Origin of the sequence: Haloactinopolyspora alba (genome assembly GCF_003014555.1) — a bacterium.
Taxonomy (GTDB): domain Bacteria; phylum Actinomycetota; class Actinomycetes; order Jiangellales; family Jiangellaceae; genus Haloactinopolyspora; species Haloactinopolyspora alba.
Map to the genome: position 1 here is coordinate 1 of NZ_PYGE01000020.1, position 57,671 is coordinate 57,671.

The 57,671-nt window shown below is 71.8% G+C and carries 49 protein-coding genes and 1 pseudogene; 26 read left to right on the forward strand and 24 right to left on the reverse strand.

Annotated features, from left to right (window positions below):
- The 4 genes and pseudogenes from CLV30_RS26660 to CLV30_RS20990 all read left to right on the forward strand — a co-directional run.
- A pseudogene (locus CLV30_RS26660) lies at window positions 1-232 on the forward strand (HNH endonuclease signature motif containing protein); the annotation flags it as partial.
- An 86-nt stretch (window positions 233-318) separates the two neighbouring features.
- The gene (locus tag CLV30_RS20980; RefSeq protein WP_205741090.1) at window positions 319-699 is read left to right on the forward strand and encodes an MmcQ/YjbR family DNA-binding protein; all 381 of its coding nucleotides are present in this window, start codon (window positions 319-321) and stop codon (window positions 697-699) included.
- A gap of 67 nt (window positions 700-766) precedes the next feature.
- Window positions 767-1,261, forward strand: coding sequence for a cation:proton antiporter regulatory subunit (locus tag CLV30_RS20985; RefSeq protein ID WP_106539201.1), 495 nt, complete (start codon window positions 767-769; stop codon window positions 1,259-1,261).
- A gap of 15 nt (window positions 1,262-1,276) precedes the next feature.
- A complete protein-coding gene (locus CLV30_RS20990) occupies window positions 1,277-2,461 on the forward strand; it encodes a cation:proton antiporter (protein WP_106539202.1) in 1,185 nt (394 codons plus the stop codon).
- On the opposite strand, the gene CLV30_RS20995 is transcribed toward CLV30_RS20990, so the two are convergent.
- The 5 genes from CLV30_RS20995 to CLV30_RS21015 form a co-directional block, all read right to left on the reverse strand.
- Entirely contained in the window at window positions 2,454-3,476 is a 1,023-nt protein-coding gene (locus tag CLV30_RS20995) for a zinc-binding alcohol dehydrogenase family protein (RefSeq protein WP_106539203.1), read from the reverse strand. The two genes, CLV30_RS20990 and CLV30_RS20995, sit on opposite strands and share 8 nt — an antisense overlap.
- 3 nt (window positions 3,477-3,479) lie before the next feature.
- The gene (locus CLV30_RS21000) at window positions 3,480-3,887 is read right to left on the reverse strand and encodes a PDDEXK family nuclease (RefSeq protein WP_106539204.1); all 408 of its coding nucleotides are present in this window, start codon (window positions 3,885-3,887) and stop codon (window positions 3,480-3,482) included.
- A 79-nt stretch (window positions 3,888-3,966) separates the two neighbouring features.
- Entirely contained in the window at window positions 3,967-4,833 is an 867-nt protein-coding gene (locus tag CLV30_RS21005) for an endonuclease/exonuclease/phosphatase family protein (protein ID WP_106539205.1), read from the reverse strand.
- 84 nt (window positions 4,834-4,917) lie between these two features.
- A complete protein-coding gene (locus CLV30_RS21010) occupies window positions 4,918-8,877 on the reverse strand; it encodes an AAA domain-containing protein (protein ID WP_106539206.1) in 3,960 nt (1,319 codons plus the stop codon).
- A gap of 168 nt (window positions 8,878-9,045) precedes the next feature.
- Window positions 9,046-9,624, reverse strand: coding sequence for a helix-turn-helix transcriptional regulator (locus CLV30_RS21015; protein ID WP_129711112.1), 579 nt, complete (start codon window positions 9,622-9,624; stop codon window positions 9,046-9,048).
- 92 nt (window positions 9,625-9,716) lie between these two features.
- Here CLV30_RS21015 and CLV30_RS21020 point away from each other — a divergent pair, with 92 nt between their 5' ends.
- On the forward strand, window positions 9,717-10,898 hold the full coding sequence (locus tag CLV30_RS21020) for a M23 family metallopeptidase (RefSeq protein WP_129711113.1): 1,182 nt from the start codon (window positions 9,717-9,719) through the stop codon (window positions 10,896-10,898).
- Between the two features lie 116 nt (window positions 10,899-11,014).
- Here the strand turns inward: CLV30_RS21020 and CLV30_RS21025 are convergent, their stop codons facing one another.
- Entirely contained in the window at window positions 11,015-12,379 is a 1,365-nt protein-coding gene (locus CLV30_RS21025) for a dihydrolipoyl dehydrogenase family protein (protein ID WP_420842019.1), read from the reverse strand.
- Window positions 12,380-12,524: 145 nt separating this feature from the next.
- On the opposite strand from CLV30_RS21025, the gene CLV30_RS26665 reads away from it, so the two are divergent.
- The 8 genes from CLV30_RS26665 (at window position 12,525) to CLV30_RS21060 (ending at window position 17,530) form a co-directional block, all read left to right on the forward strand.
- The gene (locus CLV30_RS26665) at window positions 12,525-12,872 is read left to right on the forward strand and encodes a YciI family protein (protein WP_165358748.1); all 348 of its coding nucleotides are present in this window, start codon (window positions 12,525-12,527) and stop codon (window positions 12,870-12,872) included.
- 1 nt (window position 12,873) lies between these two features.
- Window positions 12,874-13,323 (forward strand): sigma factor, encoded by a 450-nt coding sequence (locus tag CLV30_RS27060; protein ID WP_205741091.1) that lies wholly within the window; start codon window positions 12,874-12,876, stop codon window positions 13,321-13,323.
- Window positions 13,224-13,901, forward strand: coding sequence for a DUF6596 domain-containing protein (locus CLV30_RS21035; protein WP_205741092.1), 678 nt, complete (start codon window positions 13,224-13,226; stop codon window positions 13,899-13,901). Before CLV30_RS27060 ends, CLV30_RS21035 begins: the two co-directional genes overlap by 100 nt.
- A gap of 78 nt (window positions 13,902-13,979) precedes the next feature.
- Complete coding sequence (locus tag CLV30_RS21040) at window positions 13,980-14,192, forward strand: FmdB family zinc ribbon protein (protein WP_106539260.1); 213 nt, start codon at window positions 13,980-13,982, stop codon at window positions 14,190-14,192.
- A 253-nt stretch (window positions 14,193-14,445) separates the two neighbouring features.
- A complete protein-coding gene (locus CLV30_RS21045) occupies window positions 14,446-15,357 on the forward strand; it encodes a class I SAM-dependent methyltransferase (RefSeq protein ID WP_106539211.1) in 912 nt (303 codons plus the stop codon).
- Window positions 15,358-15,373: 16 nt separating this feature from the next.
- Window positions 15,374-15,958 (forward strand): TetR/AcrR family transcriptional regulator, encoded by a 585-nt coding sequence (locus CLV30_RS21050; RefSeq protein ID WP_106539212.1) that lies wholly within the window; start codon window positions 15,374-15,376, stop codon window positions 15,956-15,958.
- 76 nt (window positions 15,959-16,034) lie between these two features.
- Window positions 16,035-17,000 carry an NAD-dependent epimerase/dehydratase family protein gene (locus tag CLV30_RS21055; protein WP_106539213.1) on the forward strand — a complete coding sequence of 322 codons (966 nt, stop codon included), beginning with the start codon at window positions 16,035-16,037 and terminating at the stop codon, window positions 16,998-17,000.
- A 110-nt stretch (window positions 17,001-17,110) separates the two neighbouring features.
- Window positions 17,111-17,530 (forward strand): Hsp20/alpha crystallin family protein, encoded by a 420-nt coding sequence (locus CLV30_RS21060; RefSeq protein WP_106539214.1) that lies wholly within the window; start codon window positions 17,111-17,113, stop codon window positions 17,528-17,530.
- A gap of 82 nt (window positions 17,531-17,612) precedes the next feature.
- Here the strand turns inward: CLV30_RS21060 and CLV30_RS26670 are convergent, their stop codons facing one another.
- A complete protein-coding gene (locus CLV30_RS26670) occupies window positions 17,613-18,050 on the reverse strand; it encodes a hypothetical protein (RefSeq protein ID WP_165358749.1) in 438 nt (145 codons plus the stop codon).
- A gap of 120 nt (window positions 18,051-18,170) precedes the next feature.
- On the opposite strand from CLV30_RS26670, the gene CLV30_RS26675 reads away from it, so the two are divergent.
- The 3 genes from CLV30_RS26675 (at window position 18,171) to CLV30_RS21075 (ending at window position 20,055) form a co-directional block, all read left to right on the forward strand.
- Window positions 18,171-18,716 carry a GNAT family N-acetyltransferase gene (locus CLV30_RS26675; RefSeq protein WP_165358750.1) on the forward strand — a complete coding sequence of 182 codons (546 nt, stop codon included), beginning with the start codon at window positions 18,171-18,173 and terminating at the stop codon, window positions 18,714-18,716.
- A 52-nt stretch (window positions 18,717-18,768) separates the two neighbouring features.
- Window positions 18,769-19,713, forward strand: a complete 945-nt coding sequence (locus CLV30_RS21070) for a ribose-phosphate diphosphokinase (protein WP_106539216.1) — start codon at window positions 18,769-18,771, stop codon at window positions 19,711-19,713.
- Between the two features lie 75 nt (window positions 19,714-19,788).
- Window positions 19,789-20,055: a hypothetical protein gene (locus CLV30_RS21075; RefSeq protein WP_106539217.1), complete on the forward strand. Its 267-nt coding sequence runs from the start codon at window positions 19,789-19,791 to the stop codon at window positions 20,053-20,055.
- 96 nt (window positions 20,056-20,151) lie between these two features.
- Here CLV30_RS21075 and CLV30_RS21080 read toward each other — a convergent pair whose 3' ends face one another.
- The 3 genes from CLV30_RS21080 to nagA form a co-directional block, all read right to left on the reverse strand.
- Window positions 20,152-20,475 carry a rhodanese-like domain-containing protein gene (locus CLV30_RS21080; RefSeq protein WP_205741093.1) on the reverse strand — a complete coding sequence of 108 codons (324 nt, stop codon included), beginning with the start codon at window positions 20,473-20,475 and terminating at the stop codon, window positions 20,152-20,154.
- Entirely contained in the window at window positions 20,472-21,155 is a 684-nt protein-coding gene (locus CLV30_RS21085; RefSeq protein ID WP_106539218.1) for an iron-dependent transcriptional repressor DtxR, read from the reverse strand. The genes CLV30_RS21080 and CLV30_RS21085 overlap by 4 nt, the downstream gene beginning before the upstream one ends.
- A gap of 185 nt (window positions 21,156-21,340) precedes the next feature.
- The gene (gene nagA / locus CLV30_RS21090) at window positions 21,341-22,465 is read right to left on the reverse strand and encodes an N-acetylglucosamine-6-phosphate deacetylase (protein WP_106539262.1); all 1,125 of its coding nucleotides are present in this window, start codon (window positions 22,463-22,465) and stop codon (window positions 21,341-21,343) included.
- Between the two features lie 70 nt (window positions 22,466-22,535).
- Here nagA and CLV30_RS21095 point away from each other — a divergent pair, with 70 nt between their 5' ends.
- Window positions 22,536-23,228, forward strand: coding sequence for a hypothetical protein (locus tag CLV30_RS21095; protein ID WP_205741094.1), 693 nt, complete (start codon window positions 22,536-22,538; stop codon window positions 23,226-23,228).
- Window positions 23,229-23,698: 470 nt separating this feature from the next.
- On the opposite strand, the gene pdxH is transcribed toward CLV30_RS21095, so the two are convergent.
- Window positions 23,699-24,337 (reverse strand): pyridoxamine 5'-phosphate oxidase, encoded by a 639-nt coding sequence (gene pdxH / locus CLV30_RS21100; protein ID WP_211300092.1) that lies wholly within the window; start codon window positions 24,335-24,337, stop codon window positions 23,699-23,701.
- Window positions 24,338-24,589: 252 nt separating this feature from the next.
- Between pdxH and CLV30_RS21105 the strand changes: the two genes are divergently transcribed.
- Both CLV30_RS21105 and serC read left to right on the forward strand, forming a co-directional pair.
- Window positions 24,590-25,693, forward strand: a complete 1,104-nt coding sequence (locus CLV30_RS21105; protein ID WP_106539219.1) for a citrate synthase 2 — start codon at window positions 24,590-24,592, stop codon at window positions 25,691-25,693.
- Between the two features lie 142 nt (window positions 25,694-25,835).
- Window positions 25,836-26,963, forward strand: coding sequence for a phosphoserine transaminase (gene serC, locus CLV30_RS21110; protein WP_106539220.1), 1,128 nt, complete (start codon window positions 25,836-25,838; stop codon window positions 26,961-26,963).
- Window positions 26,964-27,166: 203 nt separating this feature from the next.
- Here serC and CLV30_RS21115 read toward each other — a convergent pair whose 3' ends face one another.
- The 3 genes from CLV30_RS21115 to CLV30_RS21125 form a co-directional block, all read right to left on the reverse strand.
- Window positions 27,167-28,372, reverse strand: coding sequence for a class I SAM-dependent methyltransferase (locus CLV30_RS21115; RefSeq protein WP_106539221.1), 1,206 nt, complete (start codon window positions 28,370-28,372; stop codon window positions 27,167-27,169).
- A 130-nt stretch (window positions 28,373-28,502) separates the two neighbouring features.
- A complete protein-coding gene (gene thpR / locus CLV30_RS21120; protein WP_106539222.1) occupies window positions 28,503-29,072 on the reverse strand; it encodes an RNA 2',3'-cyclic phosphodiesterase in 570 nt (189 codons plus the stop codon).
- Between the two features lie 94 nt (window positions 29,073-29,166).
- Window positions 29,167-29,544: a cupin domain-containing protein gene (locus CLV30_RS21125; protein WP_106539223.1), complete on the reverse strand. Its 378-nt coding sequence runs from the start codon at window positions 29,542-29,544 to the stop codon at window positions 29,167-29,169.
- Window positions 29,545-29,639: 95 nt separating this feature from the next.
- Between CLV30_RS21125 and CLV30_RS21130 the strand changes: the two genes are divergently transcribed.
- Window positions 29,640-30,083 (forward strand): MarR family winged helix-turn-helix transcriptional regulator, encoded by a 444-nt coding sequence (locus CLV30_RS21130; RefSeq protein ID WP_106539224.1) that lies wholly within the window; start codon window positions 29,640-29,642, stop codon window positions 30,081-30,083.
- A gap of 20 nt (window positions 30,084-30,103) precedes the next feature.
- Here the strand turns inward: CLV30_RS21130 and CLV30_RS21135 are convergent, their stop codons facing one another.
- From CLV30_RS21135 to CLV30_RS27065, 3 genes are all read right to left on the reverse strand, one after another.
- Window positions 30,104-31,483, reverse strand: coding sequence for an MFS transporter (locus CLV30_RS21135; protein ID WP_106539225.1), 1,380 nt, complete (start codon window positions 31,481-31,483; stop codon window positions 30,104-30,106).
- Window positions 31,480-31,950, reverse strand: coding sequence for a MarR family winged helix-turn-helix transcriptional regulator (locus tag CLV30_RS21140; protein WP_106539226.1), 471 nt, complete (start codon window positions 31,948-31,950; stop codon window positions 31,480-31,482). Before CLV30_RS21140 ends, CLV30_RS21135 begins: the two co-directional genes overlap by 4 nt.
- A gap of 228 nt (window positions 31,951-32,178) precedes the next feature.
- Window positions 32,179-33,372: a DUF2530 domain-containing protein gene (locus CLV30_RS27065; protein WP_205741095.1), complete on the reverse strand. Its 1,194-nt coding sequence runs from the start codon at window positions 33,370-33,372 to the stop codon at window positions 32,179-32,181.
- Between the two features lie 172 nt (window positions 33,373-33,544).
- Here CLV30_RS27065 and CLV30_RS21150 point away from each other — a divergent pair, with 172 nt between their 5' ends.
- Window positions 33,545-34,987 (forward strand): NCS2 family permease, encoded by a 1,443-nt coding sequence (locus CLV30_RS21150; protein WP_240723389.1) that lies wholly within the window; start codon window positions 33,545-33,547, stop codon window positions 34,985-34,987.
- 83 nt (window positions 34,988-35,070) lie between these two features.
- On the opposite strand, the gene CLV30_RS21155 is transcribed toward CLV30_RS21150, so the two are convergent.
- Both CLV30_RS21155 and CLV30_RS21160 read right to left on the reverse strand, forming a co-directional pair.
- Window positions 35,071-38,052 (reverse strand): sacsin N-terminal ATP-binding-like domain-containing protein, encoded by a 2,982-nt coding sequence (locus CLV30_RS21155; RefSeq protein WP_205741096.1) that lies wholly within the window; start codon window positions 38,050-38,052, stop codon window positions 35,071-35,073.
- Between the two features lie 59 nt (window positions 38,053-38,111).
- On the reverse strand, window positions 38,112-38,879 hold the full coding sequence (locus tag CLV30_RS21160; RefSeq protein WP_240723390.1) for a DUF3027 domain-containing protein: 768 nt from the start codon (window positions 38,877-38,879) through the stop codon (window positions 38,112-38,114).
- 189 nt (window positions 38,880-39,068) lie between these two features.
- On the opposite strand from CLV30_RS21160, the gene CLV30_RS21165 reads away from it, so the two are divergent.
- Entirely contained in the window at window positions 39,069-40,622 is a 1,554-nt protein-coding gene (locus tag CLV30_RS21165) for an MFS transporter (RefSeq protein ID WP_129711115.1), read from the forward strand.
- Window positions 40,623-40,663: 41 nt separating this feature from the next.
- Here CLV30_RS21165 and CLV30_RS27965 read toward each other — a convergent pair whose 3' ends face one another.
- The 3 genes from CLV30_RS27965 to CLV30_RS21180 all read right to left on the reverse strand — a co-directional run bounded on the left by CLV30_RS27965 (window position 40,664) and on the right by CLV30_RS21180 (window position 43,802).
- Window positions 40,664-41,047 (reverse strand): cold-shock protein, encoded by a 384-nt coding sequence (locus CLV30_RS27965; RefSeq protein WP_106539230.1) that lies wholly within the window; start codon window positions 41,045-41,047, stop codon window positions 40,664-40,666.
- Between the two features lie 124 nt (window positions 41,048-41,171).
- Window positions 41,172-41,786: an HAD family hydrolase gene (locus CLV30_RS21175; RefSeq protein WP_165358751.1), complete on the reverse strand. Its 615-nt coding sequence runs from the start codon at window positions 41,784-41,786 to the stop codon at window positions 41,172-41,174.
- A 45-nt stretch (window positions 41,787-41,831) separates the two neighbouring features.
- Window positions 41,832-43,802, reverse strand: coding sequence for a CHAT domain-containing protein (locus tag CLV30_RS21180; protein ID WP_106539232.1), 1,971 nt, complete (start codon window positions 43,800-43,802; stop codon window positions 41,832-41,834).
- A 690-nt stretch (window positions 43,803-44,492) separates the two neighbouring features.
- Between CLV30_RS21180 and CLV30_RS21185 the strand changes: the two genes are divergently transcribed.
- From CLV30_RS21185 to CLV30_RS21200, 4 genes are all read left to right on the forward strand, one after another.
- On the forward strand, window positions 44,493-45,734 hold the full coding sequence (locus CLV30_RS21185; protein WP_165358752.1) for a S8/S53 family peptidase: 1,242 nt from the start codon (window positions 44,493-44,495) through the stop codon (window positions 45,732-45,734).
- Between the two features lie 357 nt (window positions 45,735-46,091).
- Window positions 46,092-48,482, forward strand: a complete 2,391-nt coding sequence (locus CLV30_RS21190) for a helicase C-terminal domain-containing protein (RefSeq protein ID WP_205741097.1) — start codon at window positions 46,092-46,094, stop codon at window positions 48,480-48,482.
- A gap of 230 nt (window positions 48,483-48,712) precedes the next feature.
- Window positions 48,713-51,172, forward strand: coding sequence for a glycoside hydrolase family 84 protein (locus CLV30_RS21195; RefSeq protein WP_205741098.1), 2,460 nt, complete (start codon window positions 48,713-48,715; stop codon window positions 51,170-51,172).
- 222 nt (window positions 51,173-51,394) lie between these two features.
- Complete coding sequence (locus CLV30_RS21200; protein WP_165358753.1) at window positions 51,395-55,048, forward strand: NPCBM/NEW2 domain-containing protein; 3,654 nt, start codon at window positions 51,395-51,397, stop codon at window positions 55,046-55,048.
- 219 nt (window positions 55,049-55,267) lie between these two features.
- Here the strand turns inward: CLV30_RS21200 and CLV30_RS21205 are convergent, their stop codons facing one another.
- Entirely contained in the window at window positions 55,268-56,914 is a 1,647-nt protein-coding gene (locus tag CLV30_RS21205) for a DUF6114 domain-containing protein (RefSeq protein ID WP_106539235.1), read from the reverse strand.
- Between the two features lie 107 nt (window positions 56,915-57,021).
- Complete coding sequence (locus CLV30_RS21210; RefSeq protein ID WP_420842020.1) at window positions 57,022-57,663, reverse strand: DUF6230 family protein; 642 nt, start codon at window positions 57,661-57,663, stop codon at window positions 57,022-57,024.
- Window positions 57,664-57,671 lie beyond the last annotated feature (8 nt).

Sequence of the window (57,671 nt, forward strand, 5' to 3'; positions counted from 1 at the left end):
CCACACCATCGTCTACCCCCTCGGCGGCACCGACGCATGCAACCTCGGCCTGTTCTGCCGCCACCACCACCTGCTCAAACACCACACCCGCTGGCGAGTCGAACAACCCCACCCCGGCACCTTCGTCTGGACCAGCCCCACCGGCCGCACCACCACCATCACCCCCGAACAAACCCCCACCCCACAACCACACGACACCACCACCGACCCACCCGAGCCCCCACCGTTCTGACACCACGCACAGGAGCACGACATGGGCTGGCACGATCGCAGGAGTGATCACTTGAGCCGCACCGTCGCCGGATCTAGCGTTTGACGATGACCCATCCGCGCATGTACAGCGACGACGACCCGTACCTTGCGGAGCTGCGGCGCGTGTGCCTGGCGTTCCCGGAGGCCGCCGAGGTCGAGGCGTGGGGACGGCCGACCTTCCGTGCCGGCAAGAAGATGTTCGCCCTGTTCGGTGGGGACGACGAACACCCGTATGCCGTCATCGTCAAAGCCGACCCTGCGGAACGCCGCGCCCTGCTGGACGACGGGCGGTTCTACGTACCTCCGTACCACGGGCCCAGCGGATGGGTGGCTCTCGACTTCACCGCAGCCGACGTCGACTGGGACGAGGTTCGCGAGCTGGTCGACGCGTCGTACCGGCAAGTAGCGCTGAAGCGGATGCTCACCGCTCTCGACTCGGCCGGCTGACCCGTGCGTCACCGATTCGGCCGGCTGCGCCACCGTCCGGCGAAGGCGCCGGGTACGCTCGGTTGACGTGGGAGTTCGCGTAGAGCAGGTCGATCTTCCGGGCATCGGTGTCCGGCACGACGTCGTCACCGAGGACGGCCGTCAGGTCAGCGTCGTCGCGCACCGCTCGGGTGAACGGACGCTCGGATTCACCGACGCCGACGATCCCGACGCTTGCACGGCTTCGGTGTCGTTGACCGAAGAAGAGGCCGCCGCGGTCGCCGACGTGCTCGGCGCCGCCGTCGTCCTCAGCCGGCTCTCCGAACTGCGCGACCAGGCCGCCGGGCTGTTCACCGAGCAGATTCAGGTCCCGACAGGGTCGCCGTACGTCGGGCGGCCGCTGAGCGCCACGCAGGCGCGCACCCGCACCGGCGCCTCCGTCGTCGCACTTCTCCGCGACGACGACGTCATCGCTTCCCCGGGCCCGGACGTGGTGTTCGCCGCCGGCGACACGATCGTCGCGGTCGGGACGCGCTCCGGACTGGACGCACTCGCACAGATCGTCGCCGCCGGCCCGAGCTGACGGCCGCGGCGCCCCATGCACGAAACAACGATGCTGCTCATCGAGGTGGGCGCGCTGCTGCTCGGCATCGGGTTGCTGGGCCGCCTGGCCGGACGGATCGGCCTGTCCCCCATCCCGGTGTATCTGGCGGCAGGGCTGGCCTTCGGCCAGGGCGGGCTGGCGCCGCTGTCGGCGGGTGCCGAGTTCTTCGAGGTCGGTTCCGAGATCGGCGTGATCCTGCTGCTGGTCATGCTCGGCCTGGAGTACTCCGCGGACGAACTGGTGACGAACATCCGCCGCTCCGCCCTGGCCGGCGTGCTGGACGGGGTGCTCAACGCGCTGCCTGGCGCCGCGTTCGCGCTGCTGCTCGGCTGGGGCCCGGTCGCGGCGGTGGCCCTCGCCGGCATCACCTGGATCTCGTCCTCGGGCGTCATCGCGAAGGTCCTGCGCGACCTGGGGCGGCTGAGCAACCGCGAAACGCCGGTCGTGCTGTCCATCCTCGTGATCGAAGACCTCGCGATGGCCTTCTACCTGCCGGTGCTGTCCGCTTTGGTGGTCGGCGCCGGCCTCCTGGAAGGCACCCGGACGCTGGTGATCGCCGTCGCCGCGGTGGTGCTCATCCTTTACCTGGCGCTGCGGCACGGGCACCTCATCTCCACCCTGTTCAGCCCGAAGGAGCCGGAGTCGCTGCTGCTCGGAGTTCTGGGACTGACCATGCTGGTGGCCGGGCTCGCCGACCGGGTCAACGTGTCGGCGGCGGTCGGCGCCTTCCTGGTCGGCATCGCGATCTCCGGTCCGGTCGCGTTGCACGCATCGCAGGTGCTCACGCCGTTGCGTGATCTGTTCGCCGCGGTGTTCTTCGTGTTCTTCGGCCTGGCGACCGACCTGGGCGAAGTGGTGCCGGTTCTGGTGCCGGCGCTTGCGCTGGCTGTGGTGACCATGGCAACGAAGGTGCTCACCGGCTACTTCGCGGCTCGACGTGCCGGCATCGCGGTGCCCGGGCGCTGGCGTACCGGGCTCGTGCTGACGCCACGTGGCGAGTTCTCCGTGGTCATCGCCGGCTTGGCGGTCAGCGCCGGGGTGGAGCCGCGGCTGGCCGCGATGGCGACGGCATACGTGCTGATCACCGTGGTGGGTGGGCCGCTGCTGGCGCGGTTGCCGGACTCCGCGCGATTCAAGGCCGCCGTGCGTCGACGCCGCGAGGTGCGCGCGCTCACCTGACCGGCGCCGGCACCAGCACGGCCGCACCGTGCACGGAACCGGCGGCCAGGTCGGTCAGTGCACGCTCGGCGCCGTCGAGCGGATACTCGGTGGTACTCACGCGCAGCCGGTGCCGGCCGGCGAAGTCGAGGAAGCTGCGCGCGTCCGCGCGGGTGTTCGCCGTGACGCTGCGCACCTGCCGCTCCTGGAACAGGTGCCGCTGGTAGTCAAGCGACGGGATGTCGCTCAGATGGATGCCCGCGATGGACAGCGTGCCGCCGCGGTCGAGCGCCTCGAGAGCAGGTGGGACCAGTTCACCCACGGGCGCGAACAGTACGGCCGCGTCGAGCGGTTCCGGTGGCGGGTCGGTCGCGGCGCCGGCCGAGGCCGCGCCGAGTTCCAGCGCGAGCCGCTGTGCCTGCTCGCTGCGGGTCAGCACGTGCACGACGACGCCGTCGGCCAATGCGACCTGCGCGGCCAGATGGGCGCTGGCGCCGAAGCCGTAGATGCCCAGCCGGCCGCCTGACGGCACCTCGGCGCGCATCAACGCCCGATACCCGATGATGCCGGCGCACAGTAGCGGCGCCAGCTCGACGTCGGTGTACCCGTCCGGCAACGCGAGCGCGTAGGCGGCCGGTACCGTCGCGAACTCCGCATAGCCGCCGTCGGCGTCCCAGCCGGTGTAGGCGGAATCCGGGCACAGGTTCTCGTCGCCGCGGGTGCAGTACCGGCACGCGCCACAGGTACCGCGCAGCCAGGCGATGCCGACCCGGTCGCCGGAGACGAACCCGGTGTCGTGGCCGCCCGGCTCGACCACCTCGCCGACGACCTCGTGACCGGGCACGACGTGCCGCCGGTGGACCTGCAGGTCGCCTTCGGCGACATGCAGGTCAGTGCGGCAGACGCCGCAGGCCAGGACCCGGACCAGCAGTTCGTCAGGCCCCGGCCGCGGCGCCGGCTCGTCGGTGAGCTCCAGCGGATGCGAGGCCATCGGACCGGGTTCGCGCACCCGCCACGCTCGCTGCCGCGACGGCATCGGTCAGTCCAGTCTCAGCAGCCCGCCGACGTCGACGGTCATCGGCGCCGGACGGCGCACCTCGGCGCTGTCACCGCCGCGCGCCGCCTCCACGTACACGCCGTCGACCAGGTCGTACGCGACGAAGCGCGCCTCGGCCGCGGCGTCCGGGTCGATGACCCAGTACGACGGGATGCCCGCCTCCTGATACTCGGCGAACTTCATGCCCGCATCGAGCATCGCCGCCAGCCGATACGCCGCGATCTGGTGCAAAGGCAGTGCGCGTGGACTCACCACGAGCACCCCGTCCACCAGCTCGTACTGCCTGCTGGCCTCGGACTCCTCGATGCCATCCCACTCGTCGACAGTCAGGAGGTGATCCGGCACCGGAAGGTCCGCCGTCATCTCGCCCTCCACCGTTCTCGCCCTCATGACTGCCGAGTATGGGCCCAACGATACGCGCAGCTGCGGTGCGCACGGTTGCCCTGAGCGAGTGAGCGGTTGCCCTGCCTCAGCCGGCGTTCGGCCCGCCCCCGACGGACGACCCGGGCAGCAGCACGTCCGCACTGACCGGCCGGTGGTCGGACGCGTCGGTGGCCACCACGGCCGCCGTGCGGGTCACCACGTCACCGGAGGTGAGGACGTAGTCGATGCGGGTCCGCGGATCGTCACCCGGGTAGGTGGAACCGTCACCGACACCCGCTTCCTCCCACGAGTCGACCAGGCCGTCCATCAGTTCGCCGATCTCGGGCGACCGCGGCGTGGCGTTGAGGTCGCCGAGCAGGATCACCGACTCGTCGGGCTCGCCGATCAGCTCCTCGACCGCCGCGACCTGGTCCAGCCGTTCGGCGGCGTCATCGTGCTGCAGATGGGTGTTGTACACCTGGATCCAGATGCCGCGCACGTTGATGTGGGCCCGCAGCAGGCCACGCTGCTCGCTGCCTTCGTACTGCGGGAGGAACGTGTTGTCCCAGTCGCGGATCGGCCGTTCACTCAGGATGGCGGTGCCGTACTGCCGGCGCGGCGCTCCGGGCTCGCGCGGGTCGCGGTCGAGGTTGGCGCCGTAGACGACGTGCATGTTCAGCTCTCGGGCGAGCCAGGCGGCCTGGTCGACGAAGTCGCTGCGCTCGGACCAGTGCCGGTCGACCTCCTGCAGCCCGACGACGTCCGCGCCCTCGGATTTCACCACGTCGGCGATGCGCTGCAGATCGAGCCGGCCGTCGGTGCCGACGCCGTGGTGGATGTTGAAGCTCATCACCGACAACGGCCGGTCCCGCGCTGACGGGTCGGCGGTTGCCGCGGGAGTGCTGGTCACTGTGGCGACCATAGCCGTCACCAGCGCGACGATCGCGGCCAGGGCACTGCGTCGAATCCGCATGAGCGTCCTCTCGACGTCCGGACATGAGTGACGTCGATCTTGCCGGGCCGTGGTGACGAGCGGGAGAACCGCGCCCGAACGGTCTCAGTCGATCAGTCCCGGCACGGCCCCGCCGGAACGCACCTGCCAGGCGGGCACCCGCAGTACACGCGTGACGGGGCCGAGCGCCGGTTCGGTCTCCGGCCGCACACCGTCGAGCAGCCGGCGGCGCCCGAACATGCGGCGCAGATGCCGTGCCGGATCCTCGTTCGGCGCCACGCCACGGTCGAGCAGCACCGCCGTCGTCCCGTCCTCCGTACCGACCAGCAGGTCGCACCGGTAGCCGTCGAGCACCGCGTTCGATTCGATCCGGGTGTAACCGGCGTCGGCCAGGCGCCGCGAGAGCAGTTCGGCCACCCCGTCGGCCGCCACCGGATCGTCCGCCGCCTCGGGCGGCAACGGCCGGACGTGGAAGGACCGCACCGAGGACCTCCGCGCCAGGTCCCGCGCGATGCCCGCCCGAGAGGTCCAGAACGCGTGGTGGCCGACGGTCACCACGTGCGACCGCGCCCGGGTCAGCGCCGCGTTCCACAGCTGGGCGTGCGACTCGACCCAGCGCACGGTCTGCGTGGGCGCCTCGGCGCCGACGACGAGCGAGACGACGACGGCGTCGCACATACCGATCTCGGGGTCGTCCAACGACCCGACCGGCACCGGCTCGAACCGGAACATCGAGCGCAGCTCCGCCGCCTGGGCGCGGAACGGGGTCAGCACGCCGACCGTGGCACCGTCCGGCAGCTGGTCGCGCAGCTCGTTCACCGCCCACACGACGCGGTCGATCTCGGCCTGGTTCCGCCACGACCCGCCGTTCGGACCACGCTCCGGCGTCCCGTGCACGTCCTCCCACAGCAGCAACGTCGACTGCCCGGTCTCCGGATCGTGCGCCCGCCGCAGCGTGCGGACGTCCGTGACGACGGTCAGACGGCCGTCGTAGAACACCTCGTCGACGATGCGGGCGATCCGCGGATGGCAGCCGTCGTGCTGGTCCAGCAGCGCCACCTCGCGCACGCGTGCCGCCGCGGCGTCGTAGGCGGAGTCGGTCCGGTGGGTGAGGCGGCGCTCCTCGAGCCAGCTCGCGCTCAGCCCGGCGTGCTCACGAGCGGCGCGCTGACGGTGATCGCCGATCGGTGCCGGTTCCCCGCGCCGCGCCGGGTCACCCAGGACCAGCGCGCGCCGGCCACGGAACAGCAGCGGCAGCATCGCCGCGACCGGCACGTCGTGCGCCTCGTCGACGATCACCAGGTCGAACAGGCCGGGCTCCATGGCCAGCTGGTCCGCCCCGTCGACCGTGACGGCCCACCCTCCGAGCGCGCCGGCCAGCTCCCGCTGACTCTTCCGCCGGTCGCGCCCGCCCGGCTCGAGCGCGGCCCGCCGGGCATCCAGCGCGGACCGTGCCCGGACGGTGCGTTCGGCCACGACCGCCGCGACGAGCTCTTCGGACAACTCGGCACAGCGCCGCGTGAGCGCGTCGCCGGAACTCTCCATGTCCTCGTCCGACACCCGGGCGACAGCCGAGCGCACCTCGCGGACGCGCAGCTCGGCCCGGGCGAACAGCAGCAGAGCGTCGAAGACGTCCGCGTCGTCGTGTGCCGCACGCAGCACGGACGGCTCCACCACGTCGGCGCCGGCGGCACGCAGGTACGCCGCCGCTGCACGACCGCGACGGCGATCGTGCAGCACCTTCGCGCTGCCCAGCGAGCGGGCGCGCTCGATCCACGCGCGCAGCGCCGCGTCGTCGTCGGGCCACGCGGACTCCAGCACGGCGACGTCCAGCCCGATCCGCTCGGCCGCGGCGGCCCGTGCGGAACAGGTCTTGCGCAGCGTCGCCTCGAGCTCCACCCGCTCGGCCAGGCCGGCACGCCACCCCTCGAGCTCGGCACGAGCGTCGGCGAGCTCGCCGGCCACGGCCGCCGCGGGCCGGTGGTCTCCGCCGGCACGGGACGAGCGCAGCAGCTCACGCAGCAACTGCTTCTCCTCCGCACGCGCCTGCGCGTCGCCGGTACGGATCAGCGTTCCCGGTGCGAGGGCGGCGCACCGGTCGACGACCCGGCGCAGCCGCTCGTCCGCGGAGACGAGCAGCACCCGCTGGCCGGCGGCGACCGCGGTGGCCACGGCCGCGACGAGCAGCCGCTCCTTGCCGGTCCCCGGTGGCGTCGTGGCGACCGTGAGCTGCTGCCTCATCGCGTCCTCGAGGACTGCCGACTGGCTGTCGCCCAGAACCTCCGGCGTGACCGCGACGGGAACGGAGCTGTCGGCCGGTGCCTCGGCGGCGGTGCGGCCGGCCGGCGCGCCCAGCGGCTCGAGCGCGGTGCCGGCGACGCGATGCGACATGTCGGCCAGGGCAGTCAGCTCCGAGCTCGCCGTCGTGGCGCTCGCACGCGTCGACTCCACGTAGAGCACCGCTGCGGCGTTGTGCACGCCGGTCCTGGTCGCCGTGCCGACGTCGTCACCGGCCAGGACGGCCGGGTCCATCGGCGCCGTCTCGGCGAGCCCGAGGCGCTTCATCAGCTGCCGGACCGCGACGAGCATCTGCGTGGTGTCGCCGGGCTCCCAGGTCTGGCGCCAGGACGACAGCACACCGGCCGCCTCCTGCTCGTCCAGACACGCCTGGAGCACCCCGGCATGCGGCATCACCGGTCCGGTCGGCCGCAGCGCCGCCGCACCTCGCGAGTCGACCGTCACCTCGACCCGCTGCACCAGCAGCGGCGCGACATGGGCGGTCGCCAGCGGGCTCTCCGAATGACGCCGCCCGCCCCCGGCCAGCGTCACCAGCGGGTACCCGTACCACAGCTCCCGCTCCTTCCAGTCGAACGTGTCCACGCCGTCCGGAGCGGGAGCGGTCGAATCGGCGCCGGACAGCAGCGTCTCGGCTCCGGAGCCGATCGGGACGTAGCGGTCGGGCGCGTCCCCGCGCGAAGGCAACGCCACCGGCGACGGCGCGTCCGCGAGGCAGGCGCGGTAGTAGTGGACCAGGTCGCGCCATCCGGGCAGATCCGTCACACCGCTGCGGGACCAGCGCGTGGCCTTCGGCACGGCCGCCAGGGACCGTTCGGTGGTGTCACCGCCGAGCAGGCTCAACGGCCGCACGGCGGAACGGGCGATCACGTGGTTCCCCGGGACCGACAGCGTCGAGGTCGCGGCCGCGGCCCGCCGCGTCAGGTACTCGGCCAGGTCGTCGGCGGTGACCCACGGGCCCAGCCCGTCCTTCACCCGGCCGCTGCTCAGCCCTTCGACGACCTCGGCGGTGAACGCGGACGTCCCGATCGTGCCGGCCCCCGTCTCCGGCACTGCGGGCAGGCCCTCCGCGGCCGCGATGACGTACACGCCGGGTGGTTCCGGTAGCACGACGCCCGTGGTCACGGTGCCGGCCGTGCAGTAGTCCAGCAGCACCACCTTGCTCGGGGCGCGGCACTCCTGGAGCTGGCGGCGCAGGAAGTCCGCCGGCACGGCGGTGCGCTCGAGGTCCGCCGGGTCGGTGTCCTTGGCGACCAGGTACAGTCGCCCGTCCCGCTCGGACACCGCCGCGTAGCCGCTGAGATAGACGAGGACGGTGTCCGGGTACTCGCGCTCCTCCAGGAACGTTTCGATGCCGCGCATCATCTGCCCGCGGGTGGCGTCGCCGACCACCAGGCAGGTGTCCATCATGCCGACGTCCGGACGCTCGAGGACCTGCTTCATGTGCCGGATGCCGGCCCCGGCGGACGCCAGCTCGGGGAAGTCCTCGTGGTCGTGGACCGCGGTGCCGATCAGCAGCGCGGCGCGGTCACCGGCCGGCAGCTCGTCACGTCCCGCCGGCTCCGGGCGGGTGGCGCACTCCGGGGCCGGCCGCGGCTCGGGCGCCGGGGCCACCAGGGACGCGGTCGGGACCGGAAGGGTGGAGGCAGGCCGCACGGCGACGAACCGGCCCTCGGTCTGGTGGGTGTCCCGCAGCGTGCGATGCGGCGTGACAGATCGCGCGTCGCCGGTGTGGTCGGTGCGGACATTCGTCGGTGCCGGGTCGTTCATCGGGCTCCTCGCCTACGGCATGGCGGCGGTAGGCCGCGCACCTGCGGATCTCTCGCAGACTAAGTACGCAACGCGCCCTATGTCGGACCTTGGTGGAAATTGGGCCGAACACCCGATGGGGCCTCGGACGAGGGGCTCGGCGGTGCTCAGCGCCCCGTCCGGGATCCGTCAACCGTCACGATGACGGCGCGTGTGTCCTGCCATCCAGTGGTCGATGATCGGACGCGGCCACAGCGGCAACCGACGGCTCAACGTCAGCGCGGGCGGGGGCATCTGCCCTCGCGAGTGGTACGCGTTGACCGTGCTTCTCGTCACACCGAGCAGGTGGGCGATCGCCGACGAAGTCAGCAGGTTCGCCGCCTCCAGCTCGGGGGCTGTCAGCCCGACCACGACCGATGCACGGCCGGCCAGCTCCTCGACCGGCACCGCGGCCGTCAGGCTGGGGTGCGCGTCGGTGATGCGCACCATGCACTGCAGGCACCATCCCAGCTCGGGCCGCGCCTGCGACCCGAGCAACCACCCGTCGTCCAGCAGGACGTACTCCCGCTCGTCGCGTTGCACTCTCGGCGCAGCCGCGTACCGTTGCCCGAGGGTGAGATCCGCGGCACCCGGGACGGGGTCGCCCGTCGCGGCGTACAACCAGCTGCCGGCGCTGCGGACGTAGTTACCGCCACCCGCCGTGAGCTCGGCGTTCGGGCGATCGGACGGCCGCAGGACGGCAGCGAGATCCGCGGCGGCATCAGGCATGCGCCACACCCTAGGGATACAAGCATTGGTTGTAAATGGGACAATCGTCCCCTACAGTGGCCGACGATGACCGCAGACAGAGAGGCGCCGGAGTGAGATCCAGAACTCTGGGCGCCATCATGCTAGCGGCCGCCATCGGAGGGGCGACATGGGGGGTTCCCGCACCGACCACCGCCTCCGGCCTGATCATTCGCACCGATGAGCAGCCGCCGTCCGTCGACGACGCCAAAAGTGATCTCGACGCGGCACGCGCCGAATTCGAAGCAGCACAGAAGACCGAGGCCGCGGCACAGCGGCGGGCCGAGAAGGCCAGTCAGGCGGCACACGACGCCGAGAGGCGCGCGAACCGCGCCGAGGCGAGGGCCGAGCGTGCCCGCGCCGAGAGCAAGGACGCGGCCGCGAGCTCCAGCGACGCCCGTGAGGAACTGGGACGGCTGGCCGCACACGCGTACGCGAACAACGCCGAACTCGGCCGGCTCGCGGCTCTGGGCGCCGCGGTCGACCCGCAGCAGTTCCAGCGACGGTCCAACAGCATCTCCGAGCTGATGCGCGTGCAGGACACGCTGGTCCGTGAGGCAGCGGAGTCCAGGGCCAACGCCGCCAACGCCGCCCAGCGCGCACAGGGCCAGGCGGAGGCCGCCGCGGCCGCATCCGCCGACGCCCAGCAGTTGGAGCAGGAGGCGAAGGCCGCACTCGACGAGGCCGCCGCCGCGGCCCAGGACGCCGAGAGCGCCCTGGCCGAGGTCAAGCAGGTCTACGAGGCTGCGCAGGAAGCCGCACGCGAACGCGAGGCAGAGCGCGAACGAGAAGCGGCCGAGGAGAACCCGAGCCGTGGCGACCGCGGCGAGGAGCCCACGCAGGACGAACCGACGGGCAGCGGCGAGTTCATCATGCCGTCGAGCGGTCCGATCACCTCGCCGTACGGCATGCGGGTACACCCGCTGACCGGGGTGTACAAGCTGCACAGCGGCACCGACTTCGGCGCGTCGTGCGGTGCGACCGTGAGCGCGGCGAGCGCGGGCACCGTCGAGTCGGCCGAGTACGCCGGCGCGTACGGCAACCAGGTCACCATCTCGCACGGTGTCATCAACGGCCTCGACGTCACGACGACCTACAACCACCTGTCGTCGTTCGCGGTGAGCGCCGGGCAGTCCGTCTCAACCGGCGACCAGATCGGCTCCGTCGGGACGACCGGCTCGTCCACCGGATGCCACCTGCACTTCGAGGTCCTGGTGAACGGCGAGTTCACCAACCCGATGTCCTGGCTCCCCTGACCCTCGCCCCGGCAAGAATGATCACGTTCACCATGGAATTCCCTGCGTCACCACCCCTGCAAGCCTGGTGACGCGGGAGAAATCCTGGTGATGCCGGGGCCGGCCCGCGCGACGGCTCACCCGAGCGCGCGCAACGCGTCCTGGATGCCGCGGTGGATGGTCGGGTAGGCGTAGATCATGTGCCGAAGCGTCTCGACGGGCACTCGGCCGTGCACGGACACCGACAGCGCACCGAGGACCTCACCACCGGTCGGGCCGGCGGACGTCGCACCGATCAGCACGCCCTCGTCGGCATCGGCGACGAGCTTGATCACGCCGTCGTTGCCGGCCTTGTGGATCCAGCCGCGTGCCGTGGACGGCACCTGCGCGACGCCGACGCGCACGGCGCGGCCCGCGTCACGAGCCTGGGCCTCGGTCATGCCGACCGTGCCGATCTCGGGATCGGTGAACGTCACCCTGGGTACCGCCCGGTAGTCGGCCGGCGGGCCGTCCTGCCCGAGAATCTCGCGGACGACGATGTCGGCCTGGTACGTCGCCATGTGCGTGAACGCGCCGTGCCCGGTGACGTCGCCGACGCCGTAGACCCCGTCGGCCGCCCGCAGCCGGTCGTCGACCTGCAACCATGCCGCCGACGGGTCGAGCCCGACGGTGTCCACGCCCAGCTCGGACAGCTGCGCACGCCGTCCCACCGACACCAGCAGCCGTGTGCCGCGCACCGACGTGCCGTCGCTCAGCGTCACCGTGAAGACGGATCCGTCGTGCGAGACCGACCCGGCCCGGCTGTCGGTGTGGATGTCGATGCCGTCGGCCTTCAGCGCCCGCTCGACGATCTGGGACGACTCCGGCTCCTCGCCCGGCAGCATCCGGTCCTGGGCCTCAATCACCGTGACCCGCGTACCGAAGCGCGCGAACCCCTGCGCCAGTTCGAGCCCGACAGCACCGCCACCGAGCACGATCAGCGACTCCGGTAGCTGATCCGCCTCGAGCGCTTCGTGATTGGTCCAGTACGGGGTGTCGCTCAGCCCGTCGATCGGCGGAATCACCGGCGTCGTGCCCGTGCCGACGACCACCGCCCGCCGCGCCTCGTACGTCGTCCCGTCGACCTCGACCCGCCCGGGACCGGTCAGCCGGCCTCGCCCGCGGACCAGTCGGCCGCCCTTGCCGGTGAAGCGCTCGGCGGCGATCCGGTCGTCCCAGTCCGTGGTGGCCTCGTCGCGGATGCGTTTCGCCACCGGGGTCCAGTCCGGTGTGGCCTCGGCGTGCCCGGCCATGCCGTCCACCCGGCGTGCCTCCGCCAACAGGTCGGCCGCCCGGATGATCATCTTGCTGGGAATGCAGCCCCAGTACGGGCACTCGCCACCGACCAGGCGATTCTCGATGCCGATCACGTCGAGACCGGACTCGGCCAGCGAACCTGCGACGGATTCGCCGCCCACACCCATGCCCAGAACGACGACGTCGGCTTGCTCGTCCATTGTCATGGTCCTTTCCACGATGCCGGCGCGATCGCGATCCTGGTGCCGAGACTACGCGTGCCGCCGAACTCGTCCGGCCGCGTTGTCGAATTCCGCTCCCGCCGTTCGTCAACAGTGGCCAGAAGCCGGCGACACGGAAAGGATGACGGCCATGAAGTACATGCTGATGCTGTTCGAGAACGACACCGACTGGGACGCGGTCCCCGACGACCAGCGCGACGCCGCGCTGGACGAACATCGCACGTTCGTCGAGTTCCTGGAGGAGAGCGGGGCGGCGCACAGCGGCGAGGCCCTGCGGCCGGCGAACACCGCCACCACGCTGCGCCCGGACGGCGACGACGTGCTGGTCACCGACGGCCCGTATCTGGAGCTCAAGGAGAACCTGGCGGGGTTCTACATCATCGAAGCGCCCGATCTCGACAGGGCCATCGACATCGCCCGGCGATGCCCGATCGGGACCGCGACCGAGATCCGTCCGATCTGGGACGTCTCGAGCTGACGTGACGCACCGGTTGGACGAGGCCCTGGCCGACGCGCACCACCGGAGCCGGGCACGTGTGCTCGCGACCGTGGTGCGCGTCACCAGGGACTTCGATGCTGCCGAGGACGCGGTGCAGGAAGCGTTCGCCGAAGCGGCCCGGGCCTGGAGATCGAGCGGCGTGCCGGACGACCCGACCGCCTGGCTGACGACGGTCGCTCGCCGCAAGGCCCTGGACGGTCTGCGGCGGGAGCGGACGCTGGCGCGCAAGCTGCCGCTGCTGATCGTGCCGGAGGGCGACGTGACCGAGCAGTACGACCCGTTCCGTGACGAGCGGCTGCGGCTGATCTTCACCTGCTGCCATCCGGCGACGTGTCGTTGCTGTTCACCGAGGGTCATTCGGCCGCGTCGGGCAACCGGCCGGACCTGGTGGCCCGCGCGCGTGAGCTGGGAAGTGTCCTGGCCGAGCTGATGCCGGACGAGGCCGAGGTGCTGGGCCTGCTGGCCACGATCCGGCTCGCGGAGGGACGGCGCGCCGGCCGGCTGGACGACGCGGGCGGCCTGATCCCGCTCGATCGCCAGGACCGGACCGCGTGGGACGCCGTCGCGCTGGCTGACGGTTGCGAGCTGGCCGCCCGCGCGATGCGGCGATCTCCGCCGGACCGTCCCGGCCCGTACGCTCTGCACGCGGCCGTCGCGGCGGTGCATTCCGAGTCGCCGTCGTACGACCAGACGGACTGGCCGCAGGTGGTGGCGCTGTACGACCTGTTGCTCGCCGTGCAGCCGTCACCGGTGACGGCGCTTGCCCGGGCAACCGCCCGGTCGATGGTCGACGGCCCGGCCGCTGCGCTCGCCGACGTGGACGAACTCGCGGCGGACCGGCGGCTCGCACGGTATCCGGGGGTGCCGGCGACGCGGGCGGATCTTCTGCGGCGCATGGAGCGCTACCACGACGCTGCCGTCGAGTACGAGAGTGCGGCCGGGCTGACCGGCGACGCGGCGGAGCGGGCGTTCCTGCTCGACCGCGCCGAGCAGTGCCGGCGTGGCTAGATGGCGGGCGCCTTCCTGCCTCGACCCGTTCGCCGTCGACGTTCGCTGTTCCGCAGCCGCGGGGATATCCTGCGGAACGTGCCGACCTACGAGTTCCGCTGCCGCACCTGCGGCGACACCTTCGACCTGTCCCGCCCGATGGCCGAGTCGGGTGCGCCGGCCGCCTGCCCGTCCGGGCACGACGACACCGTCAAGCTGCTGACGACGGTCGGGGTCACCGGCCGCGAGGCCGAGGCGGCCGGGCCGTCCGGTGGGGGATGCTGCGGCGGAGCCTGCGGCTGCGGCAACTGAAGCCGAGGCGCCACGGCGCCACCACGAGGCTTTCGCACGCGTCACCAGGCTTGCAGGGGTGGTGACGCAGGGAATTCCATGGTGAACGTGGTCATTCTCGGCTCGACCGTGGGTGGCGGTTGGACGGAGAACGGGGACCGGGCACGCCGAACCGGGCTGTGACGTTGCACACTGGACAGCAGCGGATGGTGGCCCGGACACGGAGGCCGAGCCACCGGCACTGCGCCGCATCACCTCCGGGGGGAGAACACCCATGGCCGCACCCGAGACCGCAACGCCCACACCGAAACCACGGCCCACACCGAAACCACCGCACACACCGGGTCCGCCGCACGCGGGCACCGCACACGCACACGACGAGGACGCCCGCTGGTACGCCGACGTCGCCCGGAGCCTCGCCCGACCAGGCGACCGGCTGGCCGTGGACATCGGCTGCGGCGACGCGGGGATGTGCGTCGCGCTCGACGCCGCGTTGCCGCGCCGAGCGTTCGTCGTCGGCGTCGACCACGACGGCGACGTGCTCGACGAGGCCCGCAGGCACATGAACGCCGACGGCATCGACGACGGGCACATCCGGCTGATCCGCGCCGACCTGGACACCGACCTCACGCTGTTGCCGGAGGTGGTCCGTGGCGCCGACATCATCTGGGCGTCGGCGTCCATCCATCACCTCGCCGACCAGCAGGCGGCGGTCGACGCACTGTCGGCGCTGCTCGCGCCGGGCGGACGGCTCGCGCTCGCCGAGGGTGGGCTGCCCGGTCACCATCTGCCCTGGGACCTCGGCGTCGGCGAGCCCGGCATGGAGGCCCGGTTGCTGCAGGCGGAGGAGTGCTGGTTCACGGCGATGCGCGCGTCCATCCCGGGGTCGGTGCGCATGCCCTACGGATGGACGACCGCCCTGCGCAGAGCGGGTCTCACCGACGTCGAGAGCCGGACGTTCACGTTCGAGAAACCGGCGCCGTTGTGCGCCGAGGACCTGAGCACGGTGCTGGAGCGGCTCGCCCGCCGGGTCGACCGCACCCGCGACGACGCGACGCTGCCGGAACAGGACGCTGCGGCTTGGCAACGGCTGCTGGACCCCGCCGACGACGCCTACCTCGGCCGCCGCGAGGACATCTATTCGCTGCGGGCCCGCACCGTGCATCTGGGATATCGAGCAGAGTGAGTGTATAGTCACTCATGTGACACCCGGAACTCGCTCACTCTCCACGGCCGACGCCCGTCGCGACGCGGTGATCGACAGCGCGGTCCACGTCTTCGCGCGCTCCGGGCTGTCCGGAACCACCGTCGCGGACGTCGCGGACCATGCCGGCATCTCCCCCGCGTACGTCTTCAAGCTCTTCTCCGGCAAGACGCCGCTGTTCGTCGCGGCACTCGAACACTGCTACGCGCGCATCCTCGACGTGCTCGAGGCGGCCGCGTCGCGGTCGCCCGACGCCACGCCGGCGGACGTGCTCGACCGGCTCGGCGCGGCCTACGCCGACCTGATCGCCGACCGTGACGTGCTGATGCTGCAGGTGCACGCCCAGGCCGCCGTGGACGACCCGGCGATCGCGGAGACCGTGCGAGCCGGCATCGCGCGCATCACCGACCTCGCCGCGGCACGGTCACGAGCCGGCGACACCGAAGTCCAGCGGTTCATGGCCTACGGCCAACTGTGTCACCTGCTCACCGCGGTGGACGCTTTCACCATCGACGAACCCTGGGCCACGACCCTGACCGCCGCCATCCGGCACACCGAACCGACGCCGCCGCACCCGCACTGACGCCGTTGCCCATCGGCCGCGGCACGCACCTGACCATCTGAGTGATTGACTGGTCACTCACGCGAATGGAGGAGACATGAACACACCCATCGACACCCCGGAACCGACCTCGGGCCTGCACGTCGTCCTGGGCGCCGGTCCCGCCGGCACGGCCATCGTCGCGGACCTCGCCGCTCGCGGCCTGCCGGTCCGGCACGTCTCCCGCGGCGAGATCACCGACGCCCCGGCCGGGGTCGAGACCGTCCGGGCGGACGTCTCCACACCGGCGGGCGCCATCGCCGCGACCGCGGACGCCGGCGTGATCCACCACGCGGTCAACGTCGCCTATCACCACCAGGTCGACGCTCTGCCGGGCATCACGGACGCCGTCGTCACCGCGGCCGCCACCCACGACGCGCGGCTGGTCGTGCTGGACACGCTGTACCCCTACGGCAGCGCCGACGGCGAGCACATCACCGAACAGACTCCGTGGGCGGCGACATCTCGGAAAGGCATGCTCAGGGCCGAGCTGGACCGCCGCTACCTGGAGGCGCACCGAACCGGACGGGCGCGCGTCGTCATCGGCCGCTCCGCCGACTTCTTCGGCCCCGGGGTCGTCAACTCCACGCTCGGCGGGGCCTTCTTCCCCGCCGCACTGACCGGCGAGCCGGCTTTGGCTCTCGGCGACACCACGCTGCCGCACAGCTACTCGTACGTGCCCGACGTCGCCCGTGCCCTCGTCCACCTCGGCGTGAGCGGCACCGGCGACGGACGGGTGTGGCACCTGCCGACGCCGCCGGCGGTCAGTACCGACGAGGTGCACCGCATCGCCGGCGAACTCCTGGGCGGGCCGCTGAAGGTCACGGTGCTCGACGAGCCCGTCGCGTTCGGCCCGTTCGACGAGGTGTTGATGGCGGAGTACGCCGAGATGTTCTACCAGCACCGGATCCCGCAGAACATGGTCTCCACCGCTTTCGAGACGGCGTTCGACATCCGTCCCACACCGCTGCGGACCGCGCTGGCGGCCACCATCGAGTGGTATCGCCACGCGTTCCAGCTCTGATTCGCCCACGGTGAACAGGGACGATGCCCGGAATTGAGCGAGGCCGGCTCAAGTTATAGACGGCAGAAGTGGTTACCGACGACCACCGACACAGAGTCGAAGGAGACACCATGAGCCGCACACTCGTTCCGTACACCGACGTCGACCGTCTGTTCCGCTCGTTCTGGGACGTTCCCGCCGCGCGCGCCGCGACCTACGCCCCGGCCGCGGACGTCAGCCGCGACGGCGACGACCTCGTCGCCCGTTTCGACCTGCCGGGCATCGACCCCGAGCAGGACGTCACGGTCGAGCTCGAGGGCCGCAAGCTCGTCGTCCGTGGCGAGCGCCAGGACACACGCGAGCAGGACGGCGACGGCCGTCGCGTCCGCGAGGTCCGCTACGGCGGCTTCCGCCGGATCGTCACGCTGCCCGGCGTGGTCGACCCCGCGGCGGTCAGCGCCACCTACGACGCCGGCGTGCTGACCGTCACCGTCGCCGGCGCGTACTCCGGTTCGAACCCGACCCGGATCGAGGTGGCCCGGGCGGCCTGACACCGCTCGCGGACACGAACACCACACGTCGGGGAGGCACGCCACCGTGCCTCCCCTTCGTGCGTTCCGGGACCGGTGCCGTTCAGTCCACCGGCTCGACGCTCTCGACCCGGAACGCGATCCCCTGCTGACAGGTCGTCATCACGCCGCGCTCCACGTGGCCGGTGACGCGTAGCCGCCGGCCGGACGACAGCAGCGTCTCGTCGCCGCCGAGCAGCAGATACTCGTCGATCAGCCAGCACCCGCCCTCGACACCGGGTTGCGGCACCCCCACCAGTTCTCCGACGCCGATCCGCGTCGGCTGATCCGACGGTTCGGGCGGGCTGGGCTCAGGCGGGCTCGGTTCGGGCGGGCTCGGTTCGGGCGGGCTCGGTTCGGGCGGTGTCGGTTCGGGGGTGGACGACGAGGTCGGCGGCGCCGAGCCCTCGCCGTCCGCGTCCCCGCCGGCATCGGAGCCGCAGCCCGCCAGAGCGATCGCCACGGTGACGACGATCGGCACGACGGTCCGGGTGCCCCTCATGCTGATCGGACGGCCCCGCACGAACGCCGGTTCCACCGCCCGACGAGCGCGACGCCAGGAGGTGTGCCGCCAATCGGCCGACGGTGCCCGGCCGGGCCGCCGGTAGGTATCGTGCAGGTCGTGATCTGGACCATCCCCACGGATTCCGGGCCGATCGTGGTCCGTGAGCAACTGGAACCGGAGGACGAGCCCGGCATCCTGGAGCTGTTCGCCGCCTGTGACGACTGGTTCGAGGCCGTCACCGGCGGACCGTCCGGGCCCGGCGACGTGCAGAGCCTTTTCTACGCCCTCCCGGAGGGGACCGGGTTCGAGGACAAGCGGCTCTACACCGTCCGCGACGGCGAGAAGATCGTCGGGCTCATCGACGTGGTGCTCGGCTTCCCGCACCGGCGCGCCTGCGCCGTCGGCACCTTCCTGCTCGCGCCCACGCACCGTGGCGCCGGGCTGGGTACCGCCATCAGCCGCGTCCTGTTGGACGAAGCACGCCTCAGCGGCCTCGACGAGGTGACGGCTGCGGCCACCGACGCCTGGCAATCGGGCATGTCGTTCCTGCGCTCGATCGGGTTCGCCATCGGCGACGCGGACCCCTCGCGCGAACCCCAGCACACGCGTGCCTCGGGCGCCGCGCTCCGGCGAGCCACGCTCACCCTGACGTCGTCGCCCTAGCGACGCTGTAACGACACCCGCCTACCCCGCCTGACCAGGATGGATCCGTCACATGCGAGAGATCGCCGTGTTCAGCGGCAGCGCTCACCCGGAGCTCGCCGCCGAGATCTGCGCCCAGCTCGACGTCCCGCTGCACCCCGCGCACGTACAGCGCTTCGCCAACGACTGCCTGCAGGTCCAGCTCCAGGCCAACTGCCGCGAGCACGACGTGTTCCTGATCCAGCCGATCGTCACGCCGGTGCAGGAGCATCTCGTCGAATTGCTGCTCATGCTCGACGCCGCCCGTGGCGCCTCGGCCGCGCGGACCACCGTCGTGATGCCGCACTACGCCTACGCCCGCTCGGACAAGAAGGACGCTCCGCGTATCTCGATCGGCGGCCGCCTGGTCGCCGACCTGATGGTCACCGCCGGCGCGGACCGTGTCCTGGCGATGACGCTGCACTCCCCGCAGGTGCACGGCTTCTTCAGCGTCCCGGTGGACCAGCTGCACGCGCTGCGCGAACTGGCCGCGCACTTCCGCGGGCGGGACCTCACCGACACGGTGGTGGTCTCGCCGGATCTCGGCAACGCCAAACCGGCCTCGGCGTTCGCGCGGATGCTCGGCGTGCCCGTCGCCGCCGGGGCCAAACAGCGCTTCGCCGACGATCAGGTCGCCATCAGCGCGATCATCGGTGACGTCGCCGGGCGCGACATCATCGTCCTCGACGACGAGATCGCCAAGGGAAGCACCGTCGTCGAGCTGATCGAGCGGCTGCGCGAGCAGGGGGCGAAATCGATCCGGATCGCGTGCACGCACGGCCTGTTCGCCGCCGACGCACTCGACCGGCTCGGCGACCAGCCGGACGTCACCGAGATCGTCTGCACGAACACCGTGTCGATCCCCGCCGCCGCCCGGCACCCCAAGCTGACGATCCTGTCGGTGGCTCCGCTGCTCGCGGAGGCGATCCGTCGCATCCACCACGGGGAGTCGGTCAGCGCGCTGTTCCACGACACGTGAGATCTTCACCACGGAGCGTGACGAATCCGGCGGTTTCCGGGGCACGGCGGGCGCAAACCGTCCATACTCGGGGCCATGACGACGAGCGAGACCGAGACACGCACCATGTCGGAGTTCAGCGACCCCCTCACCGCTGTCACGCGGCGCGGGCGGCTCGTCCCGGCGCACCGTGAAGGGTTCGTCGAGCTCGACGCCGCCGGTGAACGTTTCGAACTTCTCGGGCCGTTCGACAACGCGGCCGAGCCCGGCGACGACGTCGAGGTCGTCGGCGTGGTGGCTCCCGGGGCGCGTGCCGAAGAGAAGGCCCAGGCGATGCTGGTGCGCCACGTGCACCGGCTGTAGCCCAGCTGTCACCGACCCCCGAACCTGCCGTCGGCCGGTCACCCGCAGCGTCGAGGACGCGGGGCCCGGCCGACGTGTGCGTTCGTGGCGACGCGCTCAGGACTCCGGCGCCCCGGTGTCGACCGGGTGACCTGCACGGATCCACGCGAGGGTGCCGCCGGAGACGTTGCGCGCGTCCACGCCCTGTGCGCTGAGGAACTCCGCCACCTGGGCGCTGCGTCCGCCGACCGCGCACACGACGTAGACCGGCCGGTCACGCGGCACCCGCTCGTGTTCGGTGACGACGCCGCCCATCGGGATCAGCTCGGCTCCCGGGATGTGCGCCTGCTCGTACTCCTCGGGCTCGCGGACGTCGACGACGAACGCGCCGTCGTTCCACTGCACCGCGAGCTCGTCGACGGAGACCTCGGCGGCGCTCACGACACGCTCACGAAGATGTGCGCGGCGTCGGCCTCGGACAGCTCGACCACCTCGGAGCTGCGCAGCTGCACCCCGGCGTCGGTGACGACGGCCCGCACCGTGCGGCCGGGCGTGATCTCGGCCTGCCGCAGCGCGGCCAGCAACTTCTCGTCCACCTGGAGCGGCTCGCCGATGTGACGCAGCGTGACCTCGGTACCCTCGGTGGTGCCGGCCTGACGCAGCTGTGTGACACCGGCGCGGAACTCCTCGACCTCGATCTGGCTGCCCAGCTCGCCGAGCCCGGGAATCGGGTTGCCGTAGGGATCGGACGCGGGTTCGTGCAGCAGCGCGACGAGGCGCCGCTCGACCGCCTCGGAGACGACGTGCTCCCAGCGGCAGGCTTCGTTGTGCACCAGCTCCCAGTCGAGGCCGATGACGTCGACCAGCAGCCGCTCCACCAGCCGGTGCTTGCGCATGACCCTGGTGGCCAGCAGGCTGCCCTTCTCCGACAGCTCGAGATGGCGGTCCTCGTCGACGTGCAGCAATCCGTCGCGCTCCATGCGGGCCACGGTCTGACTCACGGTCGGACCGGACTGGTGCAGACGCTCGGCGATGCGCGCACGAAGGGGGACGATCCCCTCCTCCTCGAGCTCGAAGATCGTCTTGAGGTACATCTCTGTCGTATCGATGAGGTCACTCACCGGACCGCACTCCTTGCTCGAACTGATGTGCCGAGCGTATCTCGACACGAGCCCGCGCACCGTGACCCACCCGCTCGGAGCCGGCCGGGCGCGACCCACCCGGCAACGCGCACGCCACCCACTCGTGCCCAACTGTCAGTGTACTGATTCTCAACAACCGGTGTCGCGCACACGCACGACGCGCGCTACGCCACCCACTCCCCGCGCGCGAGCACGGCGGACACCTGCAGGTCCGCGTCGAGCACCACCGCGTCGGCGGCCAGCCCTTCCTTCAACGCGCCCACGCGATCGCCGATTCCCAGCGTCCGGGCCGGCGTCGCCGACGTCGCCCGCACCGCGTCGACCATCGAGAAGCCGGCGTGGCGCACGGCGAAGCGGAACGCGGAGTCCATGGTCAGCGTGCTTCCGGCGATGGACCCGCCCTCGACCAGGCGGGCCACGCCGTCCTGCACGCGGACGGCCAGGCCGCCGAGCACGTACTCGCCGTCGCCGACGTCCGTCGCCTCCATGGCGTCGGTGACCAGCGCCACCCGTTCGGCACCCGCCGAGGCGCGGACATGCGCGGCGATGGCCGGGTGCAGGTGTGCGCCGTCGAGAATCAGCTCCAATGTCACCCGTTCGTCCTCCAGCAGCGCCATGATCGGGCCCGGCGAGCGATGGTGCAGTGGTGTCATGGCGTTGAACAGGTGGGTCGCGACGGTCGCTCCCGCCTGGACCGCTTCGGTCACGACCTCGTAGGGCGCGTCGGTGTGGCCCACCGCCGCGACAGCTCCGGCCGCGGCGACCGTGCGCACCGCATCAAGGCCGTGCTCGAGCTCCGGTGCCAGCGTCACCATCCGCACCGCGCCGCCGCCGGCGTCCAGCAGCCGCCGGACGTCGGCCGGGTCGGGCGCAGTGAGCACGTTCTCGTCGTGCGCACCCTTCCGCGCCGCGGAGATCCACGGTCCCTCCAGGTGGACACCGGCGATCAGGCCGTCCGCGGCCAGCTCGGCGAGCGCGCGGACGTCGCGCTCGAGCTGGTCCACCGGGCCGGAGACCAGGCTGGCCATCAGCGTCGTCGTCCCGCGCCGGCGGTGCGTGGCGCCGAACGTCTGCACCTGCCCGGCGTCCGCCCCCATGACGGTGGCGCCGCCGCCTCCGTGGCTGTGCATGTCGACGAAGCCCGGCACCAGCCACTGCCCGGTGAGGTCACGGTCGGGCGTGCGCGGCGGCGGGCCGGAGCCCAGCCCGGCGATCCGGCCGTCCTGGACCTCGAGCCACCCCTCGTCGAGCACGCCGTCGGGCGTGACCATCGAGGCACCGGCGATCATCGACATGCACGTCTCCTCTCGTCCGCCGCTGGCTGCGGCCGACGCCGACGGTACCGCTACTGTCGGCGGCATGACGCTGACGGTTGGGACCCGGTTCCGCGGCCCCGCGGACTCCGGAAACGGTGGATACGTCGCCGGTCTGCTCGCCGACGGGCTCGGCACCGGACCGGTGACGGTGACCCTGCGTCACCCGCCGCCGCTGGAGACCTCGCTGGAGACGACGCGCGACGACGGCGGCGTCCGGCTGCACGACGGCGCGACACTCGTCGCCGAGGCGGTGGCCGAACGGGAGGACGGCGACCTCGTCTCCGTGCCTCCGGTGCCGGTCGACGAGGCACGCGCGGCCGCCCGGACCTACCCCGGGCACACCAAGCATCCGTTTCCCGAGTGCTTCGTGTGCGGAACCACGCGGGCGCACGGTGACGGCATGCGGCTGTTCCCGGGACGTCTCGGGGACGGCCGGACGGCCTGCGTGTGGGACGTCGAGCCCACCGAGGCGCGGGCACGCGAATTCGTGTGGGCCGCTCTGGACTGTCCCGGCGGCTGGGCGGCCCCGCTCGAGGGACGGCCGATGGTGCTGGGCCGGCTCACCGCACAGGTCCTCGACACCGCAGCGGCCGCGGAGGCGTGCGTGGCCATGGGCGACTACCAGGGCACGGAGGGCCGCAAGACGTGGACGACGTCGTCGGTCTACGGCGCGGACGGGCGGCTGCTGGGACGCGCCAGAGCAACCTGGATCGCGCTGCCCCAGCCGCCGCGCTAGCGTCCCGCGTTCACCGGAGGAAAACCCCATTGCCCCCGGAACGGGCGCCGCATACCGTAGTGGCACACGGGAAAGGAGGTGGTCCGCACAGTGAATAGCTATCGGACTCGTGAGGTGGCTGCTCGCTAGCCACGTGCTCGACGCAGGACCAAGGGTGACCCCTTCGTTCGCCGGCCGCCGGCTGGCAATTCCGAGCAGTCACCCGGCCCGTGGGCTCCCGGGACTCAGTCCACCCGGGCCACGTCTCTCGACGTGGAACCAGCCCACGGGCCGTTTCTCTTTTCCAGGAATGATCACGTCCCGCATGGAATTCCATGCGTCACCACCCTTGCAGGCCTCGTGACGCATGCGAACGCCTGGTGATGTGCCCCACCGACACGGCGCCCGTCCGTCGCTTTGTTGTATGTCGAGCGCTCACGTGCACCTCGAGCGCAGCGGCGCCCCGCGCACAGCGGCGATCCCGGCTCCCGTCAGGGGGCGAGGCGCTGCACCGTCCAGCCGTCGCCGTCGCGCAGATAGCACAGCCGGTCGTGCAACCGAGCCGGACCGCCCTGCCAGAACTCGACCGAGACCGGCGCCACCCGGTACCCGCCCCAGAACTGCGGCAACGGGACCTCGTCCGGGTAGCGTCCGGCCACCGCGGCCGCCGCGGCCTCGAGTTCCTCGCGGGAGCCGATGACCGACGACTGCCGGCTCGCCCAAGCACTGATCTGCGACTCCCGCGGCCTGGTCACCCAGTACGCCTCGCTGTCGGCACGCGAGACCGGTGTCGCCGTGCCGCACACCAGCACCTGCCGTTCCATCGCGATCCACGGGAAGCACAACGACACCCGGGGATTGGCCTCGATCTCGACGGCCTTGCGCGAGGCCTGATTGGTGTAGAACACGAAGCCGTCCGCGTCGACGCCCTTGAGCAGCACGTTCCTGGTGCTGGGCTGTCCCTCGGCGCTGACGGTCGCCAGCACCATCGCGTTCGGCTCCGGCAGACCGGACGCGACGGCGTCGTGCAGCCAGACCCGGAACTCCTCGAACGGATCGGCCGCGAGATCCGCTTCGAGCAGCCGTCCGGCCGTGTACCGGCGGCGCATCCGCGACAGTCCCTCGTCCACGCGCACCACTGTGACACCGGCGGCCCGGACATGCGCCGTTGCGCCCACTCAGTGGTACGAACACCCCACGTCCGAAGGGGCGTATGTTCGCGTACCGTGACTGTGAGGTCCACTGTGGGAAACCGCACATTCACCGCATCGGAACTTGTGGACACCAACCAGTTGGGAGGCATGATAGAGGCTCGCCTGACGGCCAACCCGTCCCGTCGGCACATCGATGCAGGCCACGAGCGGCACACGAATGGAGAATGAATGTCGGAGGTCAAGCATGGCCTTGAAGGTGTCGTAGCGTTCGAGACGCAGATCGCCGAACCCGACAAAGAAGGCGGTGCGCTGCGATATCGCGGTGTGGACATCGATGACCTCGTCGGCCGGGTGCCGTTCGAGAACGTCTGGGGGCTGCTGGTCGACGGCCGGTTCAGCCCGGGCCTGCCGCCCGCCGAACCCTTCCCGCTGCCCGTGCACTCCGGCGACGTCCGGGTCGACGTCCAGAGCGCGCTCGCCATGCTCGCCCCCGCCTGGGGTCTTCAGCCGCTGCTTGACACCACCGATGACGACGCTCGCGACCAGCTGGCCCGCACCGCGGTCATGGGCCTGTCGTTCGTGGCGCAGTCGGCTCGCGGATCCGGTCTGCCGATGGTCCCCGAGCACGAGGTGGACAAGGCCGAGTCCGTCGTCGAACGGTTCATGATCCGCTGGCGCGGCGACCCGGACCCGAGGCACGTCAAGGCCGTCGACGCGTACCTGACCTCCGCCGCCGAGCACGGCATGAACGCCTCCACGTTCACCGGACGTGTCGTGGCGTCCACCGGCGCCGACGTCGCGGCCTCGTTGTCCGCAGCGGTCGGCGCCATGAGCGGCCCCCTGCACGGCGGCGCGCCGTCGCGGGTGCTCGCGATGATCGAGGAGATCGAGCGCACCGGCGACGCGGCGGCGTACGTCAAGCGCATGCTCGACAGCGGCGAACGGCTGATGGGTTTCGGTCACCGGGTCTACCGCGCCGAGGATCCGCGGGCGCGCACCCTGCGCCGGGTGGCCCGCGAGCTCGACGCCCCTCGCTACGAGGTGGCCGAGGCTTTCGAGAAGGCCGCGCTGGCCGAGCTCGCCGAGCGCAAGCCGGACCGGGTGCTGGCCACGAACGTCGAGTTCTGGGCGGCCATCGTGCTGGACTTCGCCGAAGTGCCCGCCTCGATGTTCACCTCGATGTTCACGTGTGCGCGCACCGCGGGGTGGAGCGCGCACATCCTCGAGCAGAAGAAGACCGGGCGGCTGGTGCGACCGTCCGCGATGTACGCCGGCCCGGCGCCGCGCACCCCCGACACGGTGGCCGGCTGGCAGCCGCAGTGGGCGGCCTGAGCGCCGTCCGTGAGCTGGGCGGGGGCGGCACCGCCCGCCCCTGCCTTCGCGCCGCCGCCGTGGATGCGGCACAATGACGGGACCTGACAGTGTCGTCACATGCCCTTAACCGACCGGACATCACACCCGGAGAGTTGATCACATGACGGACACTGTGCAGATCCCCGACGACCTCAAGCCCGCCGACGGACGCTTCGGCTCCGGCCCCAGCAAGGTCCGCCCCGAGGCGCTCAGCGCACTCGCCGAGAACGGCGGCTCGGTCATGGGGACCTCGCACCGCCAGGCCCCCGTGAAGAATCTCGTCCGCCGCGTGCGCGAGGGCGTGGCCGAGCTGTTCGGCCTGCCCGAGGGGTACGAGGTCGTGCTCAGCAACGGCGGCACCACCGCGTTCTGGGACGCCGCCGCGTTCGGCCTGATGCGTCACCGTGCCCAGCACCTTTCGTTCGGCGAGTTCTCCTCCAAGTTCGCCACCGTCACCACCCAGGCGCCCTGGTTGGGCGAGCCGAGCGTCATCAAGTCCGAGCCCGGCACCCGGCCGGCCCCGGTCGCCGAGGCCGGCGTCGACGTCTACGCGTGGCCGCACAACGAGACCTCCACCGGCGTCATGGCGCCCGTGCAGCGCGTGCCCGGCGCCGACGACGACGCGCTGGTGCTTGTCGACGCCACCAGCGGCGCCGCCGGCCTGCCGGTCGACGTCGCGCAGACCGACGTGTACTACTTCGCCCCGCAGAAGAACTTCGCCGCCGACGGCGGCATCTGGGTGGCGGCCTTCTCGCCGGCCGCTCTGGCCCGGGTCGAGGAGATCGCCGCCACCGACCGGTACCAGCCGGCGTTCCTCGACCTGAAGACCGCGGTCGACAACTCGGGCAAGGACCAGACCTACAACACGCCGGCGGTCGGCACGCTGTTCCTGATGGCCGACCAGCTCGACTGGCTCAACGGCCAGGGTGGGCTGGACTTCGCGGTCAGCCGCACCACGGCGTCGTCGAACCACCTGTACGGCTGGGCGGAGAAGAGCTCGTACGCCACGCCGTACGTCACCGACCCCGACGCGCGTTCGCTGGTGGTCGGCACCGTCGACTTCGACGACGCCATCGACGCGAGCGAGCTGGCCAAGACGCTGCGGGCCAACGGCATCGTCGATGTCGAGCCGTACCGCAAGCTGGGACGCAACCAGCTGCGGGTCGCGATGTTCCCGGCGGTCGACCCGGCCGACGTGGAGGCACTGACGGCGTGCATCGACTACGTGGTGGAACGTCTCGGCAGCTGACCCGGACAACCACCACGGACACGACAACGCCCGGCCGCGATTCGATTCAGCGGCCGGGCGCGTTGTCGGTTCCGGCTGAAAGCGGAACCTCATTCCCCCGTCGTGTTTCCGGTCTCCAGATTAGAAGCGCGGAACGGGCCGTGGGAATCATCCGTTCGGCCCCTCTGCGAGATCCGCGCGGCCTACCCGGGTGAATTGTTCCGTCATTTCATACGGGTATCGAGTTCTTGTCGCAATCGCGGGACCAACGCCGGTTCGACGTTCCATTCGTCGGTCATCCGGCGGTATTCGGCGATGGTCGCGGGATCGGGCGCTCCGCCGGTGCGCACGGCCCGCAGCAACGTGTTTCGCGGGGTATGCGCGGAATCGACGAACTCGATGACCTCGACCCGGTACCCGAGGATCCGCAGGACCGTCGCCCGGAACGCGTCGGTCAGCACGTCCGCGAACCGCTCCCGCAGAATGCCGTGCCGGGCGAGCAGGCCGTACGGCTGCGGCCACGACGTCGCCCGTCCGATGCGGCGCTGCAGGTCGTGATGGCAGCACGGCGCGGCCAGGATCACCGGCGCGTCCCAGCGCACCGCACGCGCCAGCGCGTCGTCGGTGGCGGTGTCGCAGGCGTGCAGCGCGAACACGACGTGCGGGCGCTGGTCGAGCTCGACGCTCGCGATGGGCTCGCGGACGAACGCCATCGTCGACGACCACCCGAGCCGTTCGGCCAATTCCTCGTTGCGCGTCCGTGACTGCTCCTTGACATCCACGCCGGTGACGTTGATCTTCAAGTCAGGTTGCCGGTCAAGCCACGCGTGCGCGCCGAAGGTCAGGTACGCGTTGCCGCAGCCGAGATCGGTCACCCGTAACGGTGCGGATCCGGCCTCCTCGTGGGCCCGGTCGAGCACCGGAGCGAACGCGCGGAGAAATTCGTCGACCTGCCGGTACTTGGCGGACCGGCTCGGCTTGACCCGGCCGTCGGGGCCGCTGATGCCGACCTCGGCGAGGAACGGGTCGTCCGGCTCGAGCATCCGCGCCTTGCGCCGATCGTGGCTGCGGTCGACGCCGCCGGTGCGACCCGCGCGGTGCACCTGCGCGTCGCCCTTCTTGGTCACCCGCAGCTGGATCTCCTCGTCCGTCGTGTCGATGTGCCAGTTGCCGTAGGGCTCGGCGAGGACCTCGTCCACCGCGGCGCCCGCCTCGTCCGCGGCGACGTTGCGGGTGAAGCTCTGCTGCTCGTCGTAGGTGACGACCTGGAGCCGGCGGCCGGCACGCAGGTCGACCCACCGCAGCTCGGTCCGGCGGAACCGGGGGGTAGCCGAACGCCGCCGTCCGGACGCGACCGCGCGGACCAGGCGGTCGGCGTCGAGCAGGCTCGCGCGTAGGCTGTCCAGGGCGGTCGGGAGGTTCTGGGGCACCCGGCCATTGTCGCTCGTGCCGGTCTCGCTGCGGAACGGGCCGGGTGCGACGACGACGGAGGAAGCGAGGCGAGGTTGCGCCCGAAGACGACGCGTCAACTGGTGACGGCGGCACTGGTGGTCATGGTCATCATCGTTGCGCTGGCGGCGGTGTGGTGACGTCGCCCAGCGGGAACCGCCCGACGACGTCGTAGCGCGGCCCGGCGCCGGGCTCGGTGTCCAGATCGGAACGGACCAGCGCCACCTCGGTGACCGTCCAGGCCGGCCCCTGATAGCCCGCCAGCTGCTCGACGTACCATCGCAGGTCACGTGGCCGCCGCGACCGTGCCAGCGTCACGTGCGGGCGGAACTTCGAGTCGTCCGGCGGGACACCGACGCGTCGCCCCACGGCGCGCATCGACTGCGCGCACCGGCGCACCGCCGCGACGTCACCCTGCACGCCGGCCCACAGCACCGCCTTGCCGAACCGTCCGGCACCGGCCAGTGTCAGCTCGACCGCCGGGTGTCTGCGCGCGGCCCGGGCCACCCGCGCCGTGACGTCGTCCAGGACGCTGTCCGGCAGTTCGCCGTAGAACGCGAGCGTGACGTGCCAGGCGTCGGTGCCCGCCCAGCGCAGGACGTCGTCGCGCAACGGCTCCACCGCCGCCGCCAGGTGCTCGACGGCGGCGCGCGGCGGCAGCAGCGCGACGAACAGCCTCATTGCGTCGCCAGGGGCAGCTCGACGTAACGCTCGTAGCTGTGCCGCATGGCGTTCACTGTCGCATGCAGTGACTCTCGCGGGCACGCCCGTCGGGTCATGCCGTCCAGGGCGGCACGCCGCGATCGGTACCGTCGGGCAGGCTCGCCCGGGCCTCCGGCGCACCGGCGACGATCATCGTGGCGCGTTCGCCGTCGGCCGCCGCGATCCGGCGGAGCACGCCGCCGGCGACCACCGCGGTGTCGCCCACCTCCAGTATCGTGACCGAACCGCCGACCTCGACCGTGGCCGCTCCGCTGATCACGGTCAGCACCTGTTCGGCGTCCATCTCGTGCTGCGGACCGGACTGTCCGTGTTCCATGTCGACGCGCCACACCGGCCACGGCGCGCCGCCCTGGGTCGGCGAGGCCAGCGTGGTCATGACGGCGTTCGGGGTCTCGGTGCGGCGGCCATCCGCCTGGCGGATCACGGGCACGGTGCGGCTCCTCGCTCGATACGATAGACAATGTAGTTGTCCAAATACAGTGAACCAGGTTGTCTTTTATGTAAACGCAGACCCAGGGTTTCGAGCTGCCGCTGCGGCTCTTCCTCGGCTTCCGCGTGCTCGTCGACGCCCTGCACACCGAACTGGCGCGCCAGGGCCATCCCGACGCCCGCCCGATGCACGGCTTCGCCCTCCAGGCCCTGGGCCCGGACGGCGCCACGGCCGCTGAGCTGGGCCGACGGCTCGGCGTGTCGAAACAGGCGGCGGGAAAGACCGTCGACGCCCTCGAACGGCTCGGCTACCTCGAGCGTGTCACCGATGCGCACGACGCCCGGCGCAGAGTCGCACGCCGGACCGAGCGAGGCGTCGACCTCCTACGACGCTCGGCCCGGATCTTCGACGAGCTCCGCGCCGACTGGGCACGCACGATCGGCCCCGGCCGGCTGGACGAACTCGAGGACGACCTGCGGCGGGTCACCCCGGCGGACGTGTGGCGCATCGACGTGCCCGGGTGGTTCGGCGCACCGTGAAGTTCGTGATCGGCCAGCGATCAGGCGGCCCGTTCGCCCTCGGGAGCGGCGTCAGCACGGCGGTGCCCGGCGGCGCCACCGGCGCCGGCACGCGCGCCCGTGCTGGTTTCGTGGGATTCCGCCGTGTCGACCGCCGGTCCGGTCGACGTGGCCACCAGGCGAGGGAACGGCCGCATCCGCGCTCGCACGGCGATGCCGCTGCGTGGCGCCAGCAGAACGAACCCGGCGACGGTGCAACCGATGGTCAGCAGCCCGCCACCCAGCAACGACCAGCGCGCGCCGAACTGGTCGGCGACCCAGCCGATGATCGGCGCGCCCGCGGGCGTACCGCCCATGAGGATCATGATGTACAGCGACAGCACCCGCCCCCGGACGTACGTCGGCACCGTCGTCTGGATGTACGCGTTCGCTGCCGTCAGCACGGTCATCGCCACCACCCCGATGGGCACCAGCGACGCCGCGAACAGCAGGTAGGTCGGCATCGTCCCGGCCAGCACCTCCAACGCGCCGAACACGACCGCGCCGCCGACGATCAGCCGCCGCCGTGGCACCCGCCGCCGCGCCGCGATCAGTGCGCCGGACAGCGTGCCGATGGCCATGATCGAGCCCAGGACGCCGTACTCGTGCGGGCCCTTGTCGTAGATCTCGGTGGCCATCAACGCCATCGTCATCTGGAAGTTCATCCCGAACGTGCCGACGCCGAACATCACGACGAGCACCATCACGAGGTCCGGTCGCGAGCGGATGTAGGCCACGCCCTCGCGCAGCCGCGACAGCGCACCGGGCTGATCGTCGTCGGACGTCGCTGCCGCCACCGCGATGGTCCGCAACACGATCAGCGCGATGATCGGTGACGCGAACGACACGCCGTTGATGACGAACACCCAGCCGGTGCCGACGAGCGCGATCAGACCACCAGCCACCGCCGGACCGATCAGGCGCGCGGCATTGAACGAGGCGCTGTTCAGCGCGATCGCGTTGGTCAGGTCGTCCGGACCGACCAGCTCGGACACGAACGCCTGGCGCGCAGGGTTGTCCAGCGCCGTCCCGACGCCGAGCAGAAACGCCAGCACGTAGACGTGCCAGATCTCGGCCAGCCCGGTCAGGGCGAGCACGCCAAGGGCCAGGCCCACCGCGCCCATGAACGCGTTGGTGAAGACCAGCAGCTTCCGTTTCGGCAGCTTGTCGGCGAGCAGCCCGCCGAACGGCGCCACCAGCAGGAACGGCAGGAACTGCAGCCCGGTCGTAATGCCGACGGCCTGGCCGCCGCCGTGCAGCACCTCGAGGACGAGCCAGTCCTGCGCGACCCGCTGCATCCACGTCCCCACGTTGGAGACGAACATGCCGGACCAGTAGAGCCGGAAGTCGCGATGTCGGAGGGAGTGGAACGTAGGGCTCACGAGCGAGCCAGCTTCTCGAGCACGGGGAGCACCGCGCGGAGCTTCTCGCGCTCGTCTGGGGTGAGCTCACGCAGGCGGTACGTCAGCCAGGCGTCGCGGCGCCGCCGGTCGGCCGCGGTACGGCTGAGCCCGGCCTCGGTGATGCGGACGACGGCCAGCCGCCGGTCGACCGGGTGCGGTTCACGCACGGCGAGTCCGAGCGTCTCGAGTGCCGACACCGTGCGGGTCATGGACGGCGGCCGCACCCGCTCGTACGCGGCGAGCTCGCCGACGGGCATGGGCCCGTGCCGTTCGAGGATGCCGAGCGCCGAGAGCTGGTTGAGCGTCAGCGACTCGTCCTCGCGCTCGTTGCGGATACGCCGGTTGAGACGGCCGACGGCGATGCGCAGTGAACTGGCGAGCCCGGCCTGGGTACGCGGGCGATCAGTGCCGGAGGACGGGTGGAGAGGTGGGTTCTCAGTTGACACTGTCGTTAGCCTAGCTCGTTACCCTGGCTAAGTGCCAGTCGCGTCGGTTCACCACGGTGCTGGCAAAGGCAGCGTGCCGCCGACTTCGATACCGCCAGCGGCGCCGAGCGGCCGGAATCAGGCTCGCCGTGCGACCGGCGGTATCGAAGTCCCGGCAGACCTGGCCGAGCGGGCAGTGCCGGCGACTCCGGCAGCCCTGGCAACGCCGGCGTTCGAAACAGCCTCCGGTCAGGCGCTGTCGGAACGGCGTGCGCGCCGTCCCCGGTACTGCCGCCCGCCACCGGCGGTGGTCTCGTCGGACTCGTCCGTCACGTCCTCGGGGCGACGGGCCCGGCGGCTGCCGAGGGTGGTGTCGAGCAGTGGCTCGTCGTCGTCCACGACGCCGGTGTCCTCCGGCGCGGCCGTCGGCTCCGGCGCAGGCTCCGGCTGGGGCGTGGGCGTCGGCTCGGGCGCACGGGTCGACTCCGCCGCGGCGGTCGGCCCCGCCGACGCCGCCGGGGTGTCGGACCCGTCCGCGGCCACCTGGTCTCGCCCGGAACGGGATCCGCCACGCGAGCCGTCAGTGCCGGAGTCGCCGGGCTGTTGACCCATCAGGTCGTCGAACGCGCGCCACTCTGCCGTGGCGGCACCACCCGCGGGCCACGACGGCCGCGAACCGCGAGCCGACGGCTGCCCGGCCGGTTGACCGGGTTCCGGCCGCTGCCGAGGCGGTTGCTGCTCGGGCGACCGGTCCGGCCGCTGCTGGGACGCCTGGTCCGGCTGCTGCTGGGACGACTGGTCCGGTTGCTGGTCGAGCCGTCGTCCGGCGTCCGTGTCCTGCCGCGACACCGGTTCCAGCCCGGCGCCGGTGTCGATCGGGCGCGTCACGGCGTTCGGGCTGCTCTGCTGCATCGACGGTGGCATGGCCGACGGACCGTCGTCCTGCGCGTCGTGGACCTGCACCGGTCGATCGTCGTCCTCCGGGACGTCGGCGGCCTCGGCAGCGTCAGCGTCCCCCGCATGATCGGCGTCCTCCGCGTGATCCGCGGCTTCGGCGTCCTCGAGAGCCTCCTGGATCGCGTCGCGACGCTTCCGTGTGTACTCGAGCCCCAGCAGGCCGAGACCGACACCCGCGAGGCACGCCCACAGCCACCACCCGCGTCCCTCGGCCTCGAGCGTGTCGGCGCGCAGCGCGAGCAGCACGAACGCCACGGCCCACAGCACGGTCAGCACGGCGACGGTGCGTACCCCGTCCACGTCGACCGGCTGAACGTCGACATCCGAGCCCGCGTCTGCAGGGTCCGCGTCGGCACCGGGCGACCCTGCGTCGGCACCGTCGGCACGGGGCGGATCCGCATCGGCCGGAGCCGTCCGGTGCACGGGCGCCTCGACCGCCCGGTCCTGCCCGGACGTGTCGCGCGAACGCCGTCGCCCCTTCGCCATGAGGCCAGGCTAGTCCTGACCGCTGTGGCCGGGCGAACCCATCACGATCATCGTCACAAGATCGCCACGGACGCGGCGGGCACCCTCGTCACACGGCTGACACCCGCTGTCTGGCATTCTCACGCAGTCAGCCGAGGTACGACCGCATCGACCGGAGGGCCGCATGGCGTCCATGTCCACGACCACCCCGGGGATCGACAGGTTCTTCCGGATCTCCGAACGTGGCTCGACCATCGGCCGCGAGATCCGCGGCGGCGTCGTGACGTTCTTCACGATGGCCTACATCATCGTGCTCAACCCGCTGATCATCGGCACCGTGCCGGACGTCGACGGCGCTTTCCTCGGTGGCGGGGCCGAACCCGACCTGGCCCAGGTGGCCGCGGTGACCGCGCTCGTCGCCGGCGTGCTGACCATCGCGATGGGGCTGGTCGCGAACTATCCGCTGGCACTGGCGGCCGGGCTGGGGCTCAACGCGTTCGTCGCGTTCGGCCTGGCCAGCCAGATGAGCTGGGCCGACGCCATGGGCCTCGTGGTCCTCGAGGGCCTGGTGATCCTCGTGCTGGTGCTCACGGGGTTCCGCCAGGCGGTGTTCGCGGCGGTTCCCCGCCAGCTCAAGACGGCCATCAGCGTGGGTATCGGGCTGTTCATCGCTCTGGTCGGGTTCGTGAACGCCGGGTTCGTGCGGTCGACCGGGAACCCGTCACCGCCCATCGGCCTGGGTATCGGCGACCGGCTGCAGACGTGGCCGGTCGCGGTGTTCGCCGTCGGGTTGATCGCCGTCATCGTGCTCTACTCGATGAAGGTCCGCGGCGCGATCCTGTGGACCATCGTCGGCACCGCCGTGCTGGCCGTCGTCGTCGAGACCGTTGCCGATCTCGGCACCACGCCGGACAACCCGCACGGCTGGAACCTGAACGCTCCGGACATCCCGGACCGCGTGGTCGACGTGCCGGACTTCTCGCTGATCGGCGAGTTCAGCCTGCTGGGCTCGTGGGAGTCGGTGGGCGTGGTCGCCGTGCTGCTGTTCGTGTTCACCCTGATGCTCGCCGACTTCTTCGACACGATGGGGACGATGGTCGCCGTCGGCGCCGAGGGCAACCTGCTGGACGAGCAGGGCAACCCGCCGCGCACCGCGCAGATCCTCGTCGTCGATTCGCTGGCCGCCACCGCCGGCGGCGCCGCGTCGGTGTCCAGCAACACGTCCTACATCGAGTCCGCGTCAGGTGTCGGTGAGGGCGCACGCACCGGTCTCGCCAGCGTCGTGACCGGTGCGTGCTTCCTACTGTCCACCCTGTTCGCGCCGTTGGTGGGCATGGTGCCGAACGAGGCCGCCGCCCCGGCGCTGGTGCTCGTGGGATTCCTGATGATGTCGCAGGTCAAGGAGATCCCGTGGGACGACGTCGAGTTCGCGCTGCCGGCCTTCCTCACCATGGTGCTGATGCCGTACACGTACTCGATCAGCACCGGCATCGGTGCCGGCTTCCTCGCCTACGTGATCATCAAGATCGCCCGGGGCAAGGCGAAGCAGGTGCACCCGCTGCTGTGGCTGGTCGGCGCGCTGTTCATCATCTACTTCGCGATCGCGCCGATCGAGGACCTGCTCGGCGTGAGCTGAGGCGGCGCGCTGGTGTGAACGTACGGAGGGGCCTGCGCGCTGTCGACGCGTGGGTGCTGAGCTTTCTCGACGAGCCGTCCTGATCATTCGTAGGCGTCCTCGACGACCAGGCCCGGCGCGGCGGCAGGGTCGCGCAGCACCTCGGCGAGCAGCCAGCGGCGATCCCACCGGCCCGTCACCCAGGCGATCCCCCGCGCGAGCCCGTCGAGCGTGCTCGCATGCACGGTGTCGCCCTCGACCCACCAGCCGACGGACACGTCGTCGACGCGCAGATCGTCGTGCTTCCCGTACTGGGACGGCGCCTGCGCGAGGACGGCACGGGCCACGTCGGGGACGGGCCTGCGGCGTCCGGCCGTCGTGACGCGCCCCTCCCACACCTCCGACGCCAGGTCGAGGTCGAGCACGTCCGCCAGGGCCGCCGGCGCCGGCAACGCCTCCGGCCGTCCGAGCTGCAGCCAGTACGGCGCGTCGCAGACCACGGCGTCGCCGGCCGCCAAGACGCGGGTGCCGGTGCCGTCCGGAACCCGCACCGACGCGGGCGGCGTCACCGTCACCGGGTCCCGCCGGGCGAGCGACTCGTACACGCGGGCCAGCTGCGCGGCGTCGAGCACCACATCGTCGTCAGCCAGGCGCTCGAGCAGCAGGTCCGCGTCGACGTCGTCGACCGTGCGCGCGAGACCGACGGCGGTGGCGAACGCGTCGTCGACGCCGACCTCCGCGACCGGCAGCAGCGAACGCAGCACCGGCTCGGCCGTGGACGCGCACAGGCCGCGCAGCCGCGTCCCGCCGACGCGGGCGTGCCGATGCAGCCACCACGCCGTGTACGACGGGACGGGCACCCGCCCGCCCCCGGCGAGCAGCAGCATCGTCGGTTCCACCACGGCCGCACGGGCCGCGGGGTCGTCGGCCAGCCGCGGCAGCACCTCGCTCCAGCGATCCTCCCGGACCAGGTCCAGGTCGCGGACGCCGACGAACTCGGTCACCACCGGCGCCGGCTCGTCGTCCGGAACCCGCGCCGACGCCGCCTCCGCCCAGCCGTCCTCGTCGTCGAGGTCGTGCCACAGGTCCGCGTCGAGCGGCGCGTCCGCGTCGGTGACGACGTCGAACCCGCGGCGCACGCCGACGGCCGTCACGGTCTCGTCACCGAAACGCCGGACCACGTCGGAGGCGACGGTGAACTCGGCCGGGTCGCCGTCGAGCACCGCGAGCACCGGCGAGTCCGGCAGCAGCAACTCGCCGGCCGGAACCGGCGTGCCGGTGTCGTCGGGAAGCAGCAGCCCGGTCAGCCACGGCTCGTCCGCGACCGTCACCCCGGCCTCGGCCACCAGGCCGAGCACCGCCTCGGCGACCGGCCACGGGTCGGCGTCGTCGTCCGCCGCCTGCGCGACCGCGGCGCCGACCTGCGGGTCACGCAGCACCGACGCCGGCGACGCCTCGACGGCACCGAGCCGTCGCAGCAGCGGATGCGCGGCCTCCGGCGCGACGACGCGCAGCGCGAACGGCGCCATCAGCGCGGGATCGACGTCGCCGGGCAGCAGCAGGCCACGCGGGCCGCGCACCGTCCTGCCGTCCGCCAGCGGCACCGGCAGCGAGCCGAGCGCCTCGCGGTCCGCACCGTCCAGAGCCGCGTACAGCTCCCGCCAGCCGGACGGGTCCAGCCGGAGCGCGGACAGCTCGTCGACCACGTCCGCCAGCGCACGCTCGGCAGCGCCCAGGCCGGTCAGCACGTCACGATTCCACCAACCGGACGCGGGCAGGCCACCGATGACCGCCGCCAGCGCCTGCGGGTCCGCCGCCACGCCGAGACCGTCGACCAGAACCACGTCGCGAGGCCGCATCCGGGCACCGTCGGCCGACGGCACGAACGGCGTCTCGCCCAGCGCCGCGCGCACGGCCCGGTGCAGGCCGGCGTCGAGATCACCGGTGCCCAGCGGACCCGGCACCAGGCTCAGCACGGCCCGGCCGGATTCGGCGCTGCCGGCCGGGGCGAACGACGCGACGAGCGCGGCGTACACCTCCCCGAGCCGTTCGACGAGCTCGTCCGTCAACCGCCCCGGCGCCACCCTGCGGCGCTGCGAGTCCAGCGGCAGCGAGGCGATCACCAGCGCCGGCAGCTCCGTCCGGTCGTCGGTCGGGGTCGGGGCGTGCACGACGCCGGCGGGCGGTGCCGGCGCCGGCACCGGCAGACCGTCATGCACCGGAACGGCGACGCTCGCCGACCAGCCGGGACGCATCCGCTCCTCGAACGGGCGCTCGGCCAGCGCTTCGGCGGGTGCCGTGCCGCTCGTGGTGCACAGCCGCCAGGTCCGCTCACCGATCCGCCGCTCGGTCACGGCGTGCCCGTCGCCGCCGCCGGGCACCGGTGTGGACGGTCCGCCGCGCAGCTCGCGCCGCTCGCCGTCCGTCTCGATGACGATCTCGGCCAGATCCGGCAGCGCCAGCAGCAACGCGTCGTCGACGTCGGCCAGCAGCCGGCGCACCAGCCGTTCGGCGTCGTCGTCGCGCAGCGGCAGCAGCACGGCGGTGTCGTAGCCGTCCGGCAGGTCCGAGGACTCGCCCGGGCCGAGCGGGAACGGCAGCCGCAACACCGGCAGGGCGGTGCCGCGGACGTCCAGCTCGTCGGCGATCTCGCCGACACTCGCCGCCGCTGCGTGAGCGTCGGTCCGTGACCATCGCACACCACCGTCGGCGCTGACGAGCGCCGGCTCGTCGGAGACCGCCAGCACCGCCGCGAACCCGACCCCGAACCGGCCGACCGCACCGTCGCCGCGCTTGCCCGACGCGCGCAGTGTCGACAGTCCTTCGACGCCCGCGCTGTCCAGGGGCGCACCGGTGTTGGCGGCGACCAGGGTGCGGCCGTCCAGGCGCAGCAGCAGCCGGGCCGGCTCGCCCGCACGCGTGCCCGCGTCGGCGGCGTTCTGCGCCAGCTCGACGATCACCCGGTCGCGGTAGGCACCACGGGCCAGCTCGTCCTCGGCGTTCGCGTCCTCGCGGAACCGCGCCGGTGAGGCGGCCCACGCCGCGAGGACGCGAGTCCGCAACGCTGCGGTGTCGAAGACGTCCACGCAGCGGAGTCTAGGGTGCGTTCCGGCCGGCGCTCGTGAGGCGCGCGAACCGCCGACGGTCAGGAGGCGTCCATCGGGACGAGCTCGTGAGCGACGGTGTCGACCACCGGCTCGGCGCTGTCGTCGCCCGACTCGGGCAGGCGGACGTCGCTGTGACCACCGCAGCCGTGATCGTGAGCGACCACGGTGCCGTCGAACGGGGTGCGCTCGTTGGTGCACACGGCGAACCCCTGCCCGAGCGAACCCGCGATGGGCACGGCGAAGCCGCAGCTGGCGCACTGCGCCGGCGCGGACTTCGCGATGTCGGTGTGCGGGCCGCCCTCGCCCTCGTACCAGCGGGTCGCCGCCTCGCCGCGGCCCTCGCGGGACAGCACCCACTCGCGGCCGAGCCCCAGCTCGTCGACGACGTTCTGGGTGTGTGGATCGTCGACCGACGTGTACCCGGGCTCGAGCCGCGGATCGTCGGCGGCGACCGGCAGCAGGTCGCCAGGGCCGAGGTCCTCGGGCTTGACGCGGTCCTCCCACGGCACCCAGGCCGGCGCCAGCACCGCGTCGGCGCCCGGCAGCAGGACGCACTCGCTGACCGTCACCGTCTTCGCCCGGGACGCGCGAGCGACGGTGACCGCCCAGCGCCACCCGACATAGCCACTCAGCAGGCAGGCGAAGTAGTGCGTGACGACGCGTTCGGCCTCGGCGTCGTGGCCGAGGTGCTCGCCGACGGCGTCAGCGCCGCCGACCTCTACGGCGGCTGTGCGGGCGTCGTCGACCGCCTTGACGGCGGCGGCGTCGGCCTTGGGCGCACGGGAACGAGTGGATGCGGGGGTCACGGGACGATTCTTGCAAACTCGGGTCCATGATCGACACTCTCCGGCGCACGCTGTCGCCGTTCCCGTGATCATCAACGGTTTGCCACACGATGACGTGATGAATCGTCGACGATCACGGGGAGCCGGGGGCCGCGACGTCACCGCCACCTGTGTCACCGTTCCAGGGGCGGAATGCGATTGGATGGGACCGTGCCAGAGACGGATCCGCAGCACGACCCGGACGGGGCAACCGACCCGGGCGGCGTTCGCGGCTCGCTGCCACCTGGCAGTGACGCGGGCGAGAGCGCTCGCGCAGCCGACGCCGACGGCCCGGGTACCGGCGAGCCCGGTCCGGGTGCGTCGGGCGCGTCCGGCGCCGGCGCCGGGACCGGGCAGGAACGGCCGGGAGACGCCGCGCGGAACGAGCGGATGCGTAAGGCCGCCGGGACGTCCGCCCGCGCCGCCCGCACTGCCGCGTCCGGAACCTCGCGTGCGGCCAGGGCCAGCGCCAACCGGCTGCACCGCGCTGCCGAGGCCAAGGGGGCCGGGCAGACCGGCCTGTCCCGGCTGATCGAGCTCAACGCCGCGAGCGCGTTCGCCGACGCTCTGGTCACCATGGCGCTGGCCGGCACGTTGTTCTTCTCGGTGCCGACGGGGGAAGCGCGCGGCAACGTCGCCCTGTACCTGGCGCTGACCATGGCGCCGTTCGCCGTCGTCGCACCGGTCATCGGGCCGTTCCTGGACCGGTTCGGGCACGGCCGGCGATGGGCCATCGGCCTCACCGCCGCCGCCCGTGGGTTCCTCGCCTGGGTCGCCGCCGATGCCGTCATCGACGGCGGGGTCTGGCTGTACCCGGCGGCGCTCGGCGTGCTGGTCGGCCAGAAGGCCTATGCCGTCACCCGCGCCGCCGCGGTGCCACGACTGCTCCCCGAGGGCTGGACGCTGGTCACCGCGAACTCCCGGCTGCAGCTCGCGGCGACGTTCGGCACCGCGCTCGGCGCGCCTCTCGGCATCGGACTGGCCCAAATCAGCGACGACTGGCCGCTGCGGGCAGCGTTCTTCGCGTACTGCGGCACGACGGTCCTGGCCATCCTGCTGTCCAAGTCGGTGGACTCGGCCGCCGGTGAGGCGCCCACGACCATCCTCGAGGACGGGTCCAAGGGGCGGTTCCGGGTCGGGCGCAGCGTCGTGCGTGCGCTGCGCGCCAACGCGACACTGCGGTGGTTCTCCGGGTTCATGACGCTGTTCATGGCGTTCGTGCTGCGCGAGGAACCGGTGGCGGGCCTGTCCGGGCTGGTGCTGCTGGGCTTCGTGGCCGCGGCGGCGTGGCTGGGCAGCACCGCCGGATCGGCGGTCGGCGCGCTCGTCCGCTCGCGCAGCCCGGACCGGACGGTGCTGGCGCTGGTCGGGTTCGTGGTCGTGTGCGCCGTCGTGGCGATGGTGTTCTGGAACCTGCTGACGGTGGTGCTGGTGGGCCTGGCCGCCGGGTTCGGCCAGCAGCTGGGGCGGCTGTCGCTGGACGCGATCGTGCAGCGTGACGTGCCCGAGCGGAACCGGTCCAACGCGTTCGCGCGCTCGGAGACGCTGCTGCAGCTCGGATGGGTGGTCGGCGGCGGCGTCGGCATCGTGCTGCCGCTGATCCCGTGGGTCGGCATGCTGGTCGCCGCGCTCGTCATGGCCGTCGGCCTCGTCGCTGCGCTCCGCGTCCGCCCCGACGACCCCGCCCCGCCCCCACCTCCCGACGAGAATGACCACGTTCAGTAGGGAATTCCATGCGTCACGTGATCATTCCCGGCAGGGAGTGGTCAGGTTTCCAGGTCGTCCGCGACGGCGCGCAGGACGCCGGCGACCTTCTTGGCGGTCTTCTGGTCCGGGTGCCGCCCACGCCGGTACGAGTTGGAGATACCGTCGAGCAGCTTGATCAGGTCCTCGGTGATGGTGGCCATCTCGTCGGGCTTCTTGCGCGTGGCCGCCGACACCGACGGCAACGGGTCCAGTACCCGCACCGACAGTGCCTGCTCGCCGCGCCGGCCCTCGGCGACACCGAACTCCACACGCTGGCCCGGCTTGAGCGCGGTCACGCCAGCCGGCAGCGCCGAGGTGTGGACGAAGACGTCGCCGCCGTCGTCCTTGGAGAGGAAGCCGAAGCCCTTCTCGGTGTCGAAAAACTTGACCTTGCCCGTTGGCACGGCGGACCTCGTTCGTCGTCGGTTTACTCGGACCCGTCCCCGTCGTCGGGAGACGTCACAAGCCTACGGCCGATCACCGGGCCGGGACATCCCTGGGCCGCATGCCACTGTGAACGATCTGCGCTCACGTGGGCGTGCCGACGAAGTCGGCGAGCCAGTACGGGAAGTCCAGCAGGTCGGAGAAGACGACGTCGGCTCCGGCTTCGCGCAGCGCGACACCGTCGTGCGAGCCGGTGGTGACGCCCATGGCGTAGGCGCCCGCCGACCTCGCGCCGATCATGTCGCCGGGGTGGTCGCCCACGAACACGTCGGCGCCGTGCTCGCGCAGCACCTCGCCCTTCGTCTCGGCGAACTTCTCGCCGACGACGTGGTCGACCGGCAGTTCGACGTGGTCGAGCACCGCCCGCACGGCGGACGCGATCTTGGCGCTGACCACCAGCACCCGGCCGCGGTGGTCGTGGATGGACTCGACGGCCTCGCGCGCGCCGGGGAGGGTCTTGGTGGCGGGCACGCCGATGCCGGGGTAAAGCTCCCGGTACAGGGCCATCATCTCGGCGACGCGGCTCTCGTCGACGAAGTGCCGGACGGTGACGTCCAGCGGCAGCCCAAGCAGCGGCCGCAGCGTCTCGGGCTCGACGGTCGCGCCCATCTGCCGGCCGGCCTCGACCAGCGCAGCGGTGATGCCGTCAGCGGAGTCCACGAGTGTCAGGTCGAGGTCGAATCCGATGACGAGTCCCACGGGCGACACCTTACGCGGAGTCACGTGACAGCTGTGTAACGCAGATCACGCCGCGCCCAGCGCGAGGAACGACCACGCCGTCGCGGTCGCGACCGGTGTCGTGGCCTGCTGCCGCGTCGCGCGCAGCGCCGTACTCAGGTCGTCGCCCGCGCGCAGGCGTTCGTGCACGGCGAGGCTGACGTCGACGCTGCCGGCGTCGCTGACGGGGACGACGCTCGCCATCAGCCCCGCCGTGCCCAGCGCCGACAACGACGTGGTCAGCCCCAGCAGCTCATCGGCCCCGGTGGGCGACCCGACGCCGGACTCGCAGGCGGTGAGCAGCATCCGGTACGGCGGCGTGCGCAGACGCTCGAAGTCGTAGACGGTCAGCGGCCCGTCGGCCAGCTCGAGCGCCGAGAACATCGGATTGTCGCCGCGGTAACGGCAGTGCGCACCGATGTGCGCGAGCCAGGACCCCTCCAGCGCCCCCAGCGTCGCCTCAGCGGACGCGTCCTGCCCGGTCAACACCGTCGCGTCCGGATATACGCCGGCCAGGGCGTCGACCTCCGCCGCGGACGTCGACAGCCCGCTGCCCGCGATCAGCGCGACCCGTTCGGACTCCGGCTGCACGCTCTGCCGGGCGCGCATCCAGGCCGCCGCCGACGGCGCCACGGTCACGTCCCGATCGCGCAGCGCGGGCAGCGCGCCCCACGGCACCGCCTGCAGCGTCGACGGCGGCACCAGCACGACGGGCCCGTCGCCCAGCTCACGGACAGCCGGGCCGAGTAACGTCTCCTGCAACCGGGCCAGACCCGGCTCGGCCGCGGTGAGCAGGGCCGACGCGACGGCGTCGTTCGCCAGCGCGGCGCCCCGCAACGCGAACCGCGCGTAGTCGACCTCGCTGCGGATGTCACCGACGTGTCCGGCGGCCATCCGCTGCACCCGGCCGCGACGGGCGACGACGACGTGGAACCGCTCGCCCTTGACGCCGACGATGCTGACCAGGGTGCGGTCGTCACCGAGGTGGTCCAGCAACGCGGGCACCTCGAACCGGGCGCGGCGCCGGCTGGTGTCGCCGTAGCGGCCGTGCACGTGCCGGCGGATCCGTTCCTCGATGCGCCGCCGGTCGGTCTCGTCCGTGCCGCCGGTGCCCAGCACGTTCTCGGCGGCGCGCAATCGGCCCAGCTCGGCCGCCAGCACCGGGTCGTGCTCGGCCTCCGGCCAGGGCAGCGCGTGCAGGCTGGACCGCCAGCGCTCGGTCCAGCGCAGCAGCTCGCGGGCGGTCCCGTCGAAAGCGACCGTGCGCGTCGCCAGGATCGCGAGGTCGCTGCCGTGCACCGTCGCTCGCGCCCGCAGCTCGGTGGCGCCGAGCGACAGCGCGTGCGTGTCCAGGACGTCCAGGCCACGAGAACAGGCGCGCAGCATCGCGGTGCGATCGCCGTCGGCCCGCGCCCGCAGTGCCTGCGCGTACCAGGCGGTGGCGCGGCGCAGCGACGAACCGCGGTTGCGCTCGGCCGCCGCGGCGCTCAGGTTCTGCTCGGCGACCTCCGGCAGGCCGGTGTCCAGCGCCATCCGCCCCGCCAGCACGAGCGCGTCGAGCCGTTCGGACGAGTAGCGGTCCTTCAGCTCCGTGGCCAGCTCCGCCGCCGCCCGCGCGTGACGCTTGGTGACGTTGCCGGTCGCGGCCTGGGCGCGCAGCAGGACGACGCGGGCGTGCCGCTCGACGTCGACGTGGCCCTGTCGCTTGCTGGACCGGGCGGCGCTGCGCGCCAGCTCGACGGCGCGCTCCGGGGTCCCGGCAGCCAGGTGCACCGTGGCCGCGGCGATGAACCCGTCCGCACGGCGCAGTGCCGCGTCCCGAGCGTCCCGCAGCATCGCGACCATCTCGTCCGCCGTCTGCGCCGCCTCGTCCGGCAGCCCAGCGGCGAGCTGCACGACGGCGAGGTCGCGAACCACCTCCGGCGGCACGACGCCGAGCTCGTCGTACCTGCGACGGGCGTCGTAGAGCAGTTCCAACGCCCGTGGCAGGTCCCCCATCCGATAAGCACACGCACCCCGGACATGAAGTGTGACCGTAGCGTCGAAGTGCTCCTGCTGTCCTTGTGCAAGCTCTTGGACCCGCACAAGCTGCTCATCTGCCTCCTGGAATCGCCCCATGCCCATAAGGGCGGTACCGGCGTTGTGTCTGGCGTTCGCTTCCCAGCGCCGGTCGCTCGCACGGGCGAGTACCGCGGCGGCGAAGATGCAATCCTCGTACGCGCCGACATGGTCGCCGAGGTGCATCTTGGCGGCACCTCGACGCACCAAGACACGCGCGGACTCGAGTTCCGTCGACCTGAGCAGTGCCTCGTCGAACGCTTCGGTCATCGCCCTTCTACGGCCGGCCAGGGCAAGAGCGGTGCCCAAGCTAGCCGCGAGATCCCCGATCCGCGCCGACAGCACGGCGCTCTTACTCAGAGCGATCCCCTGCCTGAATTTCTGAATCGCTGCCCCAACGTCCCCCGAGTCGCGGGCCACGATGCCTAGCGTTTGGAGTGCATATGAACGGTCGAGCGCCGTGGCCTGCTGCGAAAGCACAGCACGAGCGTGGTGACGCGCTTCTCGAGGGCGTTCCATCGCCAGGCTCGGCAGCATTGCCGCCGATACCGGAGCGTCGGACTTCACCTTGACCACCGCATGATGCTAGACATTGATCCGGATTTGCCGCGATCGAACGGGGGGAACCACATGCCGGTGGGACCGGATGGCCACGACGCGACGACGCTCGCGAGCGAAGTCGAACGTCTGCAGCGCAACGCTCGGGCTCGGAGTCAGAACCGGGCTTTCCCCCTGGGCGCGAAGTGGGACAGCACTGAACGGCATGTCGAGTATCTCTATCGCGACGACCAACTCATCTGCGAAGGACGCGATCTGAACGCAGCGCTCGAAGCTTTTGATCTCGCTGGCGAAGCCCGCCCGGACGATGTTTCGGACGGCCCGCTGGGACTCAAGGTGCTACACGTCGGTGAGCGCGACGCCGCACGTATCGCCGATTCACTCGCAGACATCGTGGGTGAGGACACCGTCACACCCAACCACGTCCTCGATTCGCAGGGATACACACGCATGTGCCCAGCGACAGAGCCGCTGCCTCACTCGGGGCCGGTTCCTCAGTTGGCGGAGCCGCATGGCCCCGGGCACGCTCGTCTTGCCGTTGTCGATACCGGCTATTCAAGTGAAGTTGCCCGAGACTCCGCCTACGGTCGGCTGCTTGCCGTCGAAGACACGTCAGAGATCGACGACGAGATCTACGGCAGTGACGGTCAGATCCTGCCCTACGGCGGCCACGGCACAGCGACCACGGCCCGGCTGTTGTCCGTGTCGGGAATCGAGTCGACGTCTGTTCAGGTCCGCGACTGCCTCGTGGGTGGCGCTGTCGACGAGTTGACCATCGTGGAGGATCTGGCGACGGTCATCCGCGACGGTGCAGACATCGTGACCCTTCAGGCGGGGCTGTTCACCCGAGCTGGTCGGGCACCGAAATCATTCGACGCCCTCCGCCGGAAGATCTTGCGCGACCACCCGACGACCGTGATTGTGGCCGCCGCCGGCAACAACGGAACCGAGCGTCCCTTCTGGCCCGCAGCCTATGACTGGACGACGGCTGTGGGCGCGCTGACCTACGGCGGCGATGCCCGCGCGCCATGGTCCAGTGTCGGCCACTGGGTGAACGTCTACGCCTCGGGCGAGAACGTGGTCGTTCCGTTCCTCAACGGCTACTACGAGTACCTGGACGGCTTCTCGGCAGAGTTCACCGGGGGCCACGCGGTGTGGTCGGGGACGTCGTTCGCGGCCCCGGTCGTCGCCGGCATGATCGCCCGCCGGATGATCGAGCGCGGAGTGGACGCTCCGACCGCTCGCGACATCGTGCTGCGCGAGGCTGCCGTCGCAGCCCTGCCCGCGACCGGCCCGCGGGTGCTCAGCGTCTGAGACTCCGGCCGTCACGAGGCGTTCCTCCGCGTCACCACCGCCGCAAGACTCGTGGTGCTCGCGGTCGCCTCGTGACGGCCGCGAGTGACGATGATCATTGCCCGAATCGTCACCACGAACCACCCGCATCCCCCATTGGCTCGGCGAACCGTGGACGGTAATGTCCCGCCTGTGACGGTCGAACGACGTAAACCTCGCGAAGTACCTGTGGACCCCGACATCACCGACGAGCTGCGGGCCGCCGACGCCGAGGCCCGCGACGAGGTCGCCGAACGCAGCTCCGAGCTGCTGGAACGTCTGCGCCAGCTCTGACGCACGGTTCGCGTCGTGACCGGCGCAGGCCGTACCGTAGGGCGGGTGACCGGCAACGACTCGGCTCCCCGTAGTCTCGCCGACGACCTGCGCGCGCGGGCTGACGACGAGCTCGCGGCGCTGTTGCGCTCCCGGCCCGACCTGCTGGTCCCCGTCCCCGTCGACGTCGCCCAGCTCGCGACCCGGGCCACCACACGCGCTTCGGCGCAGCGAGCCGTGGACCGGCTCGACCGCTTCACGCTGCAGGTCGTCGACGCGCTCATGGTCGCGTCCGCGCCGGCTACGCCCAGTGCCGTCCAGGCGCTGCTCGGCACGGCTTCCGCACCGGTCGCCGAGGCCGTCGCCCGGCTGCGCGAACAGGCGCTGCTGTGGGGGCCGGACGACGACCTGCGGCTGCCGCGGGTGGTGCACGAGATCATCGGCCCGCACCCGGCCGGACTCGGCCCACCGGCCGAGCAGGCGCTGCTGGCGCTGTCGCCGAACCGGCTGGTCGCTGTCATGCGCGGGCTCGGGCTGACCCCCGGCGGCGATCACGCCACGAACGCGCACACGGTCGCCGGCCGCCTGGCCGACGGCCCCACCGTCGACGCCCTGATCGAGACGCTGCCCGAAGACGCCCGCTCCGCCCTGTACGCGCTCGTACCCGGCCCGCCGACCGGACGCATCGACGGTGCCATGCGCGAGGTCACCCGCGACAGCGCCCGCTCGGCCATCGACCACCTGCTGGCCACCGGACTCTTCGTGCCGGTCGACGACGCCACGGTGGTGTTACCCCGCGAGGTCGCGCTGCACCTGCGCGGAGGCGTGGTCCACGCCGACGTGCACACCGGTGCACCCGTCCCGTCGACGACGGAACGCGCACCGGACACGGTCGACCGCACGGCCGGAGCCGGGGCGTTCGACATCGTCCGCAAGATCGAACTGCTGCTGGACACCTGGGCGACGGCTCCGCCGCCGGTACTGCGCACCGGCGGGCTCGGCGTCCGCGACCTGCGCAGACTCCCCGACCTGCTGGACACCGACGAGGCCGGCGCCGGGCTCGTCGCCGAACTGGCCTACGCCGCGGGACTACTGGCGCCGAGCAACGACGTCGACGACAACGACGTCTGGCTGCCCACAGCCGACTACGACACCTGGCGCCGTGACGAGCACGCACACCGGTGGGCCAGCCTCACCCGCACCTGGCTGGACACCAGCCGCGTCGCCGGGCTCATCGGCACCCGCGACGACCGCGACCGGCCCGTCGCGCCGCTGGGCGCCGAGCTGGACCGGCCGGTGGCGCCCGAGCTGCGCCGCCTCGTTCTCGACGAGCTTGCCGCGCTGCCGGCCGGCGCCGCGCCGGAGCTGACCGGGGTGCTCACGTCCGCGCAGTGGCGGCGCCCGCGCCGCGGCGGGCGGATCCGCGACGAGATGGTCCGCTGGTTCCTCCGCGAGGCGGAAATGCTCGGCGTCACCGGGATGGGCGCGCTCGCCTCGTTCGTGCGCCCGCTGCTGGATCGCAACGACGAGAAGGCGGTCGACGCCGCCGCCGAGGCCGCCCAAGCGTGTCTGCCGGAGCCGCTCGACCACATCCTGTTGCAGGCCGACCTCACCGCCGTCGCGCCCGGGCCGCTGCGGCCGGACCTCGAACGTGAGCTCGCGCTGATCTCCGACGTCGAGAGCCGCGGCGGCGCCTCGGTGCACCGGTTCTCCGACGCCTCGCTGCGCCGCGCCCTCGACGCCGGGTACTCCGCCGACGACGTGCACACGTTCCTCTCCACCGTCTCGCGCACGCCAGTGCCGCAGCCGCTCACGTACCTCGTCGACGACGTCGCCCGCCGGCACGGGCATCTACGGGTCGGTAGCGCGTCGTCGTTCGTGCGCTGCGACGACGAGACGGTGCTGACCGAGATCCTCGCCGACTCCCGCGCCGCCGGGCTCGGTGCGCGACGCCTCGCACCGACGGTGCTGGTCTCGTCGCTGACGGCGAACCTGCTGCTGGACCGGCTGCGCCGGATGGGGTTCAGCCCGGTCGCCGAGGCGGCGGACGGGTCGCTGGTGGTGGGCCGGGCGGAAGTGCGCCGGGCGGCCGCGCGACCGGCCCCGCAGCCGCTGGTCACCGAACACGCGGCGCCCGAAGAGACGCTGCTGGGCGCCGCCGTGCGCGCGGTCCGCGCCGGAGAGCGATCCCGGGAGGAGCGCCCCGCGGCGGCCGCGCCGGGCAACCTCGGACGCACCGGCCCCGGGCAGACGCTCGCCGACCTGCGCGAGGCGCTGCAGGCGGCCAACACGGTCTGGATCGGCTACGTCGACCAGCACGGCGCGACCACCGAACGGCTGGTCGACCCGGCCCGCCTCGAGGGCGGCTGGCTGTCCGCGTTCGACCATCGCAGCGGCGAGGTCCGCACCTTCGCCGTGCACCGCATCAGCGGCGTGTCGCCCGTCGACGCGGCCTGACGCCTGACCCTCCGAGAATGATCACGTCCCGCATGGAATTCCATGCGGGACCACCCCTGCATCCCTGGTGACGTGTGTATTCGCCTGGTGATGGACGGCGCACCGAGACGGACACCCGGACGAAGCGGTCAGACCGCTCTTGACACGGACACAACCGGACGACCATGGTCAGCCTTGCGTGAAGGTGAACGTGTTGCTCGCCAATCGAGCCTGATCGATCAGGAGCCGCCGTGTTGTCCGACTGTCTGCGCCGCGCGGGCGCCGCCACCGCCACCGTCGCCACGGCCACCGTCGTCGCCGTCGCCCTGACCACCTCCATGGCCGCTGCCGGCCCGCCCCTCGCCGGCAGCGGCCCTCCCGCCTCGCCACCCGGCCAGCCCGGCCAGCCCGGTCCGCCCGGTCCGGCCGGGCCACCGTCGTCGACGCCGGTCGTGTCGCCCACGCCACAGTCGATGGAGCGCATCGGCCCCGACGTCGTCGTCCCCGGCCGCGTCGAGGTCGTGACCGGCGAGCACACCGACGGCCCCGCACTCGACACGCTGGTCGACCTGCTGCGTGAGCACGGCGCCGGCCGGGTCGACGTCGTCGACGAGCCACACGGGCGCACACCGCTGACGGTGCACCTCGGCCGGGCCGGCCGGCCCGACATCGACGCGGCCCTGGCGGACACGCGAGCACCAGACTCCGCCGAGGGCTACGCGCTCCGGGTCGACCGTGCCGGCGGCCGGCTCGGCAGCGTCGCCCTCGGCGGTTCGGACGCCGCAGGGCAGTACTACGCCGTGCAGACCCTCCGGCAGCTGTTCGTCACCACCGACGACGGCGATCACCGGCTGGCCGGGGTCGCGGTCAGCGACCACCCGTCGATGCCCCTGCGCGGCACGATCGAGGGCTTCTACGGGCAGCCGTGGAGCCACCAGGACCGACTCGACCAGCTCGAGTTCTACGGCGACGTCAAAGCGAACACGTACATCTACGCGCCCAAGGACGATCCCTACCACCGCGAACGCTGGCGCGAGCCCTACCCGCCCGAGAAGCGAGCCCAGCTCGCCGAGCTCGTCGACACCGCGACCGCCAACCACGTCCGGTTCACGTTCGCGCTGTCCCCGGGCAACACGATCTGCTACTCCGGCGCCGACGACCGAGCCGCGCTGCTGGAGAAGTTCCAGTCGATGTACGACATCGGCGTCCGCGCGTTCTCGATCCCGCTGGACGACATCGAGCTGCAGTTCGGCTGCGCCGAAGACCGCGAACGCTACGGCGAGGCCACCCAGGCGACGGTCGGCCGCGCTCAGGCCGAGCTGCTGTCGTACGTGCAGCGCGAGTTCGTCGCGACCCACGACGGCGCCCGGGCACTGCAGACGGTGCCCACCCAGTACGGCGACCTGAAGGAGACGCCCTACAAGCAGGCGTGGCGCGAGCACCTCGACCAGGCGGTCGTCGTGATGTGGACCGGCAACGCGGTCGTCCCCCGGCGCATCACCGTCGAGCAGGCCGAACGGATCTCCGAGCTGTACGGACGCGAGGTCTTCGTCTGGGACAACTATCCGGTCAACGACTACGGCAACACCCGCGGCCGACTGCTGCTGGCGCCGTACGACAACCGCGAACCGGGCCTGTCCGACCACTTGGCGGGCATCGTCTCCAACCCGATGAACCAGGCCGCCGCGAGCAAGGTCGCGATCTTCGGATTCGCCGACTTCACCTGGAACGACCGCGGATACGACGCGCGCTCGTCCTGGCGCGAGGCGATGCGCTATCTCGCCGACGACGATCCCGCCGCCACCGAGGCGCTGCTCGTCTTCGGCGACCTGAACCACCTGGCGCCGAGCTTCGGCGAGCCCTGGCAGCCGCAGGCGCCGGCACTGGCCGCCGAGATCGACCGATTCTGGCAGCGCTGGTCGGACGGCGACCGTGCGGACGCCGTCGCCGATCTGCGCGCCTACGCGGAGAAGATCGAGGCCGCTCCGGCGACGATCCGGGCCGGAGCCGTCGACCCGCGGTTCGTCGCCGAGGCGGCGCCGTGGCTGGACGCGACCGAGCTGTGGGGCCGCGCGACGCTGCGGATGCTGGACGCGTTGCAGGCACGGTTGGACGGTGCTGCCGGTGACGCAGTCAGGCTCAAGGCCGAGTCCGACGCACTCGCGGAGGATGCCGCCGCCGTCGTCGTCGACCCGCCGGTCAACAGGTGGGGACGCGCCCCGGTGCGCATCGCCGACGGCGTCCTCGACACGTTCCTGGTCGAGCTCGGTCTGCGGGTGGAGTTCTGGGACGTGGTCGGAGACGCCCGCAACCTCGCTCCCGCCGGGACGGCGTCGGCGTCGAGCGTCGAACAGGACCTCGACCGGCTGGCGGCGCGGCACGTCAACGACGACGACCCGAACACCCGCTGGGCGTCGGGTTACGACGACGACTCGTGGGTGCAGGTCGAACTGCCGTCGCCTTCGGACGTGGTTGCCGTGACGGTGTCGTGGGAGTCGGCGTGCGCGGACAGCTACCGGATCGAGACATCCGCGGACGGAAAGACGTTCACGACCGCGGCCGAGGTCACCGACTCGACCTGTGGGCTCGACGTGATCCGGCTGGACACCGACGAGCCGGTTCGCTACGTGCGGATGCAAGGCGTGCAGCGGGCAACCGACTGGGGCTATTCGATCTGGGAGATGGGCATCTACGGCACCCCCGCCGAGTGACCGTCGAGGACTCGCCCTCGACCGACCCTGATCGGCGCTCTTTTCCGCCACTCTTCCGATCAGCTGACACATTCGGCTGATCTTCGATCCGCCCGGGTCGCGTCCGAGATGGCCTCTTGACACACGCCTCGAAGGACGGGAGTGTCAGGGCAAGCTGCGTGAAAGTGAGCGATTTGATCGCTTATCAGTCCTGATCGAGCATCACGACGAGATGAGGTCAGCGTGAGCAGAGCCCGACACCGCATCTTCGGAGCGCTCGGCGCGGCGGCCGCCGTGATCACGAGCACCCTGCCTATGATCACCACCTCCGCGGCCGCCGACACGTCCCGGCTCGGAGCCGTGGACGACGTGCGCACCGACGGCGCCACCACCACGTTCACCTCCGGCGAAGCCCGGCTCCGGGTCACCTTCGTGCACGACGACGTCTTCCGTGTCGAGATGGCGCCGGACGGCGAGTTCACCGACCCCGCGTCGACACCGCCGGAGGACCCCGACGCACCGGACGCGCCGATCGTGGTGGGTGACGACGGCGGCAACGCCCCCACCCCGGACGTGGTCGAGACCGACGACGCCTGGCGGCTCACCACCGACGCGGCCGTCGTCACCGTCGGCAAGGACCCGATCCTGCTGTCGGCGGCCACCCCCGACGGCACCACGCTCTTCACCGAGACCGCGCCGCTGGCCTGGGACGACGACTCGACCACCCAGACACTCGCCCGCCGCGAACAGGAGCAGTTCCTCGGCGGCGGCATGCAGAACGGCCGGTTCTCCCACCGCGGCGACACGATCAACGTCGCACGGAACTTCAACTGGGAGGACGGCGGATACCCGAACGCGGTGCCGTGGTACATGAGCTCGGCCGGTTACGGCGTACTGCGTAACACGTTCGCGCCGGGCAGCTACGCCTTCGATCAGCCGGTCGCCGCGACCCACGAGGAGCGGCGCTTCGACGCGTACTACGTCGTCGGCGACTACTACGAAGCACTGGACGGCTACACCGAGCTGACCGGGCGGCCGATGATGCCGCCGATCTACGGCCTCGAGCTGGGTGATGCCGACTGCTACAACACCAGCAGCGACACGTACAACGGCGACCCCAAGCCGGGCAAGCTGGTCACGCCGGACGCCATCAACGTCGCCGAGGCCTACGACGAGCACGACATGCCGCGCGGCTGGATGCTCGTCAACGACGGGTACGGCTGCGAGTACGTCGACCTGAAGGAGACCGGCGACGGGCTGCGCGAACACGACATCCAACTCGGGCTCTGGACCGAGCGCAACCTGACCGAGCAGGAGTTCGAGGTCGGCGAAGCAGGCGTGCGCGTGCGGAAGCTCGACGTCGCCTGGGTCGGCGAGGGCTACCGGCACGCGCTCACCGCCTGCGAGGACGCCCACGCCGGCATCGAGAACAACAGCGACGCCCGCGGCTACGTCTGGATGGTCGAAGGCTGGGCCGGGTCACAGCGCTGCGGCGTGCAGTGGACCGGCGACCACGCCGGGACGCTGGACGCGATCCGTTGGCAGATCCCGGCCATCCACGGCTCGGGCAACTCCGGGATGCCGTTCACCGCCGGCGACATCGATGGAATCTACGGCGGCAGCGCCGAGTCGTACGTCCGCGACCTGCAATGGAAGGCGTTCACGCCGGCAATGATCGCGATGAGCGGCTGGGCCGGATACGACAAGCAGCCCTGGACCCGCGGCGAGCCGTACACCTCGATCAACCGGAAGTACCTCAAGCTGCGTGAGCGGTTGCTGCCGTACCTGTACACCTACGCCGCCGAGGCGCACGCCACCGGCGCGCCGGTGAACCGGTCCCTGATCCTCGAGTATCCCGACGACCCGAAGACCTGGGACGACACGACCGCGCAGCAGTTCCTCGCCGGCGAGGACTTCCTGGTCGCGCCGGTGTACGAGGACGCCGACGTCCGCGACGGCATCTACCTGCCCGAGGGCACCTGGGTGGACTACTGGAGCGGGCGGACCTACACGGGGCCGATGACGCTCGACGGCTACGAGGCGCCGCTGGACACGCTGCCTCTGTTCGTCAAGGCCGGGGCCGTCGTGCCGATGTGGCCCGAGGGCATCAACAACCACTCCGACGTCGCGCCGGACGACCGGGTCACGCTGGACGTCTACCCCTGGGGCGAGGGCTCGTTCGAGCTGTACGAGGACGACGGCGTGACCCGCGCCTACGCCGAGGGGGCCTCGTCGCGGCAGGACTTCACCGTGACCGCGCCGGAGGGCAACCGGGGCGACGTCGAGATCGTCATCGGTGCCCGGAAGGGCAACTACGAGGGCAAGTCCGACACCCGTCCGTATGAGGTCGTCGCGCACACGGGAACCGAGCCCGGTGCCGTGCTCGCCGGCGGATCGCCGTTGCCGAAGCTGCATTCGCGCGCGTCCTACGACGCCGCCGACACCGGCTGGTTCTACGACCCCGACGAGAAGGCCGGAGTGGTCCGGGTCAAGACCGCCACGGTGTCCTCGCAGGACACGTTGACGGTCACGCTCAAGGGCACCAGCTCGGTCGGCGGTGCACATCCGTCGGCCGACGACGGCCGGGTCGCGATCGAGGCGCCGGCCGAACTGTTCCCCGGCGAGCCGGGTGAGGTGACGATGTCGTTCACCAACGCCACCGAGCGGCCGATCCCGCGCACGACGCTCACCGTCGACGCGCCAGACGGCTGGACCGCCGGCGAGGCCACGACCGGCCTCGTCCAGCCCGGCGACACCGTCGAGCGGACGGTCACCGTGACCCCGCCGGCCGAGGGCGCCGCCGGAGGCTCGACGGTCACCGCCGTCGCCACCTGGAAGTCCGCGCGTGAGCAGCTCGAGTCGCGCGCCGGCACGACCGTGACCGTGCCCTACGGCAGCCTGGCCGAAGCGTTCAACGTCGTCGCCGTCACCGACGACGACAACCCCGAACCCGGCAACTTCGACGGCGGCGGCAACTCGTACTCCGCGCAGGCGCTGGCCGAGGCCGGAGCCACCCCGGGCGCCACGGTGACCACCGACGGCGTCGACTTCACCTGGCCGTCCGCCGAGCCGGGCACGCCGAACGGGGTACGCACCGCCGAGCAGGTGATCGAGATGCGCGGCCAGGGAACCCACCTGGCGTTCCTCGGCGCGGAGGCAGGCTCCGAGGTCGGCGAGTTCGAGATCCGCTACGCCGACGGGACGGTCGACCACCAGAGCATGCAGCTACCGAACTGGTGCTGCGCGGCGACGGACGCCGGCGGATCGACGATCGCGCTGGAAACCAGCTATCGGAACACACAGGAAGGACCGGCCAACCACGGGACCGCCTACCGGGTGTTCGCCAACGAGATCCGGCTGCTGCCGGACAAGCAGGTCGAGTCGGTCGTGCTGCCGGACTCGTCGGCGATCACGCTGTTCGCCGCCGAGTTCACCGAGCGGGAGCTGCCGGACGCGCCTGCGGGTGACGTCTGGGTCAGCGACCTGGACTGGCTGTCCGCAAGCAACGGCTGGGGCCCGGTCGAGCGCGACACGAGCAACGGCGAGAACGACGCCGGCGACGGCACCACGATCAGCGTCGACGGCGTCCAGCACGACAAGGGTCTCGGGGTGCACGCCGAGTCCACCGTGTCGCTGTACACGGGCGCCTCGTGTGACCGGTTCACGGCCACGGTCGGCGTCGACGACGAGATCCCCGACTACGGATCGGTGCGGTTCTCGGTGGTGGGCGACGGTGAGCGGCTGTACCGCTCGGAGGTGCTGACCGGCGAGTCGGCCGCTGTCGACGTCGATGTCGACGTCTCCGGGGTGAACTATCTCGACCTGGTGGTGGACGGCGCCGGCGACGGGGTCAGCGGTGATCACGCCGACTGGGCCAGCGCACGGCTCACCTGCTGACGCTTCGTCAGACGACGCGTGGGCGCGTTCCGGCTGCCGCCGTCGGCCGGTTCGCGCCCACGGTCACGTCGCGTTCGGCTCGTCGCCGCGCGGATACCCGGGGGCGGCGGTCTCGTCCCGCCGATGATGCGGTGCACCACGAGGCTTTTGCACGCCTCACGAGGCCTGCAAGGGTGGTGACGCATGGAATTTCATGCGGGACGTGATCATTCCCGGGAGTCAGTCCGGGAAGAACTGGCGCATCGTGTCCGCGGTCAGCGAGTCACTGTCGATGTACACGAGGTTGATGTCCGGGTCACCGAAGGTCATGTTCGGCAGCACCAACGGCGGCGGAAAGTCCGGCGTGAACGTCAGCGGGATGCCGAGCAGCCGTCCGGAGAAACGGTTCGTGTAGAACTTGACATCTCCCGACACGGTGAGCTGGTTGGACAGGGTCAGCAGGTCGTGCCCGTCGGAGCTCGGCACCAGCAGCGAGAAGTCGTCGACCACGGACTTGTCCATCGAGAACTGCAGCGATCGGATGCTGCCGCTGTCGGTGGGCACCTCCACGATCCCGTCGTAGGACAGCCCGCTCATCGTCAGCTGTGAGCCGGTCAGGTGCGCGGGCTCCTCGCCGGCCGGCTTGTCCGGTGTCTCGAGCTCGCGCGGCTCCGCCGGAGTCTCACCCTCGGGCACCTCGATGACCGGCGACTCCGTGGGTGACGGCGTCGGGTCCGGTGACGCTGTGCCGCTCGGATCCGGGGACTCGCTGGGCGACGGCGACGGATCGGGCGGCTGGGCCCCGCTCGGGTCCGGCGACGTCGGCTCGTCCGTCGGCTCCGGCGGCTCGCCGGTCGGATCAGTGGTGGGCTCGTCCGTCGGGTCCGGCGGCAGCGTGGGCACCGGCTCGCCGGTCGGCTCCGGCGGCTCGCCCGGCTCGCCCGGCTCGTCCGGGTCGGGCGACGGGGACTCGGTCGGCCACGGCAGCGGCAACGGCGGCAGGATCGACGACGAGGTGTCCGCGACGCTGGGAGCGGCGAACGCCGACACCGCCAGGACGGTCGCGCCCGCCCCCGCAGCGACCGAACGCAGCGCCGGGCCGCGCCGGCGGTCCCTCCAGCGGCCGGATCGATGCCGGGCGCCGGACCCGGCCGGCTCGGACTCGTCCGCCCCGGTGTCGTCCGGTTCGGTGTCGTCCGGTCCGACGTCGGCCGGCTCGACGTCGTCCGGTTCGGCGTCGTCCGCCTCCGGCTCCCGGACCGCTGCGTCCCGCTCGCCGTCGCGGGCCCGGCGGTCGCCGCCGTCCAGCAGCTCGTCCACCGACACCGTGCCCTGCTCGTCGGAGCCCGTCCCGCCGGAGCGCGGGTACGAGTCCGAGCCGCTGTCCGAGCCGCTGTCCGTGCCCGCGTCCGTGCGGTGCCCGGCGTCGTCGCCGTCCCTGGCCGGCGCGCCGTCACCGTCGTCGGAACCTGAGCCTGCGTGATCGGGGACGTCACCTGAACGCGGCGCCCACGCGATGGCCAGCGCGCCGCCGGCGATGCCGAGGAGCAGACCGATCAGGAACCCGCCCAGGTTGACGCCCACCAGCGAGTACACGGCGACGACCAGCGCGATCACGCCGTAGAACACCCGGTGGTCCGGCATGAACCAGATCAGCAGGCCGGCCAGCAGCAGGATGATCGGGATGACGATGCTCTGCAGTCCCTCGACGCCGACGCGGACCTGCATGCTGCCGAGGGTGAGCTGGGTGCTGGCGAAGACCTGGAGCCCGGACAGCACCGTGAGCATGCCGCCCCAGAACGGCCGTCGGTGACGCCACTTCCGGAACCGGCGCCGCGCATCCGCGGCCCGCGCGCGCCACCCGCCGTCCGCGTCCGTCTCCGCCACCAGGCCAGCTCCCTCTTCGGATCCCACAGCCACCTCGTCCACCCGGCACGCGCGGCGCACGCCCGGCCCGTGCCGGGCCGTCGCGCACGCCGCGCGTCACCGATGTGTCACCAGTCGAAGCACTCCTCGCCGGACAGGCTGACCTTCATGGACAGCCCGTTCAGGGTGAAGGTGCCGGCGTGTGTGCTGTACGCCTTCTGCTGCAGGTTCTCGATGCGGACGGAGTCCGCCTCCTGGCCGATGTCTCCGGGGCGCCCGGAGCCGCCGCCCTTGGTGAGCTGGGACGCGTCGACGCCGATGTCGATGTTCTCGAAGGTCGCGTCGCCGCGCAGCTCGTTCATGCCGATGGTCAGGTTGGTGGCCTCGACCGGCTCGTCACCACCACCGGCGCGGATGACCAGCGTGAACGGGAGCCCCGGCGTCGGGACGGACTGGCACAGGTTGGTGAGCTCGGCGGACTTGATGTCGGAGACGGCGACCGGGATCTCCTCGCCCTCGGCCGTGACGACCATGCTGCCGTACTGGTCGAACCCGTCGCCGACCAGCCGGTCGGCGGAGACCTTGAACGTCTGGCCGGAGACGTTCAACGCCACGGGTACGGCGCCGTTGGCGATACCGGCCATGACTACGGCGGTGACTGCTGTAGCCGGAACGGCGGCCACGGCAAACCGCCGCCACCTCGTACGGGTGCGCTTCCTCACCGAATCCTCCTCGATCCGTGGTGCCTTGGCCGAGCATGCTGCACCCATTGCGCACA

What these genes read in the sequence shown, in the direction of transcription:
- CLV30_RS20980 (WP_205741090.1), top strand. Translation starts at nt 319, where the DNA reads ATGACCCATCCGCGCATGTACAGCGACGACGACCCGTACCTTGCGGAG.
- CLV30_RS20990 (WP_106539202.1), top strand. Translation starts at nt 1,277, where the DNA reads ATGCACGAAACAACGATGCTGCTCATCGAGGTGGGCGCGCTGCTGCTC.
- CLV30_RS20995 (WP_106539203.1), bottom strand. Translation starts at nt 3,476, where the DNA reads ATGCCGTCGCGGCAGCGAGCGTGGCGGGTGCGCGAACCCGGTCCGATG.
- CLV30_RS21000 (WP_106539204.1), bottom strand. Translation starts at nt 3,887, where the DNA reads ATGAGGGCGAGAACGGTGGAGGGCGAGATGACGGCGGACCTTCCGGTG.
- CLV30_RS21005 (WP_106539205.1), bottom strand. Translation starts at nt 4,833, where the DNA reads ATGCGGATTCGACGCAGTGCCCTGGCCGCGATCGTCGCGCTGGTGACG.
- CLV30_RS21010 (WP_106539206.1), bottom strand. Translation starts at nt 8,877, where the DNA reads ATGAACGACCCGGCACCGACGAATGTCCGCACCGACCACACCGGCGAC.
- CLV30_RS21015 (WP_129711112.1), bottom strand. Translation starts at nt 9,624, where the DNA reads ATGCCTGATGCCGCCGCGGATCTCGCTGCCGTCCTGCGGCCGTCCGAT.
- CLV30_RS21025 (WP_420842019.1), bottom strand. Translation starts at nt 12,379, where the DNA reads ATGACAATGGACGAGCAAGCCGACGTCGTCGTTCTGGGCATGGGTGTG.
- CLV30_RS26665 (WP_165358748.1), top strand. Translation starts at nt 12,525, where the DNA reads ATGAAGTACATGCTGATGCTGTTCGAGAACGACACCGACTGGGACGCG.
- CLV30_RS21045 (WP_106539211.1), top strand. Translation starts at nt 14,446, where the DNA reads ATGGCCGCACCCGAGACCGCAACGCCCACACCGAAACCACGGCCCACA.
- CLV30_RS21055 (WP_106539213.1), top strand. Translation starts at nt 16,035, where the DNA reads ATGAACACACCCATCGACACCCCGGAACCGACCTCGGGCCTGCACGTC.
- CLV30_RS21060 (WP_106539214.1), top strand. Translation starts at nt 17,111, where the DNA reads ATGAGCCGCACACTCGTTCCGTACACCGACGTCGACCGTCTGTTCCGC.
- CLV30_RS26670 (WP_165358749.1), bottom strand. Translation starts at nt 18,050, where the DNA reads ATGAGGGGCACCCGGACCGTCGTGCCGATCGTCGTCACCGTGGCGATC.
- CLV30_RS21070 (WP_106539216.1), top strand. Translation starts at nt 18,769, where the DNA reads ATGCGAGAGATCGCCGTGTTCAGCGGCAGCGCTCACCCGGAGCTCGCC.
- CLV30_RS21075 (WP_106539217.1), top strand. Translation starts at nt 19,789, where the DNA reads ATGACGACGAGCGAGACCGAGACACGCACCATGTCGGAGTTCAGCGAC.
- nagA (WP_106539262.1), bottom strand. Translation starts at nt 22,465, where the DNA reads ATGATCGCCGGTGCCTCGATGGTCACGCCCGACGGCGTGCTCGACGAG.
- CLV30_RS21095 (WP_205741094.1), top strand. Translation starts at nt 22,536, where the DNA reads ATGACGCTGACGGTTGGGACCCGGTTCCGCGGCCCCGCGGACTCCGGA.
- CLV30_RS21105 (WP_106539219.1), top strand. Translation starts at nt 24,590, where the DNA reads ATGTCGGAGGTCAAGCATGGCCTTGAAGGTGTCGTAGCGTTCGAGACG.
- serC (WP_106539220.1), top strand. Translation starts at nt 25,836, where the DNA reads ATGACGGACACTGTGCAGATCCCCGACGACCTCAAGCCCGCCGACGGA.
- thpR (WP_106539222.1), bottom strand. Translation starts at nt 29,072, where the DNA reads ATGAGGCTGTTCGTCGCGCTGCTGCCGCCGCGCGCCGCCGTCGAGCAC.
- CLV30_RS27065 (WP_205741095.1), bottom strand. Translation starts at nt 33,372, where the DNA reads ATGGCGAAGGGGCGACGGCGTTCGCGCGACACGTCCGGGCAGGACCGG.
- CLV30_RS21150 (WP_240723389.1), top strand. Translation starts at nt 33,545, where the DNA reads ATGTCCACGACCACCCCGGGGATCGACAGGTTCTTCCGGATCTCCGAA.
- CLV30_RS21180 (WP_106539232.1), bottom strand. Translation starts at nt 43,802, where the DNA reads ATGGGGGACCTGCCACGGGCGTTGGAACTGCTCTACGACGCCCGTCGC.
- CLV30_RS21185 (WP_165358752.1), top strand. Translation starts at nt 44,493, where the DNA reads ATGCCGGTGGGACCGGATGGCCACGACGCGACGACGCTCGCGAGCGAA.
- CLV30_RS21210 (WP_420842020.1), bottom strand. Translation starts at nt 57,663, where the DNA reads ATGGGTGCAGCATGCTCGGCCAAGGCACCACGGATCGAGGAGGATTCG.